General features: G+C 70.9%; 46 protein-coding genes. 25 read left to right on the top strand and 21 right to left on the bottom strand.

What is annotated here, in order from left to right; translation table 11 throughout:
• Positions 1–501: 501 nt before the first annotated feature.
• From ccmA to ccmE, 5 genes are read left to right on the top strand one after another with little or no spacing between them, the layout of a single operon-like run.
• On the top strand, positions 502–1,146 hold the full coding sequence (ccmA, locus tag VMR06_RS12615) for a cytochrome c biogenesis heme-transporting ATPase CcmA (RefSeq protein WP_414648128.1): 645 nt from the start codon (positions 502–504) through the stop codon (positions 1,144–1,146).
• Entirely contained in the window at positions 1,143–1,826 is a 684-nt protein-coding gene (gene ccmB / locus VMR06_RS12610) for a heme exporter protein CcmB (protein ID WP_325376824.1), read from the top strand. Before ccmA ends, ccmB begins: the two co-directional genes overlap by 4 nt.
• Positions 1,827–1,850: 24 nt before the next feature.
• On the top strand, positions 1,851–2,615 hold the full coding sequence (locus VMR06_RS12605; protein ID WP_325376823.1) for a heme ABC transporter permease: 765 nt from the start codon (positions 1,851–1,853) through the stop codon (positions 2,613–2,615).
• Positions 2,608–2,787, top strand: coding sequence for a heme exporter protein CcmD (gene ccmD / locus VMR06_RS12600; protein ID WP_325376822.1), 180 nt, complete (start codon positions 2,608–2,610; stop codon positions 2,785–2,787). Before VMR06_RS12605 ends, ccmD begins: the two co-directional genes overlap by 8 nt.
• A complete protein-coding gene (ccmE, locus tag VMR06_RS12595) occupies positions 2,784–3,239 on the top strand; it encodes a cytochrome c maturation protein CcmE (RefSeq protein WP_325376821.1) in 456 nt (151 codons plus the stop codon). Before ccmD ends, ccmE begins: the two co-directional genes overlap by 4 nt.
• 19 nt (positions 3,240–3,258) lie before the next feature.
• Here ccmE and VMR06_RS12590 read toward each other — a convergent pair whose 3' ends face one another.
• Positions 3,259–3,717 (bottom strand): DoxX family protein, encoded by a 459-nt coding sequence (locus VMR06_RS12590; protein WP_325376820.1) that lies wholly within the window; start codon positions 3,715–3,717, stop codon positions 3,259–3,261.
• Between the two features lie 278 nt (positions 3,718–3,995).
• Here VMR06_RS12590 and VMR06_RS12585 point away from each other — a divergent pair, with 278 nt between their 5' ends.
• The 8 genes from VMR06_RS12585 to VMR06_RS12550 all read left to right on the top strand — a co-directional run bounded on the left by VMR06_RS12585 (position 3,996) and on the right by VMR06_RS12550 (position 11,414).
• Positions 3,996–4,259: a hypothetical protein gene (locus VMR06_RS12585; RefSeq protein ID WP_325376819.1), complete on the top strand. Its 264-nt coding sequence runs from the start codon at positions 3,996–3,998 to the stop codon at positions 4,257–4,259.
• A 46-nt stretch (positions 4,260–4,305) separates the two neighbouring features.
• Positions 4,306–5,160: a DUF692 domain-containing protein gene (locus tag VMR06_RS12580; protein WP_325376818.1), complete on the top strand. Its 855-nt coding sequence runs from the start codon at positions 4,306–4,308 to the stop codon at positions 5,158–5,160.
• Complete coding sequence (locus VMR06_RS12575) at positions 5,157–5,936, top strand: DNA-binding domain-containing protein (protein ID WP_325376817.1); 780 nt, start codon at positions 5,157–5,159, stop codon at positions 5,934–5,936. The genes VMR06_RS12580 and VMR06_RS12575 overlap by 4 nt, the downstream gene beginning before the upstream one ends.
• Before the next feature lie 85 nt (positions 5,937–6,021).
• Positions 6,022–6,915, top strand: a complete 894-nt coding sequence (locus VMR06_RS12570; protein WP_325376816.1) for an AraC family transcriptional regulator — start codon at positions 6,022–6,024, stop codon at positions 6,913–6,915.
• Between the two features lie 299 nt (positions 6,916–7,214).
• On the top strand, positions 7,215–9,182 hold the full coding sequence (locus VMR06_RS12565; RefSeq protein ID WP_325376815.1) for a heme lyase CcmF/NrfE family subunit: 1,968 nt from the start codon (positions 7,215–7,217) through the stop codon (positions 9,180–9,182).
• 2 nt (positions 9,183–9,184) lie between these two features.
• Positions 9,185–9,724, top strand: coding sequence for a DsbE family thiol:disulfide interchange protein (locus VMR06_RS12560; protein ID WP_325376827.1), 540 nt, complete (start codon positions 9,185–9,187; stop codon positions 9,722–9,724).
• Positions 9,721–10,164, top strand: a complete 444-nt coding sequence (locus VMR06_RS12555) for a cytochrome c-type biogenesis protein (RefSeq protein WP_325376814.1) — start codon at positions 9,721–9,723, stop codon at positions 10,162–10,164. The genes VMR06_RS12560 and VMR06_RS12555 overlap by 4 nt, the downstream gene beginning before the upstream one ends.
• The gene (locus VMR06_RS12550; protein ID WP_325376813.1) at positions 10,161–11,414 is read left to right on the top strand and encodes a tetratricopeptide repeat protein; all 1,254 of its coding nucleotides are present in this window, start codon (positions 10,161–10,163) and stop codon (positions 11,412–11,414) included. The genes VMR06_RS12555 and VMR06_RS12550 overlap by 4 nt, the downstream gene beginning before the upstream one ends.
• Before the next feature lie 42 nt (positions 11,415–11,456).
• On the opposite strand, the gene VMR06_RS12545 is transcribed toward VMR06_RS12550, so the two are convergent.
• From VMR06_RS12545 to VMR06_RS12535, 3 genes are read right to left on the bottom strand one after another with little or no spacing between them, the layout of a single operon-like run.
• A complete protein-coding gene (locus VMR06_RS12545; protein WP_325376812.1) occupies positions 11,457–12,785 on the bottom strand; it encodes a hypothetical protein in 1,329 nt (442 codons plus the stop codon).
• 57 nt (positions 12,786–12,842) lie between these two features.
• Positions 12,843–13,451: a hypothetical protein gene (locus VMR06_RS12540; RefSeq protein WP_325376811.1), complete on the bottom strand. Its 609-nt coding sequence runs from the start codon at positions 13,449–13,451 to the stop codon at positions 12,843–12,845.
• Between the two features lie 58 nt (positions 13,452–13,509).
• Positions 13,510–14,385 (bottom strand): LysR family transcriptional regulator, encoded by an 876-nt coding sequence (locus VMR06_RS12535; RefSeq protein WP_325376810.1) that lies wholly within the window; start codon positions 14,383–14,385, stop codon positions 13,510–13,512.
• Positions 14,386–14,483: 98 nt separating this feature from the next.
• On the opposite strand from VMR06_RS12535, the gene bla reads away from it, so the two are divergent.
• The 3 genes from bla (at position 14,484) to VMR06_RS12520 (ending at position 18,473) form a co-directional block, all read left to right on the top strand.
• Positions 14,484–15,365 (top strand): class A beta-lactamase, encoded by an 882-nt coding sequence (gene bla, locus VMR06_RS12530; RefSeq protein WP_325376809.1) that lies wholly within the window; start codon positions 14,484–14,486, stop codon positions 15,363–15,365.
• Positions 15,366–15,539: 174 nt separating this feature from the next.
• Positions 15,540–17,342, top strand: coding sequence for a DUF4153 domain-containing protein (locus VMR06_RS12525; protein WP_325376808.1), 1,803 nt, complete (start codon positions 15,540–15,542; stop codon positions 17,340–17,342).
• Between the two features lie 120 nt (positions 17,343–17,462).
• Entirely contained in the window at positions 17,463–18,473 is a 1,011-nt protein-coding gene (locus tag VMR06_RS12520) for a hypothetical protein (RefSeq protein WP_325376807.1), read from the top strand.
• Positions 18,474–18,674: 201 nt separating this feature from the next.
• On the opposite strand, the gene VMR06_RS12515 is transcribed toward VMR06_RS12520, so the two are convergent.
• The 5 genes from VMR06_RS12515 to VMR06_RS12495 form a co-directional block, all read right to left on the bottom strand.
• Entirely contained in the window at positions 18,675–19,133 is a 459-nt protein-coding gene (locus tag VMR06_RS12515) for a hypothetical protein (protein WP_325376806.1), read from the bottom strand.
• Between the two features lie 441 nt (positions 19,134–19,574).
• Complete coding sequence (locus tag VMR06_RS12510; RefSeq protein ID WP_325376805.1) at positions 19,575–19,910, bottom strand: hypothetical protein; 336 nt, start codon at positions 19,908–19,910, stop codon at positions 19,575–19,577.
• A gap of 64 nt (positions 19,911–19,974) precedes the next feature.
• On the bottom strand, positions 19,975–20,346 hold the full coding sequence (locus VMR06_RS12505; RefSeq protein ID WP_325376804.1) for a VOC family protein: 372 nt from the start codon (positions 20,344–20,346) through the stop codon (positions 19,975–19,977).
• Positions 20,347–20,485: 139 nt separating this feature from the next.
• The gene (locus VMR06_RS12500; protein ID WP_325376803.1) at positions 20,486–20,746 is read right to left on the bottom strand and encodes a hypothetical protein; all 261 of its coding nucleotides are present in this window, start codon (positions 20,744–20,746) and stop codon (positions 20,486–20,488) included.
• Between the two features lie 94 nt (positions 20,747–20,840).
• Positions 20,841–21,938, bottom strand: coding sequence for a phospholipase A (locus tag VMR06_RS12495; protein ID WP_325376802.1), 1,098 nt, complete (start codon positions 21,936–21,938; stop codon positions 20,841–20,843).
• Positions 21,939–22,168: 230 nt separating this feature from the next.
• Between VMR06_RS12495 and VMR06_RS12490 the strand changes: the two genes are divergently transcribed.
• On the top strand, positions 22,169–24,484 hold the full coding sequence (locus VMR06_RS12490; RefSeq protein ID WP_325376801.1) for a DUF1566 domain-containing protein: 2,316 nt from the start codon (positions 22,169–22,171) through the stop codon (positions 24,482–24,484).
• 78 nt (positions 24,485–24,562) lie between these two features.
• Here VMR06_RS12490 and VMR06_RS12485 read toward each other — a convergent pair whose 3' ends face one another.
• From VMR06_RS12485 to VMR06_RS12475, 3 genes are all read right to left on the bottom strand, one after another.
• Positions 24,563–25,174: a GNAT family N-acetyltransferase gene (locus tag VMR06_RS12485; RefSeq protein ID WP_325376800.1), complete on the bottom strand. Its 612-nt coding sequence runs from the start codon at positions 25,172–25,174 to the stop codon at positions 24,563–24,565.
• 129 nt (positions 25,175–25,303) lie between these two features.
• Entirely contained in the window at positions 25,304–28,474 is a 3,171-nt protein-coding gene (locus tag VMR06_RS12480) for a S8 family serine peptidase (RefSeq protein WP_325376799.1), read from the bottom strand.
• A 119-nt stretch (positions 28,475–28,593) separates the two neighbouring features.
• Positions 28,594–31,569 (bottom strand): hypothetical protein, encoded by a 2,976-nt coding sequence (locus VMR06_RS12475; RefSeq protein WP_325376798.1) that lies wholly within the window; start codon positions 31,567–31,569, stop codon positions 28,594–28,596.
• A 268-nt stretch (positions 31,570–31,837) separates the two neighbouring features.
• Here VMR06_RS12475 and VMR06_RS12470 point away from each other — a divergent pair, with 268 nt between their 5' ends.
• Entirely contained in the window at positions 31,838–32,773 is a 936-nt protein-coding gene (locus VMR06_RS12470) for a LysR substrate-binding domain-containing protein (RefSeq protein WP_325376797.1), read from the top strand.
• Between the two features lie 139 nt (positions 32,774–32,912).
• On the opposite strand, the gene VMR06_RS12465 is transcribed toward VMR06_RS12470, so the two are convergent.
• The 5 genes from VMR06_RS12465 to bioF form a co-directional block, all read right to left on the bottom strand.
• Positions 32,913–33,863, bottom strand: a complete 951-nt coding sequence (locus tag VMR06_RS12465) for a multidrug resistance efflux transporter family protein (protein ID WP_325376796.1) — start codon at positions 33,861–33,863, stop codon at positions 32,913–32,915.
• Entirely contained in the window at positions 33,860–34,759 is a 900-nt protein-coding gene (bioC, locus tag VMR06_RS12460; RefSeq protein ID WP_325376795.1) for a malonyl-ACP O-methyltransferase BioC, read from the bottom strand. Before bioC ends, VMR06_RS12465 begins: the two co-directional genes overlap by 4 nt.
• Positions 34,756–35,526: a pimeloyl-ACP methyl ester esterase BioH gene (gene bioH / locus VMR06_RS12455; protein ID WP_325376794.1), complete on the bottom strand. Its 771-nt coding sequence runs from the start codon at positions 35,524–35,526 to the stop codon at positions 34,756–34,758. Before bioH ends, bioC begins: the two co-directional genes overlap by 4 nt.
• Positions 35,527–35,587: 61 nt before the next feature.
• On the bottom strand, positions 35,588–35,956 hold the full coding sequence (locus tag VMR06_RS12450) for a DUF7079 family protein (protein ID WP_325376793.1): 369 nt from the start codon (positions 35,954–35,956) through the stop codon (positions 35,588–35,590).
• A complete protein-coding gene (gene bioF, locus VMR06_RS12445; protein WP_325376792.1) occupies positions 35,953–37,122 on the bottom strand; it encodes an 8-amino-7-oxononanoate synthase in 1,170 nt (389 codons plus the stop codon). Before bioF ends, VMR06_RS12450 begins: the two co-directional genes overlap by 4 nt.
• Before the next feature lie 92 nt (positions 37,123–37,214).
• On the opposite strand from bioF, the gene VMR06_RS12440 reads away from it, so the two are divergent.
• Positions 37,215–38,495, top strand: a complete 1,281-nt coding sequence (locus VMR06_RS12440; RefSeq protein ID WP_325376790.1) for an NAD(P)/FAD-dependent oxidoreductase — start codon at positions 37,215–37,217, stop codon at positions 38,493–38,495.
• 28 nt (positions 38,496–38,523) lie between these two features.
• On the opposite strand, the gene bioB is transcribed toward VMR06_RS12440, so the two are convergent.
• Complete coding sequence (gene bioB / locus VMR06_RS12435) at positions 38,524–39,555, bottom strand: biotin synthase BioB (protein WP_325376788.1); 1,032 nt, start codon at positions 39,553–39,555, stop codon at positions 38,524–38,526.
• Between the two features lie 74 nt (positions 39,556–39,629).
• On the opposite strand from bioB, the gene VMR06_RS12430 reads away from it, so the two are divergent.
• Positions 39,630–40,334 carry a ComF family protein gene (locus VMR06_RS12430; protein WP_325376786.1) on the top strand — a complete coding sequence of 235 codons (705 nt, stop codon included), beginning with the start codon at positions 39,630–39,632 and terminating at the stop codon, positions 40,332–40,334.
• 92 nt (positions 40,335–40,426) lie between these two features.
• Positions 40,427–41,737, top strand: coding sequence for a serine hydrolase domain-containing protein (locus VMR06_RS12425; RefSeq protein WP_325376784.1), 1,311 nt, complete (start codon positions 40,427–40,429; stop codon positions 41,735–41,737).
• 21 nt (positions 41,738–41,758) lie between these two features.
• Here VMR06_RS12425 and ubiA read toward each other — a convergent pair whose 3' ends face one another.
• Complete coding sequence (gene ubiA, locus VMR06_RS12420; RefSeq protein WP_325376782.1) at positions 41,759–42,655, bottom strand: 4-hydroxybenzoate octaprenyltransferase; 897 nt, start codon at positions 42,653–42,655, stop codon at positions 41,759–41,761.
• Positions 42,656–42,668: 13 nt separating this feature from the next.
• On the opposite strand from ubiA, the gene VMR06_RS12415 reads away from it, so the two are divergent.
• From VMR06_RS12415 to VMR06_RS12400, 4 genes are all read left to right on the top strand, one after another.
• Positions 42,669–43,304, top strand: coding sequence for a hypothetical protein (locus tag VMR06_RS12415; protein ID WP_325376780.1), 636 nt, complete (start codon positions 42,669–42,671; stop codon positions 43,302–43,304).
• 93 nt (positions 43,305–43,397) lie between these two features.
• Positions 43,398–45,038: an FMN-binding glutamate synthase family protein gene (locus tag VMR06_RS12410; RefSeq protein ID WP_414648126.1), complete on the top strand. Its 1,641-nt coding sequence runs from the start codon at positions 43,398–43,400 to the stop codon at positions 45,036–45,038.
• Positions 45,039–45,113: 75 nt separating this feature from the next.
• On the top strand, positions 45,114–45,617 hold the full coding sequence (dut, locus tag VMR06_RS12405) for a dUTP diphosphatase (RefSeq protein WP_325376778.1): 504 nt from the start codon (positions 45,114–45,116) through the stop codon (positions 45,615–45,617).
• Positions 45,618–45,832: 215 nt separating this feature from the next.
• Entirely contained in the window at positions 45,833–48,157 is a 2,325-nt protein-coding gene (locus tag VMR06_RS12400) for a phosphomannomutase/phosphoglucomutase (protein WP_325376776.1), read from the top strand.
• A 280-nt stretch (positions 48,158–48,437) separates the two neighbouring features.
• On the opposite strand, the gene VMR06_RS12395 is transcribed toward VMR06_RS12400, so the two are convergent.
• Together VMR06_RS12395 and pyrE are read right to left on the bottom strand one after the other, a co-directional pair.
• A complete protein-coding gene (locus VMR06_RS12395) occupies positions 48,438–49,097 on the bottom strand; it encodes a DUF4124 domain-containing protein (RefSeq protein ID WP_325376774.1) in 660 nt (219 codons plus the stop codon).
• A gap of 58 nt (positions 49,098–49,155) precedes the next feature.
• A complete protein-coding gene (gene pyrE, locus VMR06_RS12390) occupies positions 49,156–49,797 on the bottom strand; it encodes an orotate phosphoribosyltransferase (RefSeq protein ID WP_325376772.1) in 642 nt (213 codons plus the stop codon).
• Between the last annotated feature and the right edge of the window lie 152 nt (positions 49,798–49,949).

Raw genomic sequence — 49,949 nt, 5'->3', positions numbered from 1 at the left:
GCGCAACGGCTGCTTCCGATCCGACCGCCGATCACAACGACTTACGACGCGCGCCGCTGCGCACGATCCGACACGGACATGCATGACTCCTTTGCAGGCCCCGGCCGAACACCTTCTCAGCGAGAGAAACGAACGCCTTGCGCGTCCGCTCCAGACGTCTTGCGGATCCGATCCGATACCCTGACTTGAGCGTCGGGGCCACCCCCTGTGGGCCTCCCTGCGACGTGAGGCAACCTTAACTCGACCGATCGGTTTTGAAAAGTACGAGGTGGTGACACATCGTCACAGCGGGCGCGCGAGTACGCGGATGGCACGCTCGTTCGCGCGGCGGCCGCTACTCGCGATCAGCAAGCATGCCAGTGAGAAACGACGCAGACGGATGGCCGATGTCATGCGCGACGCCGGAGCAGCCTTCCGAGTACGTTTCGCCAATGGCAGCCCTCCAGCCACCCCACCGCATGGCGCCGCCCGGCGCGGCCGGCTAGCATTGCCGGCTCCATGATCACCGCGCCCGACCACGACCCGATCCCGCTGCTCGAGGCGCGCCGCCTGGCGTTCGCGCGCAACGACGAGCCGATCTTCGGGCCGCTGGACTTTCGCCTGTACGCCGGCGACGTGGTGCTGATCGAGGGCGACAACGGCGCCGGCAAGACCACGCTGCTGCGCGTGCTGTCGGGCCTGCTCGAGGCCGAGGGCGAAATCCTGCTCAACGGCGAGCCGCTGCGGCTGGCCGCGCTGGCGCACCAGGTCGCCCTGCTCGGCCATCAGCCGGGCCTCAAGACCGATCTGACGCCGCTGGAGAACCTGCGCTTCGCGATCGGCGTGGCCGGGCTGCGCGCCGGCGTGTCGCCGCGGCTGGCACTGGCCAGCGTCGGCCTGGAAGGCTACGAGGATGTGCCGGCGCGGCAGCTCTCGGCCGGCCAGAAGAAGCGCGTCGCGCTGGCGCGGCTGCTGCTGGTGCCGGCCGCGCTGTGGCTGCTCGACGAGCCCTACGCGAATCTCGACCGCGGTGGCATCGATCTGGTCAACCGCCTGCTCGACACCCATGCGCGCCGCGGCGGTGCAGCGCTGGTGACCTCGCACGGTGCCTACGCATTCACGTCCGGCACGCCGCGCCGGCTGCCGATCCGGCCGCTCGCCGCATGAAGCCGGGCACGACCGCCGCCGCCTGCGTCGCGCTGTTCCGGCGCGACCTGCTGCTGGCCTGGCGCCGCCGCGGCGATGCGCTCAATCCGGTGCTGTTCGCGCTGATGGTCGTCGCGCTGTTCCCGCTCGCGCTGGGGCCCGAGGCCGAGCGGCTGGCGTCGATCGCCGCCGGCGTGATCCTGGTCGCCGTGCTGCTGGCCGGCCTGATGGCGCTGGACACGCTGTTCCGCGGCGACTACGAGGACGGCTCGCTCGAGCAGCTGGTGCTGTCGCCGCATCCGCTGCCGCTGCTGCTGGCCTGCAAGATCGCCACGCACTGGCTGATCGCGGCGGTGCCGCTGATCGTCGCGGCGCCGCTGCTCGGCGAGTTCCTGCATCTGCCGCGGCCGGTGCTGGGCGTGCTGCTGGCCGCGCTGGCGCTGGCGACGCCGCTGCTGAGCCTGATCGGCGCGGTCTGCGTCGCGCTGACGGTCGGCATGCGGCGCTCTGGTATGCTGCTGGCCCTGCTGGTGCTGCCGCTGTACGTACCGGTGCTGATCTTCGCCGCCGGCGCCTGCAATGCGGCCCAGGCCGGCCTGCCGTTCGCCGCGCCGCTGCTGTGGCTAGGCGCGGCGCTGGCGATGGCCCTGGTGCTGGCGCCGCTGGCCTGCGCGGCGGCCCTGCGCATCTCGTTGAGCTAGGCCGCACGGTCGACCCCGCCCCGAATGAACGCACTGACGCTCTGGTTCCACAAACTCGGATCGCCGCCGATCTTCGACCGCATCGCCGGCCGGATCCAGCCGTGGTGCTTCGCGCTGGCGATCGTGCTCGGCGCGGTCGGCCTGTACGGCGGCCTGGTCATGGCGCCGGCCGACTACCAGCAGGGCGATGCGTTCCGGATCATCTACATCCACGTGCCGAGCGCGTGGATGAGCCTGTTCATCTACTTCGTGATGGGCGTCAACGCGTTCATCGCGCTGGTCTGGCGAATCAAGCTCAGCGAGACGCTGGCGATGGCCTGCGCGCCGGTCGGCGCGGCATTCACGTTCGTGTGCCTGGTCACCGGATCGCTGTGGGGCAAGCCGACCTGGGGCACCTGGTGGGTCTGGGACGCGCGGCTGACCTCCGAGCTGGTGCTGCTGTTCCTGTATCTGGGCGTGATCGGCCTGTACGCGGCGATCGAGGACCGCCGCAAGGCCGCGCGCGCGGCCGGCTTTCTCGCGCTGATCGGCATCGTCAACGTGCCGATCGTGCATTTCTCGGTGACCTGGTGGAACACTCTGCATCAGGGCTCGACGGTGCGCATGTTCGGCAAGTCGACGATCACCGGCGACATGCTCTGGCCGCTGCTGGTGATGGCGCTGGCGACCAAGCTGTGGTTTCTCGGCAGTCTGCTGGCGCGCTCGCGCGTGGCCCTGCTCGAGCTCGAAGGCGGCAAGGACTGGGTCCGCGCCGCCGCATTGAAGGACGAAGGAGGCCGCGATGGCTGATTTGCTCGACATGGGCGGCTACGGCTTCTACGTCTGGCTGTCCTACGCCGTGTTCTTCGCGGTCCTGGCGATCGACTACGTCGCGCCGCGGCTGCGGCGCCGGTCGGTGCTGCGCGAGGTGGCCGCCCAGGCGCGCCGCCAGCAGCGCCGCAGCAGCGGAGCGGCGCCATGACGCCGACCCGCAAGCGCCGCCTGATCGCGGTCAGCCTGCTGCTGCTGGCGGTCGGCGTGGCGACCACGCTGACCGTGTTCGCGCTGCAGTCGAACATGAACTACCTCTACACGCCGGTGCAGGTCTTGAACGGCGAGGCCGCGCGCCACCAGACGTTCCGGCTCGGCGGCATGGTCAAGAAGGGCTCGATCCAGCGCGCGAGCGATTCGCTGCGCGTGGATTTCGTCGTGCTCGACGGCGACGCCGAGCTGCCGGTGGAGTACACCGGCATCCTGCCGGACCTGTTCCGCGAGAACCAGGCCGTGATCGCGACCGGCCAGCTGCGCGAGGGCCGCTTCTACGCGCGCCAGGTGCTGGCCAAGCACGACGAGGGCTACATGCCCAAGGAACTGGCCGAGGCGATGGGCAAGGCCCACGTCAAGCACGACGTGGACACCACCAAGGCGCAGTGACCGGCCGACGCGCCGCCGCTCAGCCGCGGCGCGGCAACCCGAGGCGACCGGCCAGCCCGTGATCGACGCTGGCCTTGCCGGGGCCGGCCAGCAGCAGCCAGACGAAGACCAGCACGTAGAGCACCTCGTCGAGCTCGACGAATTCGTCCAGCGTGCTGACGTCAGCGATCAAGACCAGCGCGATCGCGACGATCATGTTGAAGCCGAGCGCCGCGCTGGCCAGCCGCGTGAACAGGCCGATCATCAGCAGGGCGCCGCCGACCAGCTCGGTGCCGGCCGACAGCGCCGCGCTGAACGGCGCGAACGGAATGCCCCAGTCGACGAAGCGCGCGGTGAACGCATCGAGGTTCATCAGCTTGGCCCAGCCGGTCTCGAGCCAGAAGTAGCCGAAGCCGAGCCGCAGCAGCAGCGGACCGAGCCATTCGATCGAGGCGGCGAAGTTCAGCAGCCGGCGGCACAGCGCGATCACGGATTCCATCGGTATTTCCACGGCAGCGGACGGGACGGCCCAGCCTAGGCAGCACGCCGCGCGCCGGCCATGTCCGCACGTCCGGCGTTTGCGGCCCGGCGTCCATGCCGTCCTGCCCGCGGCTGAATTGCCGGACGCGCGGACATAAGCGCCGGATGCCTGGCCGCAGGCCGGCATCGCGGCGCTGCGGACAATGGCCTTCGTCGTCGCAGTCGCACCCGGCCGCGCGGCATCGGCCGCGCTACGTCGCAGGCCGCTCCCCTTCCGCTGCACACAGGATCCACGCCATGAACAAGCTCACCGGTATCGCCCTGGCCACCGCCGTCGCCGGCCTCTTCGCCGGCACCGTCGCCAGCCCGGCGTTCGCCGCCGAAGGCGCCGACGCCAAGGTCAAATGCGAGAACTCCTCGGCCTGCAAGGGCCACGGCGCCTGCAAGAGCGCCAAGAACGCCTGCAAGGGACAGAACGCCTGCAAGGGCGAGGGCTTCACGATGCAGAAGTCCGCCGATGCCTGCAAAACGGCGCAGGACGCGGCCAAGAAGACGCCCTGAGGACCGGCGCGCGGCGGCGCGAGCGCCGCCGCGCGACCTTCGGCCGATGAACACCCCTACCCGCTGCCATCCGCATCTGGGCCATGGCCTGGGCCTGCGCGTGGACCACTACGAGGCGATCCTCGCCGATCCGGCCGTGCCGATCGACTGGCTCGAGATCGTCACCGAGAACTACCTGGTGCCCGGCGGCCGGCCGCTGGATTATCTGCAGCGCTTCCGCGCGCGCTACCCGCTGGTCATGCACGGCGTCTCGCTGTCGATCGGCGGCACCGATCCGCTCGACCGCCGCTATCTGCGCGATCTGCGCGCGCTCGCCGACCGCATCGAGCCGGCGTGGATCTCCGACCATCTGTGCTGGACATCGGTCGACGGCGTGCAGCTGCACGATCTGCTGCCGCTGCCGTATACCGAGGAAGCCGTCGCCCACGTCGCCGCACGCATCGGCCAGGTGCAGGACGCGATCGGCCGCCGGCTGGTGCTCGAGAACGTCTCCAGCTACGTCGCCTATCACGCCTCGCAGATGCCCGAGTGGACGTTCCTGTCCGCCGTGGCCGAGGCGGCCGACTGCCTGATCCTGCTCGACCTCAACAACGTCCACGTCAGCGCGGCCAATCACGGCTTCGACCCGCTGGACTATCTGGCCGGCCTGCCGGCCGCGCGCATTCAGCAGATTCATCTGGCCGGTCACAGCGCCGGCGGCGCGCTGCTGATCGATACCCACGACGCGGCCGTCGCCGATCCGGTCTGGCGGCTCTACGCCGAGGCGGTGCGGCGCTACGGTGCGGTCACGACGATGATCGAACGCGACGATGCGATACCGCCGCTGGCCGAGCTGCTGGCGGAGCTGTCGATCGCCCGCGGCATCGCCGCCGCGGCCGGGTCCGTGCGGGCTGCGGCATGACGACGCTGCACGCGCTGCAGCGGCAGTTCGCAGCCTGCCTGGTCGACGGCGACACCGCATTGAGCGCTGCGGTGCGCGCGACCCCGGACGCGGATGCGACGCTGCGCCTGGACGTCTACGCGCACGCGTACCGCCAGCGCCTGCACGAGGTGCTCGCCGAGGAGTTCCCGGCGCTCGCCGCGACGGCCGGTGCCGACACGTTCGCCGCATGGACCGCACGCTGCGCGCGCGAGCGGCCGTCGCGCGATCCGAACCTGCGCTGGTACGGCGCGGCGTTCGCGGACTGGCTGCGCGAGGCGGCCGCCGCGCCGCCGGTGGCGGCGGCGCTGGCCGGGTTCGAATGGGCGCTGTCGATCGCGTTCGACGCCAAGGACCTGCCGGCGCTGGAGGCCGAGCGTCTCGCGGCACTGCCGGCCGCGCACTGGCCGGCCCTGCGGCTGTCCCTGCATCCGCAGCTGGTGCTGCTGCCGGCCGCCTGGAATCTCGAGGCGATCCGCCGCGCTGTCGACGCCGGCCAGGAGCCGCCGCCGCCGACCGCGGCGCCGGGCACGCTGGCGATATGGCGGCGGCAGCGGCAGGTGCGCTATCGGCGGCTCGACGCCGAAGAAGCCGCCGCGCTCGACGCGCTGCGCCAGGGCCTGCCGTTCGGCGCGCTGTGCGAGGCGCTGGCCGGACGCTATGGCGCGGCGGCGGCACCGCGGGCCGCGCAGGCCCTGCGCGACTGGATCGAGGCCGGCTGGATCGCCGCTCCGGACGGCGATGCGCTCGGCGGCTGAGGGCGGCCGGCGCCCGCTCGCGCATCCGCCTACACTGCACAGATCGACCGCCCGGCGGCCGCCACCGGCCAGCGTGCTTCAACGGATGCGCCACAGCCCGATCGAACAGGTGCTGGAATCGGCATTGAACGGCGTGCAGCTGCGCGTCGAGATCGTCGAAGACCTGCGCTACTGCGGCGCCTGGCTCGAGCGCGAGCCGGCGACGCGTCACGGCGCGTTCCATCTGATCGGCGAAGGCCGCTGCGTGATCGAGGCGCCGGCGCTGGGCGGCCCGCTCGTGCTCGAGGCCGGCGACCTGGTGATGTTTCCGCACGGCAGCGGTCATCTGCTGCGCGCCGACGATGCCTGCGCGCCGGTCGCCGACGCCGATCCGGGCTATACGAGCATGCTGTGCGGCGAGTTCACGTTCCTGATCGGCACGCACAATCCGGTGCTGCGCGCGCTGCCCGATTGCGTGATCGTCCGCGCGCGCGACGGCGGCGAGGCGTTCGCGCACCTGGCCGCCGTGCTGATCGACACCTCGCGGCGCGGCGGCCTGGGCCGGCAGGTCGTGCTCAATACGCTGGCCGCAAGCCTGTTCATCCTCGCGGTCTGCGAGTACGCGACGCAGAGCGCGCATCCGCGCGGCCTGTTCGCGGGGCTGGCCGATCCGCGCATCGCGCGCGTGCTGCAGGCGATCCACACGCGCCCCGACGAGGACTGGTCGATGGCGCGTCTGGCCGATCTGGCCGGCATGTCGCGCAGCGCCTTCGCCGAGCGCTTCACGACCCTGCTCGAGACGCCGCCGATGCAGTACCTCGCCCACTGGCGCGTCAGCCAGGCCTGGCAGCTGCTGAAGAATCCGCGCCTGTCGGTGGCCGCGATCGCCGAGCAGCTCGGCTACAAGAGCGAGCCGGCGTTCCGCAAGCTGTTCAAGCGCCTGACCGGCATCGGCCCCGGCAAGGTGCGCGCCGGCGGCGAGGACATCGGCGCGCCGTAGCGGATCCGCCGGCACCGCCGTCGATGGCGGTCGCCGATCGCGACGCGAATCGGGCAGCCGGCCGCCGTCTTCGCCGCCGTCACGGCGCGCTCGGTCGGCGCACGCGTCATCGGGACCGATCGCGCCGGCCCGGGCGCGAACCGCTCGGCGGCAAATCGCCGCACGCATCGACGTGCGCGGCTCCGGAAAGCGCGCCGCGACGCGTCGCAGCAGGGCCGGTCCGTCTTTTTTGGTAGTCTCGACGGCTGCGCCCCGTTCCGTTCCGGGATCGGCGCCTCCCGCCGTCGCCGCGTGCCGCCATGCTTCCCGAACTCGGACAATTCGCCCTGATCCTCGCGCTGCTGCTGGCGCTGCTGCAATGCGTGCTGCCGTTGGTCGGCGCGCAGCTCGGCAACCGCGCGCTGATCGCGACCGGGCGGCCGATCGCCGCCGGCCAGCTGGTGTTCGTCGCGATCGCCTACGCGATCCTGACCTACGCCTTCCTCGCCCAGGACTTCTCGGTCGCCTACGTCGCGCAGAACTCCAACCTGCTGCTGCCGTGGTACTACCGGTTCTCGGCGGTATGGGGCGCGCACGAGGGCTCGCTGCTGCTGTGGGTGCTGATCCTGAATCTGTGGATCGTCGCGGTGGCGGCGTTCTCGCGCCATCTGCCGGAGGACTTCATCGCGCGCGTGCTCGGCGTGCTCGGCTTCGTCAGCGTCGGCTTCCTCGCGTTCACGGTGCTGACCTCCAATCCGTTCGCGCGCGAGCTGCCGGTACCGCCTGACGGCATGGATCTCAATCCGGTGCTGCAGGACCCGGGCCTGATCATCCATCCGCCGATGCTCTACATGGGCTACGTCGGCTTTTCGATCGCGTTCGCGTTCGCGCTGGCGGCCCTGCTCGGCGGCAAGCTCGACCGCGAGTGGGTGCGCTGGTCGCGGCCGTGGACCAATGTCGCCTGGGGCTTTCTGACGCTCGGCATCGCGCTCGGCTCGTGGTGGGCGTATTCGGTGCTCGGCTGGGGCGGCTGGTGGTTCTGGGATCCGGTCGAGAACGCCTCGTTCATGCCGTGGCTGGTCGGCACCGCGCTGATCCATTCGCAGGCGGTCACCGAGAAGCGCGGCTCGTTCCGCGCCTGGACGCTGCTGCTGGCGATCTTCGCGTTCTCGCTGTCGCTGCTCGGCACGTTCCTGGTGCGCTCGGGCGTGATCACTTCGGTGCATTCGTTCGCCAGCGATCCGGGCCGCGGCACGTTCATCCTGGCGTTCCTCGCGGTCACGGTCGGCGGCTCGCTGCTGATCTACGCCTTGCGCGCGCCGAAGATCGCCGGCGGCGAGCCGTTCGCGGCGGTCTCGCGCGAGACCACGCTGCTGGTCAACAACCTGATGTTCGCCTGCGCCGCGGCGATGGTGCTGCTCGGCACGCTGTATCCGCTGATCGGCGAGGCGCTCGGCCTCGGCCGGGTCTCGGTCGGGCCGCCGTATTTCGGGCTGATGTTCGTGCTGCTGATGCTGCCGGTCGTGCTGCTGGTGCCGTTCGGGCCGTTCCTCAACTGGCGCCAGGGCGACATCGGCGCCGCGCTGCGTTCGCTGCGCCCGGCGCTGATCCTGGCCGTGCTGGCGATGCCGGCAGCGTGGCTGCTCGGCGACGGGCTGCCGGCCAAGGCGATCGCCGGCCTCGCGCTGGCGATCTGGGTCGGCGCCGGCATCGTGCTGTTCGCGATCGCGCGCTGGCGGCGGCTGCCGGCCGGGCGCCGCTACACGCCGGAGATGTTCGGCATGATCCTGGCGCACTTGGGCATCGCCGTCTTCGTCGCCGGCGTCCTGGTGACCGAGGCGACCAGCATCGAGAAGGATCTGCGCATGGCGCCGGGCGAGTCGGTGACGATCCGCGAGGCGACGTTCCGCTTCGACGGCGTCGGCCACCAGGAAGGCCCGAACTTCAGCGCCGATCAGGGCACGGTCACCGTGACCGCCGGCGACCGCACGATCGCGGTACTGCATCCGCAGAAGCGCCAGTACTCGCAGGGCACCCAGGTGCAGACCGAGGCGGCCATACAGGCCGGCGTGTTCCGCGATCTCTACGTCGCGCTCGGCGAGCCGCTGGGCACCGACGGCGCCTGGGCCGTGCGCGTCTACCACAAGCCGTTCATCCGCTGGATCTGGGTCGGCGCGCTGCTGATGATGCTCGGCGGATTCGTCGCCGCCGGCGACCGCCGCTTCCGTGCGGTCCGCGCCGCCAGGCCCGCAGCGCCCGGCGCCGCCGTCACGGAGGCGCAGGCATGAGGCTGTCGCGGGTGCTGCCGCTGATCGCGTTCGCGCTGCTGGTCGTGCTGTTCGCGTTCGGCATCTACTGGAGCGCCCACCACGACACGCGCGAGGTGCGCTCGCCGCTGGTCGGCAAGCCCGCACCGGTGTACGCGCTGCCGCTGCTCGGCGATCCGGAGCGCCGCGTCGGCAGCGCCGAGCTTGCCGGCAAGCCGTATCTGCTCAACGTATTCGCGAGCTGGTGCCAGGCCTGCCGCGTCGAGCATCCGCTGTTCATGGGCGAAATCCGCCGGCTCGGCGTGCCGCTGATCGGCTTCAACTACAAGGACGAGACCGCCGATGCCGAGCGCTGGCTCGCGCAGTTCGGCGATCCGTACGACCAGATCCTGGTCGACTACGACGGCCGCGTCGCGATCGACTTCGGCGTCTACGGTGCGCCGGAGACGTTCCTGATCGACGCCAACGGCGTCATCCGCTACAAGCGCATCGGCCCGTTCACGCCCGAATCGGTCCAGAGCGAGCTCAAGCCGGCGATCGACGCGCTCGGAGCCGCGCCATGACGACGCGTCTTCGCTCGATCGTACTGGCCGTGCTGCTGACGCTGGCTCCGATCGCGCACGCGATCGATCCGCTGCCGTTCGCCGACGTGGCGCAGGAACAGCGCTTCCAGCAGCTCACGCGCCAGCTGCGCTGCCTGGTCTGCCAGAACGAGAACCTCGCCGACTCCAACGCGCCGCTCGCCCAGGATCTGCGCCAGCAGGTGTTCGAGCAGATGCAGGCCGGCAAGAGCGACGAGGAGATCAAGCGCTGGCTGACCGACCGCTACAGCGATTTCGTGCTGTACGACCCGCCGCTGCGCGGCGGCACCCTCGTGCTCTGGTTCGGTCCGGCCGTGGTGCTGGCGATCGGACTTTTCGCGGTGATCACGATCGTGCGCCGGCGCAGCCGCGCGCTCGGCGCCTCGACATCGACACGCCCATCCGACGGGGACGACTGGTGACACTACGCTTCTTCCTGCTGGCCGCGCTGATGACCGTGGCCGCCCTGGCGCTCGTCGTGGTGCCGCTGCTGCGGCGGCGCGGCGCGATGTCCGGCCCCGACGCACGCGCATTGCGCGCGCTCGACCAGGCGCATGCCGCCGGCGTGATCAGCGCCGAGGAATACGCCGCCAAGCGCGCCGCCCTGCCCGAGGTCGCGACCGCGGCCGGCGCGCCGAACCGGCCGGCCTCGGTGACGGTGCTGCTGGTCGCGCTGCTGCTGCCGCTGAGCGCGATCGTGCTGTACCGGACGATCGGCACGCCCGAGGCGCTCGATCCGGCCGCGCTGACCGCCGCCGCACCGGGCGGCGAACACGGCATGAGCATGGATCAGGCCGTCGCCGGCCTGGTCGCCAAGCTCGAACAGAACCCCGACGACGCGACCGGCTGGGCGCTGCTCGGCCGCGCCTATCAGGCGATGCAGCGCTTCGCCGAATCGCGCGATGCGCTGGAGCGGGCGCGCCGGCTGCAGCCCGACGACCGGGACCTGCAGGTCGAATACGCGCAGGCGCTCGCGCTGGCGAGCCCCGCGCAGCGGATCGAAGGCGAGTCGCGCCGCCTGCTCGACGAGGTGGTCGCGGCCGACCCCGGCCATCAGCGCGCACTGTGGCTGATCGGCATCAGCGAGTACCAGGCGCAGCACTATGCCGAGGCGATCGCGATCTGGGAACGCGTGCTGCCGCAGCTGCCGGCCGGGTCCAACGTCGCGCGCAGCATCCAGGACCGCATCGCCGAGGCGCGCCGCCTCGGCAACCTGCCGGCGCCGCCGGGCGGCGAACCGGCCGCTGGTGCGAATGCCGGCAGCACCGCGACAGCGGAAGTCGCGCCGCCATCGGGCGCGACGGCAGCGCAGACCGCCGCCGCGGGCCCGCGCCTGACCGTCGAGGTCTCGCTCGATCCCGCGCTGGCCGACCGACTCGCGCCGGACGCGACGCTGTTCGTGTTCGCGCGCGCCGCCGAAGGCCCGCCGATGCCGCTGGCGATCCAGCGCCTGTCGGCCGGCCAGCTGCCGCTGACCGTCACGCTCGACGAGTCCAACGGCATGCTGCCGAACATGAAGCTGTCGATGTTCCCGAGCATCGTCGTCGGCGCGCGCGTGTCGCGCTCGGGCCAGGCGATCGCGCAGAGCGGCGATCTGCAGACGCTGTCGGCGCCGGTCGAGGTCACGCGGACCGCGCCGATCGTGCTGAAGATCGATCAGGTGGTGCCGTAGCGGGTCGCCGCGTACCCGCTTGCCCGGCCTCGCCCTGCCGGATCAAGGCACGCAGGCCGCCTCGTCCGGCTCGAAGCCGGAGCGGTGCAGATTGACCGGGCGCGTGTAGGCCTGCGCGAAGATGCCGTAGTCCACGCCCTGGCCGGCACCGGTCCAGACGACGACGATCTCGCCGCCGCGCGCGACCGCGACCGATGGCTGCGCCTGCGCGCCGGCCGTCGTCGCGTTGACGCGCAGCTCCGGTCCGTGCGGCGTGCCGTAGGCGTCGAAGCGGCGCACGAACACGCCGGCATCGTCGCCGTCTCCGGCACCGTTCCAGGCGACGGCGAAACCGCCGTCGGGCATCGTCGCGACGCTCGGATTGACCTGGTTGCCGGCAGTCGTCGTGTTGACGGCGATCTCGCCGCCGAGCGGCGCGCCGCCAGCTGCGTAGCGCCGCGCGAACACGCCCCAGTCGTCGCCGGGGCCGTTGCCCTGCCAGACGACGACGCTGCGCCCGTCCGGCCGCATCGCGACGTCCGGCTGCAGCTGCATGCCGGCCGTGGTCTCGTTGACGCGCGCCTCGGTGCCGAACGGGATGCCGGCCGCGTCGAAGCCGCGCACGAACACGCCCTGATCGTCACCCGGGCCGTTGCCGCGCCAGACCACGGCATAGCGGAACGCGCTGCCGGCGACGCGCGGCTGGAACTGGCCGTTGACGGTGACGGTATTGACCGGCGAGACCACCTCCGACGGCACGCCGTCGGCGCGGAACAGGCGCTGGAAGCTGCCGTTGGTATCGCCCTGGCCGGCGCCGGACCAGACGATCACGGTGTTGTCGCTGGCGGTCGTCGCCAGTGCCGGATAGGCCTGTTCGCCGTCGTGCTGGGCCGGTACCGGCACGTAGTCGGTCAACGGATTGCCGTCGCGGTCGTAGCGGCGCGTCATGATCGTGTCGCGCCAGGTCCACTGACTGGCGCCGGTCTGCTCCCAGAAGTTGCCGGACCAGGCGATCTGCACGGCGTCGCCGGCGAGCACGCGCAGTTCGGGCCGGGCCCGGTTGAGCATGACGCGCCCTTCGATCGGCGCCAGCAGCTCGCGCTCGCCGGCGATCGGCGAGCCGTCGGCGGCCAGACGGCGCATGACGATCTGGCCGTTGCCGTCATTGGCGCGCCACCAGGCCGCGACGACACCGCCGCTCGATGTCGCCGCCACGCTCGGCGGACCGTTCTGCGCATCGGTCGGCTCGCTGATCAGCCGTTCGCCGCCGTTCGGTAGCGGCGTGCCGGGCTGGCACGGATCGAAGCTGCCGGCCGCGGCGGCAGCCAGCGGCACGAACAACACGATCAGCACGCCTGTGGACGACACGCTGCGGCAAGGCGGAACGAACATCGGACGGCTCCGGACCAGGGGAACCTCCGTATCTGCGCAGAACGCCGCGCAACCGGCTCAGCCGGCGTCGTTCGGCTGCTCCAGGATGTCCTCGTAGGCGCCGACCAGACCGTCGGCCAGCTGCGAGAGCGCACGCATCCGTGAGATCAGCCGACGGGCGACGTCCTGCCCGTTCGCGAGCTCGTCGCGGAAAGGCAGTGCCGCTATCGCATCGACGGCGGCGTTCTGCGCATGCATGTAGCTGGACTGCAGCTCGTAGACCTGGGCGACGCGCGTCATCCAGTCGAAGTCCAATCCCTGCGCAGCCTGCGTCGTCAGCGCAGCCTGCCAGGCCGCCTGCGAGAGCAGCGACAGACCGAGGTTCACCTTGACTTCGCGGTCGGCGTCCGGCGGCCGCTCGAGCACGCCGGTCAGATCGGCCACGATCTGATGCAGGCGTGGCTGCGCGGTCAGCAGCTCGCGATGGTTCTGCGCGAGTTCGGCCATGATCGCCGCACGCGCTTTGACCGTGCGTTCGGCTTCCTGGCGATGGTCGTACCAGTCGTTGGCGGCCAGGGCGAGCAGCAGCGCGAGCACGACCGACGCTGCCTCGATCAGGATTTCCGGCAGCTTCTCGCGCAGACGGATCCGCAAGCCGGACGGTGCGACAGTGGATGGTTCACTCATGCTGCAATGCTCGCTCGAGGAGGCTGCCGCCGAATGACGTCAGCCGACGGCGCGCATGTTACGGCGCGATCGCAGCTGTCGCCGCCAGCCAGTCTCCGAACACGCGCAGCGCCGGTGTCACCGGCCGCGAGCGCAGATGCGTCAGCCAGTAGCGACCGGCGTCGACGCAGGCCGCGAACGGCTGCACCAGGCGGCCGCGCGCCAGGTCCTGCGCGAACATCCGCACCGGCAGCAGACCGACGCCGGCGCCGTCGGCCGCGGCGTTGGCGATCGCCAGCGAGGAGTCGAACACCGGGCCGCGCGCCGGCACGGGCGCTGCGCCGGCCGCGGCGAACCAGCGCGCCCATTCGTCGCGGCGGTACGAGCGCAGCAGCGTCGCGGCGGCCAGATCGCGCGGATGGGCCAGCCGCTGCGCGAGCGACGCCGCGCACAGCGGCGTCAGGCCGGCCTCGGCGATCGCGGTGGCCTCGACGCCGGGCCAGTCGCCGTCGCCGAAGCGGATCGCGCAGTCCAGGCCCTCGGCCGCGAGGTCCACGCGGTTGTTGTGCGTCAGCACGCGCAGATCCACCTGCGGATGTGCCGACTGGAACTGCGCCAGCCGCGGCAGCAGCCAGCCGTTGGCGAAGGTGCCGACGACGCCGACGCTGAGCACCTCGCGCACGTGGCCGCCGCCGACGCGGTCGAGCACCGCGGCGATGCGGTCGAAGGCCTCGTTGAGCACCGGATACAACGCGGCGCCCTCGTCGGTCAGCGCCACGCCGCGCGGCAGGCGGCGGAACAGCGCGACGCCCAGCCGCGCCTCCAGCGCCTTGATCTGGTGGCTGAGCGCGGCCTGGCTGACGCACAGCTCGACCGCCGCGCGCGTGAAGTTGAGATGGCGGGCGGAGGCCTCGAACGCGCGCAGGGCGTTCAACGGCAGCTGCGGTCGGATCATGCGCCGACATTAGCTGCGTGCATGACTGCGATCAAATCTTCGCGCTGGTGAGCGCTGCCGGCGCGCGAAATACTCGCCGCACGCCACGAGGATCCGCGATGACCGATCGACGCCAGTTTCTGCATCTCCTGGGCGGCAGCCTGCTGCTCGCCGTTGCCGCGCCGGGCCGCGCCGCGCCTGCCGTTGCGCCGCTCGCACTGCCGCGCGAGCGCCTGGCCGAGCTGGAGCGCGCCGACGGCGGCCGGCTCGGCGTGGCCGTGCTCGACACGGCGGACGGCCGGTTCGCCGGCTGGCGCGAGGACGAGCGCTTTGCGATGTGCAGCACGTTCAAATTTCTATTGGCGGGTGCGGTGCTCGCACGCGTCGACCGCGGCGAATTCGGCCTGGATCGGCGCGTGCCGATCCGCCGCGACGACCTGATCGCGCATTCGCCGGTCACCGAGCGCCACGTCGGCGCCGCCGGCCTCACCGTTGCGCAGCTGTGCGAGGCGACGATGACGCAGAGCGACAATGCCGCGGCCAACCTGCTGCTGCCGCTGGTCGGCGGACCGCCCGGCTTGACCGCGACCCTGCGTACCTGGGGCGACGCGACGACGCGCCTGGACCGGCCCGAGCCGCATATGAACGACGTGCCGCCCGGCGACGAGCGCGACACGACGACGCCGCGCGCGATGACCAGCCACCTGCGCCATCTGGTGCTCGGCGCTACGCTGACGGCCGCGTCGCGCAGGCAGCTGACGGACTGGCTGATCGCCAACCGCACCGGCGACCGCCGCCTGCGCGCCGGCCTGCCGAAGGACTGGCGCGTCGGCGACAAGACCGGCTCGGGTCCCGGCACGACCAACGACGTCGCCGTGCTGTGGCCGCCTGGCCGCGCGCCGCTGCTGGTCGCGACCTATCTGACCGGCTCGCCGCAGGCCGACGAGCGCCGCAGCGCGACGCTGGCGGCGGTGGCGCGGGCAATCGCGGCGGCGATCTGAGGCGGCATCGGCCCCGCGTCGTCTGCCTTCGAAAAGCCCTGCTTCGGCAAGGCCACGGCCCGCCTCTCGCCGCTTCGGACGCACAGGATCACCAGCGCGGATGCCGATACGGCATCCTTGCCGGTCGCGGCCATCGTGTGGCCGCCTTGTCGAATAGGGATGGGGAGGCGCGTCATGTCCACGGACACCGTGCTCGGTCGCGCCGAGCGCCAGTTCATCGTGCTGGTCTCGCTGCTGCAGGGTTTCGCGTTGTATCTGGTGCAGATCGGCGAGGAGCACGGCTGGTGGCCGTTCTCGCTGCTCGGCGGACGGGTGTGCTGGTACACGCTGGTGCTGGCGGTGCCGGGCGCGATGACGCTGTCGGTGCTGCATCTGCGCGATCGGCGCTTCTGGCAGCACGCGCTCGGCCTGATGGCGCTGCTCGCGCTGCCGGCCAGCTGGGCCGCCTGGAGCGCGACCGGCGCGCCGGGTCTGGATGCGAGCGAGGTGCTCGGCCCCTATGGCGTCTCGACCGCGCTCGCGGTCTTCCTCGCGCTGCCTTACCTGCAATGCCGCCTGACCCACGGTCGCTGGTGCGCACCGTACCCCGAGCTGTTCGGGCACGTCTGGCAGAACGGTCTGACGCTGGCCGTGGCCGGCCTGTTCACCGGCATCGGCTGGCTGGTGCTGCATCTGTGGGCATCGCTGTTCGCGCTGATCGACATCACCTTCTTTCGCGAGCTGTTCCGCAGCGATCCGTTCGAGTACCTCGCCACCGGCGCGCTGGCGGGCCTGGGCATCCTGATCGGCCGCACCCAGCACCGAGCGATCCGCACGGCGCGCCAGGTCGTGGTGGCGATCGCGATCGGCCTGCTGCCGCTGATCGCCTGCGTCGCCGTGCTGTTCGTGGCCAGCCTGCCGTTCACCGGCCTCGATGCGCTATGGAACACGCGCTCGGCCACCTTCATCCTGATGAGCGTGATCGCGGCGAGCGTGCTCGGACTCAATGCGGTCTGGCAGGACGGTACGCAGCCGTCGCCGTATCCGGCCTGGCTGCGTCGCGTGATCGAAGCCGGTGTGCTGACGCTGCCGGTGTATGGCGCGATCGGTCTCTACGCGCTCGGTCTGCGCATCGGCCAGTACGGCTGGACCAGCGAACGCGTGTTCGCGGTGACGATCTGCTCGATGCTGACGATCGCGGCGTTCGCGTACGCGATCGGCGTGCTGCGGCCGCGCGCGCAGTGGTTCGCGGCATTGCCACGCATCAACATTGCGCTGTCGCTGCTGACGATCGCGGTGATCGGCGCACTCAACTCGCCACTGCTCGATCCGCATCGCATCGGCGTCAACGATCAGCTGCGCCGCTGGCAGGATGGGCGGACCGATGCCGAGCATCTGGGCGTGCGCTATCTGCGCTTCGACAGCGGCCGTTACGGCTACCGGGCCCTGCAGACGCTGCGATCCGATCCGCGCATCGTCGCCGATGCGGCGTTGGCCGAATCGGTGCAGCGCATGCTCGAGCGTAAGGCGATGCCGGACGATCCGCAGCGTCCGCGCAGCCGTGCTTCGAGTGCCGACCAACTCGCGGCGCGAATCCGCCCGGCGCGCGGCTCCGCTTCACCCGATCCGGCGATGCTGCAGGCGCTTCTCGCGGAGCCGTTCGCAGCCGGCAATTGCGTGATGACCGATTCGGACTGCGTCACGATCGACCGCGATTTCGACGGTGACGGCCGAAGCGACGTGCTGCTGTGCGATCTGGGCATGCACGTCATGACCGCGTGCGCACTGTGGACGCGTTCCGACGAGGGCCGGTGGGAGCGCGCGGCGAATTTGACCTGGTACGTCGGCGACGACGTGCAGCGCGTCGCGCTGGCGCTGCGCAACGGCGAGGTCGAGATCAAGCCGCGGCGCTGGCCGGACCTGATCGTCGACGATCGTGTCGCTACGCCGAGTGTGGTGCCTGAACTGCCGAGCGACGCGTCCGCGCGCGAGAACTAGCGCGATCACCGCGAACGATTGCCGGACCGCGATCGCGATGCGTCGATGGTGATCGGCGCACGCCGAACGCTCGCGTATCCGTGCGAGGATGGCGGTCCTTCCCGCACCGGAGTCCGCCGCATGCCCGAGTCTTCGCTCGTCCGTCGCCGTTCGCATCCTCGCCGCGCCCGCTGGATCGCCGTGCTCGCCGGCCTGCTGCCGCTGACCGGCGCGATCGCCAAGGACACGCGCAGCACGATCGACCTGCCCGGCGATCTCGCGTTTCCCGAGGCGATCACCTCGACCGCCGACGGCACGCTCTACGTCAGCAGCCTCGGCAACGGCGGCATCTTTCGCGTGCGGCCCGGCGAGACCAAGGCGACCGAGTGGATCGCCCCGGGCAGCTACGGCACACGCTCGACGTTCGGCGTGCTGGCCGACGAGAAGGCCGGCCTGCTCTGGGTCTGCTCGAACGACATCGGCGCGGTGATCGGTCCGCATGTTGCCGGCCGCGAGACCGGCAGCTGGCTGAAGGGCTTCGACCTCAAGACCGGCACAGGCAAGGTCAGCGCGAAGTTTCCCGGCGAGCGCACGCTGTGCAACGACATCGCGATCGGCCCCGACGGCGGCATCTATGCGACCAATACGATGGCGCCCGAGATCCTCAAGCTGTCGGCCGACCGCAAGACGCTGGCGGTCTGGGCGACCGATCCGCGCTTCGGGCCGAGCGGCCAGGACGCAGGCCTGGACGGCATCGTCTTCGGCGGCGACGGCCACGTCTACGTCAATACCTACAGCAAGGGCGAGCTGTTCCGTGTCGAGGCCAAGGACGGCAAGGCCGGCACGGTCACGCCGATCACGCCGTCACGGCCGCTGGCGCTGCCGGATACCTTGCGCCTGATCGACGGTACTACGTTCTGGTTGATCGAGGGCGGCGGCCGGCTCGACCGCATGACGATCGAGGGCGACAGCGCGAAGATCGAGACGATCAAGGACGGCCTCGCGCTGCCGACCGGCGTCACCCAGGTCGGCCGGACGCAGTTGTGGATCTCCGAAGGCCAGCTCGACCTGATCCTCGATCCGGCCAAGCGCGCGAGCACGAAGCCGGCGCTGCCGTTCAAGCTGCATGCGGTGCCGCTCGAGAAGAGATGAGCTCATCGCCTTGATGTAACGAGCGAATCTTCGCCGGTACCGTGGCTGGGATCGCCTGCTCGATGGGCGATCCTCGGCCGACCGCATCGTTACGCGGTCCGCCTGCCAAGCCCAGCAACGCTCATCGTCCAAGGAAAGTCGCATCGCTGAAATCACGTTCCGGAACTGCAGGCGCTCGATCACGCCGGATTCTGCTGTAGATCAATGCCTCGGCGGGCACAACACGGAGGTCGTGGTTCGATATACCTGGCGGGCTGCATAGCTGGCGAGTATCGAGGACAGGAGGGCCGCGAGCAGGCAGGTCTGTAGCGCGATTAGCGCCTTGTACCTCGTGTCGTCGAACGAGTAGCGTGCGATCCAGTCGGCATAGCAATCGTAGTACTCCCCACGCCATGCGACGATGGCATAGCTATCGTCCGGCACGACTCCGAACGGACATTCGTCTGGATCGAGCACACCACCGGTGTATAGAAACAAGGCTTGGTTCTCGCGCCCGCCAGTGGCTTTCCAAGTGTCGAACTCCACATCGCTCGGCAGCCTGTGGAACCGGTCATGGACATCTTCGACGTAGGCGATAACCGGACCGAACGCGTCTTGCCTCAGTCGTGACTGCGACTCGAGCATACCGGGCGTCATGAGAATGATCGAAACGGATGCCATGAAACAAAGCATGCCCAGGAAATCGGACAGACGCGAGAGAATTGCCCAGCCGTGTCCAGATCGCATCGTATTGTGAGATCGCTTGAAGAACGACCGCCCGCGACGCGATCGGAAGTCAGCGCCGCCGGAGGATCAGGGGCCGAACCATCGCGATTGCCGATGTCCCATCCGGATCTCGTCGTCCGTTTCGCACCTGGAATGGCCTGAAGAATCCACCGAAGATGGACGTCAGTCGACGCCATCGGATCCCAGAAAGAGACAGTCTCTCCGCCGGCCCGGTCATCGGGCGGGCGCAATCGGTCATTCCAGAAGCATCGGATGCCTTCGTTCGGCTGACGCGCGCCGATCGAAGTCCTCGTCAAATGGCTGACCTGATCCGGGGGTGATGCGCTCCCCGGATCAGACTCCGACGCTGCTGCGCGACGAGCGGCGACCTTCGCATCACGTCAGAAGCCAGATCATCACACCGATCACCACGAGCGCAGCGACGACCGGCCAAGGCAACACGACTGAAACACGACCCGATGCGGGCAGCACCCCTCTTTCCATGTCCGTGATGATGGTGTCCAGGCGAGCCTCTTGCGCGACGCAGTAGGCACGATCACGTAGACGAATATCGGCGTCGTGCAGGTAGTGCCAGATTTCGGGCACGATCGGCATGTGGGGGAGATCACGGCCCCAGCGCTCGACGACAGCTTGAATCTCGCGATGCCAGCCATCCAGATCGGACGCTTCGCGCAACGGCCACTGCCGTAACGCTCGCAGATCGGAAGCCATGCTGAGCAGATGCTCGGCGCTATAGACAACTGCCGGCTCGGTATTCCGTCCAGCCATCGATCGCTTACCGATGCTGATCGACCAGCACCGGATTGCCGTCGGGGTCGATCGCGATGAAGCTGGCCGGGCCGGTCGTGGTCTCATCGGCTTCCTGCTGCAGGACGATGCCCTGGGCCTTCAGACGGCGCTGCAGTTCGCGCACGTCGGTGAAGCTCGGCAGCGGCTGCGCGTCGGCGTCCCAGCCGGGATTGAAGGTCAGGATGTTCTTGTCGAACATGCCCTGGAACAGCCCGATGATGTGATCGCCGTTCTTGAGGATCAGCCAGTTCTGCTCGGCATTGCCGCCGAACACGCGGAAGCCGAAGGCTTCGTAGAAGCGCCGCGAGGCGTCCAGATCCTTCACCGCCAGACTGATCGAGAATGCGCCGAGATCCATGGATGGCTCCTGCGTAGGGGGTCGGCCGACCGCGACGGCGATCGTACCGCTTCGCCGGCCTTCCGGAACGGCACCGCCGGCCAATGTCTGACCGCCGCCCAATCCGATGCCGAACGTTGCGGCCGCTGCGAACGGGCGCTCAGGAACGCCCGCGCGCGCCCGCCGCGCGATAGCGTCGTTCCCACCACCACCAGCTCAGCAGGCCGAAGACGACACCGCCGGCCGTCCAGAGCACGGCCGAGATCGCGACGAACGCGGTCGCCAGCTTGTCGCGATGCACGAAGAACGTCATCACGACGAACAGCGGCAGGCCGTACATCAGCACGCCGTGGACCAGCACGTAGCGCGGCAGGCCCTTCTGCCGCACCGACTTCCAGTGTTCGAGGTTCTTCGGGTGCATGGCGGCGTATCGGCAGGAGGGGGTGCGATCGGTCGGGTCGGGCCGTGCGGATCGCGTCGGGCGCGCCGATCGGCTCAGTTTCGCGCGGCCGCCGTCAGTACCACTCCAGCAGCGACAGGCCCACGCCGAAGTACCAGGCGCGGTGGTTGTAGTCGATCAGGCTCTCGCCGTAACCGTGGAACAGCTGCACGTGGCCGCGCAGCTCGTCCTTGATCGGGAACGCCCAGTCGAGCTGGGCCGCGCCGTGCCAGTCGCCACGGAACGAGTTGCGCACCAGCAGCGAGATCTGATGGCGGTTGGTCACGCGGATCAGCTGGACCTCTCCGCGGCCGATGTAGTCGCTGATGTCGGGATTGTCGTCGTCGCGGCGGCTTTCCGGAATGCGATACCAGGGGCGCAGGTTGAGGGTCCAGCCGTCGCGTTCGAGGCCGACGTTGCCGACGACGCGGTTCCAGCTGCGCGAGTACGGATCGCCGCGGCCGTTGGACTGGTGCACCACGCCGATGCCGAGCAGGCGGCCCTTCCAGCCGAATACGTCGTAGTCGGTGCGGAAGATCAGATTGAGGTCGGGCTCGTAGTTGGTCTCGCGGAACGGCCGCGAGGTAGCGCTGTTGAACACCTGCCAGTGCGAGACCTGCGTGTAGCCGGTCCACAGGTCGCCGTTGTCGCCGAAGATGTTCTCCCAGAGCTTGGCCTTGAAGCTGAGCTGGAACTTGAGCTCGGAACGATCGATGTCGATCGCGTCGGCGACCTGGTTGTCCGGCGAGGGCGAGCTCGGCTTGCGGTTGAGGCTGGTCGCGTAGAACGCCGGCAGGACGTAGACCGGCCGGTACGCGCGCAGGTGGAACGTGCCGAGCTTGGAGTCCGAATCGAGCTCCCAGCGCGAGTCGAGCAGCGAGACCTTCGGCTTGGGCTGATGGCCGCTGTCGTGCCGGAACACCGGATCGTTCGGCGCTTTCGCCGAGGCCGACGGCGCGGTGTCCAGCGTTTCCGGCGGTGCGTCGGCGATCACGCCGGGCGGCAGTTCCTTGCGGCCGGCGGCGACGTCATAGCAGGCCAGGCGCGTGCTGGCATCGGCGATGCCGACGCACTGCGCGAGATCGACCTCGGCGGCGGACGCGGGCAGCGCGACGTACGCGATCGCGCCGAACGCGACGGAAGGGACGCGGCGAAACGCGGCTGTGGACGGCATCGACGAGCTCCGATTGCGCTTGCAGACCGAAACGTGGGCTGCATAATGCGACGCTATCGACTTCCCCCCGGCAGGGCAAGGGCGCCGGCGCAGGCCATGGCCAAGCGCGCGCCGCAACCGGGTGAGTCCCCCTGAAGGCGACGACTCGAGGCACGCGGCCGCCGCGTGCCGTTCCCAGGAACCGGTCTGCGCTCGCGCGGTCCCGAACCCCACTGCGGAGGACACCCGCCATGGCCCTTGCCATTTCCTTTCGTTTTGCCTGGCCGCTGCTCGGCCTGCTCGGTATCGGCGTCGAGGCGGCGGCCGACCTGCCGCAGCGGATCAACGATACCGGCCTGGACAGCTGCTACACGGCCGGCGACCTGATCACGCAGATCGCGTGCGACGATCCGGCCTGGCCCGGACAGGACGCGACCGACGGCCGCGACAACGCGGCGCTGACCGGCAACCTGCCGAAGATCGGTGCGGGGCGGCTGGGGTTCGATTTCAGCAAGCTGTCCACGCGCGGCGCGGCGCTGCCGCTGGATGCGCTGCCGGGCAGCGGACCCGACGACTGGGCCTGCACGCGCGACAACGTGACCGGTCTGATCTGGGCGATCCACAGCGATGCGGTCGACTGGCTGCAGGCGCGCCGCGCCGCCGGCGCCGCCAACGCCGACGGCGGTCTGTGCGGCCACTACGGCTGGCGGCTGCCGAGCGTCAAGGAGCTGCAGCAACTGGTCGATTACGGCAGCGCCGCGCCGTCGATCGATCCGGACTTCCTGCCGGGCACGGCGGTGGCGTTCCATTGGACCGCCGAGCGCGCGCCGCGCGAGCGCAGCTGGGTCGTCAATTTCCACGGCGGCCAGGTCAATCCGCTGGCGCGCGGCAAGACCGCGATGGTGCGCCTGGTGACCGGCGGCGATCGGTTCGGCGCGCCGATCGACAACGGCGACGGTACCGTGACCGATCCGCGCAGCGGCCTGATGTGGGATCGCTGCTCGGTCGGCCAGTTCGGCGGCGCGCAATGCCAGGGCGTGCCTCAGGAGATGACCTGGCAGCAGGCGCTGCTGCGCGTGCAGACGCTCAACCAGCAGAACTGGCGCGGCCATGCCGACTGGCGCCTGCCCAACGTCAAGGAGCTGGCCAGCCTGGTCCGACGCGATGGCACGCGGCCGGCGATCGATGCGGTCAGATTCCCGAACACCGCCGGCACGGCCTACTGGACCTCGACCTCGAACCGGCACGTGGTGCGCATGGCCTGGGCGGTCTTCTTCGGCGACGGCAACCTCTTCGCGATGGACAAGACCGCGCTGGCGCGCATGCGGCCGGTGCGCACCGCGAGCGCGGCCGCCGCAGGGCAGCTTCGCGACGGCGTGTTCGCCGACGACCTGGAGGCGCCGCCGCCGCTGCCGGCGCAGCAGACCCTGCCGGTGCTCTCGATCGCGACCGCCGGAGCCGCGCCGATCGGCCGGGAGGATTACGTCGATGCGCAGATGACGCTCGAGGGCGGCGGCTTCAGCCATGCCGGCGCGCTGCAGATCCGCGGCCGCGGCAACACGACCTGGCTGATGGACAAGAAGCCCTATCGGCTCAAGCTGGCGCAGAAGACACCGCTGCTCGGCATGCCCGACAGCAAGCACTGGGTGCTGCTGGCCAATCATGCCGATAAGACGATGCTGCGCAACGAACTGGCCTTCGAGACCGGGCGACGTCTCGGCATGGCCTGGACGCCGCGCTCGCGTTTCGTAGACGTGCATCTCAACGGCCGCTACGTCGGCGTCTATCAGCTGACCGAGCAGATCCGCATCGACCGCGATCGCGTGAACATTCCGGAGCTGGGCCCCGGCGACATCGCCGAGCCGGCGATCTCCGGCGGCTATCTGCTGGAGATCGACGGCCGGCGCGACTGCGCACCGTGGGTGCAGTTCGATACCGGCCGCGTGCCGTTCTGCATCGACAATCCCGACGACGAGACCCTGGTGCCGGAGCAGTACAACTACATCGTCCACTACGTGCGCAGCACCGAGGCGGCGCTCTACGGTGCCCACTTCACCGATCCGACCGTCGGCTACCCGGCCTGGCTCGATACCGCCAGCTTCATCGACTGGTATCTGGTCAACGAACTCATGAAGAACCAGGACGCGCGCGACGGCAGCAGCATCTGGAACTTCAAGGATCGCGGCGGCAGGTTCTCGCGCGGTCCGCTGTGGGACTTCGACATCGCTGCCGGCAACCTCTTCCACGGCGTCAAGAACGATCCTTACGGCTGGTGGATCCGCGGCGGTCCCTGGTACGAGCGGCTGTTCCAGGATCCGGCCTTCCACGCGGCGGTCCGCGCGCGCTGGGACGCGCTCAAGACCAGCCAGATCGACACGCTGCTCGACGCGATCGAGACGCACCTGGACACCTACGGCACCGCGTTCGGCACGAACTTCGAGCCGTGGCCGGTGCTGACCGAGATCCACTGGCCCAACGCCGTGGTCGCCGGCTCGTACGAGGGCGAGATCGCCTACCTCAGGGACTGGCTGACGCAGCGTATCGCCTGGATCGACGCTCATCTGTGAGCGCGCAGGCCGCGGCACCGCGTGCTGCGCGAGCCGCCGATCTCAGGTCGAGACCGCAGCGGACGTGACGCCGCCGCCTCAGCCCGACACCGGCCGCTCGGCCGTCTGCCGGTCGAGCGGCCGCACCAGCACGCGGTCGGTCTGGCGATCGCCGCCGACGAAGTAGTCGGCGATGCCGACGTCGGCGAAGCCGCATTTGGCGTAGAACGCGATCGCGCGCGCGTTGCGCTCCCAGACCTTCAGCCACAGCGTGGCGCCGCCGAAGCGGCTGCTGGCGATCGCGAAGACCTCGGCGATCAGCTGCTGGCCGATGCCCGAGCCGTGCCATCGACGGTCGACGTAGAGCCGGTGCAGCTCGACCGGCGCTCGCCCGCCGACGCACGGCGGCACGACCGCACGCCGCACCTGCGCATAGGCGGCCAGGCGGCCATCGCAATCGGCGAGCACGGTGACGACACCGGGATCGGCGAGCTCGGCGGCCTGCTGCTGCGGTCCGAACGCGGTCGCCAGATGCAGGGCAATGTGTTCGGGCGCGATCCGGCCGGGCATGTCGTGGCCGTAGGTGTCCTCGAACGTGCGCGCCGCGAACGCGGCGAGCTCGGCCGCGTCCTCGTGCCGGGCGTGGCGCAGGCGGCACACCGGCCGGGCGGCCGGTTCGGGCGCGGCGATCGTGTCGGTGATGCTGTTCATGCAGAAGCGCAGGTTCCTCGGCACGCGGCGCAAGCACGGCCTGCCGCGGAGCCGGTCACGAAAAAGGCGGGCGGGCACGCCGGCCGGCCCGCCGCACGGGCGGGCCGGGGCGATCGCAGATCGGTCATTTCAGGGATCGACCGTCAGCGTCACCGGCACGATCAGCGTCGGCTGGTACGGATCGTTGCTGTCGATACAGAGGCTGGCCGTATGCGTCCCGGGCGCGAGCTGGCGCGGATCGATGCGCAGCGCGACCTGCCGCGCGCTGCTGCCGGGCACCTCGCCGGACGATGGCGCCAGTTGCAGCCACGGTGCCGCGCAATCGATGCCGCTGCCGCCGATGCGGCCCTCGATCGAGAACGCGGTGTCGTCGAACGACACGCCGATCACGCTGATCGGCGACCAGGCCGAAACGCCGTAGATCACCGGCGAGATCAGCTGGGCGCCGAGGTCGGCGCGCGTGGCCTGCAGCCAGCGCCAGTGCGCGGCGGTGCCGGTCACCGCGTTGGCATAGGTCGGGAACACGCTGAGCCAGTAGACGCCGGCCGGCAGATCCACGTCCTGGCCGGCGGCGGCCAGATCGAGCGTGATGGTGCCGTCCTCGATCGTCACGCCGGGACCGTCGGCCGGCGTCGTATAGGTCCAGATCGCGTTGCCGGGGCGCAGCTCCGGATCGCCGGCCGGCGCGCCGGCGTCGTCCGGATAGATCGCCCAGGTGACCGGCTGGCTGGTCAGCGCCGCGGCCATCGCCAGGCCCGGCGTGCGGATCGTGGTCAGGGTGGTGCGCGCGCGCAGGCGGAAGTCGTTGGCCGTGTAGACGCCGCCGTTCTGGGTCGTCGAACGGCTCGAACGTACGCCGGTGCTGCCGCTCGGCGCCTGGTCCCAGAGCAGGTCGGCGTGATGCTCGAGCGTCTGCGCCCAGGTCAGATCGCCGCTGTCGTGGTTGGCGATGGTCAGCGTCTGGCTGACGAGGCCGCCGGCCGCCGACGCGCGCGCGGTGACCGCCGCCGGCAGCGTCGCGATCTGCGGACGGCCGCTGCCGGCCTGGCGCCCGGCCGCGACGACGGTCAGATGCTGCGGCGGCGCGCGCCCGCCGGTCTCGGTCAGGATCACGCGGCCGAACGCGAGCGCGCCGTCGGGCGGCGGCGTCGCGGTGATCGCGAGAATCTGGTCGCGGCCGGGACTGGCCGGATCGAAGCCGTCGGCGAACAGACGATCGGCAACGCCTGCGCCGGCCGCCTCGGCGGCCAGTGCAAACGTCATCGGCGACACCTGGATCTGCAGACCGGGCGTCGCCGCCTCGACGCTGACGGTCCATTCGCCGGCCGCGTCGAGCGCGCTGCGCAGGCCGCGCACCCAGGTGCAGCTCGGCGCACAGTCGGTGTCGCGCAGCGACGGCAGGTTCAGATCGCGCAGGTCGAGGCCGGGGTCGGCCGGGTCGGCGGCCAGGAAATGGTCGACGCTCTCGTCGAGCAGCAGTCCGGCGCCGACCGCGGCGGCCACGTCGATGCGGCCGCTGCCGACCTGGTCCCAGGTCCAGCCGTGCGCCCAGGTGTCGTCGACGCCGGCGGCCTTGGCCGTCGTCATCAGCGCCGATGCGATCTCGGGCACGGTCCAGTCCGGGCGGACGCTGCGCACCAGCGCGGCGGCGCCGGCGACGTGCGGCGAGGCCATCGAGGTGCCGTCGTAGGTCGCATAGCCGGGCGGCTGGCTCGAAGCGGCGAAGATGCGCACGCCCGGCGCGGCGAGATTGGGCTTGGTCAGATCGCGGTAGACGCCCGGCGTCGGGCCGCGCAGCGAGAACACGCCGAGCGCGTCGCCCTGCACCGGGACGACATCGATGCGCACGTCGGCCTGTGCGGCGACATGCGCCGCGAGCGCCTCGCCGGCATCGAGCGTGATGCCGTAGGCCGGCACCGGCGGCTGGCCCTGCGTCTGCAGCTCGACCGCGCCGAGCGAGGGCGTCGCGCGGATCAGCACGAGCTCGGCGCCGGCCGCGACCGCATTGGCGATCTGCGTGGCCGGCGCGCAGCCGGCGTTGCGCAGCAGCGCAGCGGCGCCGGCGAAGTAGCCGGGCGGAAACGCCGGCAGATCGGCGGGCGCGCCCTCGAGCCCGGCGCTGCAGCCTTCGAACATCGCCGGCTGCGCGTCGTAGTGGCGGATCGGCAGACCGGTGCGCGCCGTCAGGTTCGGCGCGTCGCTGGTCTTGTAGAGCTGGATATCGGTCAGGTCGGGCGGCGCGGCGGCATCGGCGACGTCGAGCAGGCCGTCGGCCCAGACGTCGTGCGTGGTCGCGGCCACCGTCGTGACCCAGGGGCCGAGATGATTGACGCGGCCGACCGGATACGGCTGCGACGGCGTCGTGTTGCCGGCCGAGGCCGCGACGAAGATGCCGTTGGCGACCAGGTCGAGCTTGACGCGGTCCGGATCGTTCCACGGATCGCTGCCGCCGGCGATCGAGAAATTGAGCGCGTCGACGTCGCCGTCGAGCAGGATGTTGTCGAGACTGGCATAGATGCCCGAGAACGTGCAGCTGAGTCCCGGACAGGCCTTGTAGGCGCGGATGTGCGCGCACGGCGCGACGCCGGAGACGGCGGGCCGGTCGCCGTCGGCCGGCACGAAGCTGCCGGCCGCGGTGGCCGCGGTATGGGTGCCGTGCCCGACGCCGTCGAGCGGCTCGGTACCGTTGCAGCGTCCGTTCTCGTCGGTCGTGCTGCAATCGACGTAGCTCAGCAGCTTGGCGCCGATTCCGTCGGCCGGACAGCTCGGGTCGTCGGCGAAGGACGGATGGCCCGGCGTGATGCCGGTGTCGATCACCGCGACGACGGTGCCCTCGCCGCGGCTGCCCGGCAGACCCGGCACGGCGACGCCGTTCCAGACCGCGTCGGCGCGGATGAAGGCCGGCGTGCGGAACGTGTCCAGATACTCCACGCCGTCCGGCCGCACCTCGGCGACGCCGGCCAGGCTGCGCACGCGTTCGGCTTCGGCGGGCGTCAGCTGGGCGGCGATGCCGCTGTGGCTGGCCAGATAGTGATGCGTGACGACCGGCGTGCGGCCCAGCGCGGCGCGCATCGTCTGCGCATGGGCATGCTGCGCGCTCACCAGTTCGGCGCGCGCCTGCCCGATCGCGGCTTCCGTGCGCGGTGCGGCGGCGCCGGATCGCGCTGCGAACAGGCCGGGCTCGGCGTAGCGGATCAGATAGCTGCGCAGCGCATCGGCGTCGGCCGCGCGCGCGGGCGCCGTGCCGATCGCGGACAGCACCGCGGCGAAGAGCAGCGTCGTTCGAAAGGTGTCACGCACGTGTGCAATTCCCGATCGTGTGTAGGTGAGGCCGCGGCGCACAGGGACGCCACGACCGGAACGGCGCATCGGCCGGCGCCGGCGGAAAAGGGGCGTGACGCCCCTTTTCCGGCGATGCCTCAGTCGCGCGGTCCTGCGCGGCAGGCACCGGCCGTGGTCTCGAAGCCGTCGGCGAACAGCGTGTCCTCGCAGACGTCGAACACGCGGCCGTAGACCGAGAAGCCGAAGTCGCGCGCGCTGGCGTCGAACTGGTCCGGACATTGCGCGAACGTCGACCAGGCCGTGCATGCGGCGCTCAGCTGACCGCCCGGATTGCGCCAGACCGCCGGCTGGTTCTGCTGCAGCGTGGTCTGGCCCCACAGGCCGATCACCGGCGAGGAGACGTCGACGTCGGCGAACGACCACACCACCCAGTAGGTGCCGGCATCGAGCACGCACGGCGCATCGAGCCAGACGCCGATCTGGTTGGCCGGCTGGTCGAGCACGAAAGCCGGCACGCGCGGCGCCAGGCAGACGATCTCCTCGCCGGGATGGCCGCTGCCGTCGTCGGCGTGGACACGCAGGTTCACGTGCGAGGGGAACGTGCCGCTGGTGCTGTAGGCGGTGAAGTTGAAGCCGGAGACGCGCCAGCCGTCGCTGGCGGTCACGACGAAGTCGTCGGCGCCCTCGGACGACATGCCGGTCACCACGGTCGGCGCGACGACGGTGTTGTTGAACGCGCGCAGCGGCGTGTCGGTGACGCTCTGGTCGTAGAGCACCGCGTCGGAGACGATGAAGCTGACCGGCACCGCGACGTCGGGCTTGCGCGGGTCGGTACTGTGCACGCAGATCGATGCCTGGTAGCGGCCCGGCGCCAGGCCGGTGCCGTCGAACGTCACCGTGACCGACTGACCGGGCGCGCCGGCCGCGATCGAACCGGAGGTCGGCGTCGCCGTCAGCCATGGCACGTCGCCGGGGGCGGCGCAGCCGACGGCCGGCTTGGCCAGCGCGATCGTGCCGACCTGCGTGCCCGGGAAGCCGCCGGTCGGCGGGTAGCTGCCGATCGGCGTCGACAGGCCGCTCAGCGGATCCATGCGGCGCAGTTCGCCGACCGTCACGCCGCTGGAATTGACGTAGGCGGCCGAGTAGTAGAGGACGCCGGTCTGCTGGTCGAACTCCAGATCCTGGAAGCCGGCCAGCTGCAGGCCGAGCGTCTCGATCGGCCGCGCCTGGCCGGTCTTCTTGTCGATCGCGACGAACATCTGGCCGTACAGATCGATGCCGTACATCAGGCCGCCCGGCGAGATCGCCAGCGTGTGGATCGAGTACGGCGGATTGAGACCGGGACCGGTGATGTCGCCGACCTTGGTCGCGCGGCCGCTGGCGAGGTCGATCGTGTAGAGCTTGGCGAACAGGCCGTCGTTGCTGTTGATCGCGTAGACCGTGCCGGTCAGCGGATCCTGGGTCAGGCCGCTCCAGGTCCAGCTGTCGCCGCCGGTGATGCGGCCGAGCTGCGTGAACGCGCCGGTGGCGACGTCGATCGTGCCGTAGGTGCCCGGCGGGTAGGTCCAGCTGTCGTAGACGATCACGTAGAGCTTGGTGAAGTCGTTGCCGATGAACTCGGTGCCGAAGTACCAGGTGTCGACGTCGGCATTGATGATGCTGAAGGTGCCGGTCGGATCGGCGCCGTCGAAGCCGAGGAAGCCGGCGATCGGGCTGGTGCCGTAGAACGGCAGGCTGCCGTTCGGCGCGAGCGGCCGCTGGCCCGGCAGCCACGGCAGTCGCACAGTGCCGGCGTACGTCGAGGCCAGCGAGCCCGGCAGCGCCTCGTTGGCGCCGCCGATCGGCGGCGCGACGTAGCGCGGCGTGCGCGGGAAATGCGCAGTGGTGCCGCCGGGCGCCTCGCCGAGGTTCCAGGCCAGATCGCGCGCACCGACGTTGTCGATCGTCAGCGTCCGCGTCACGCTCGCGCCGGGACCGGCCACGGCCGACAGCGCCGCCGGCGCCACCGCGATCTCGGGAATGCCCGCATCGACGCGCACCGTGTTGCCGGCGGCGGTGCCGCCGATTTCCGGCACGTAGCTCCAGACGATCGACCGGCCCGGCGCCAGCGACGGCTCGCGGAACGAATACTGCGTGTACAGACCAGCCGGATCGCCCTGCAGGCCGACGGTCGCGAACGCGCCGTGGTCGGCTTCGTTGCCGAACGCGGTGTCGGCGTACTCGAAGCGGATCGTGTCGCTGCTTTCCTCGAAGATGACCTGGAAGCGCGCCGTGGTCGTGCTGGCGATGCTGGTGCCCAGATCGTTCCACTGCACGATCAGGCGACGGTTCGGGGCGCTGCCGAGCGTCTGCGCGTAGACGCCGCCGGGTTCACGATCGAGGTCCGACCACATCGGCGCGATCACGGTCGGCACCAGGATGCGGCCGAAGCCGACGTCGACCGGCAGCGGCTCGTTGTAGGCATAGCCATAGTCCGGCGTGGAGCCGGCCTGCGGCGACAGGCAGTCCGGATCGTCGAACAGCATGACGCCGTCGTTGCTGACGCACAGCGCCGAGGAGGTGCGCCCGTAGAAGCGCAGCGGGAACTCGCTGGCGTAGGCGGCCAGATCCGGTGCGGCGTCGAAGCCGATCCGCGTGCCGGTGGCGGCGATGTCGACGAAGCCGGACGCGCCGGTGTCGGCATAGCTGTAGCGCGGCAGCGAGGCGTAGCCGCGCCATGTGGCCGTGCGCTGGGTGTCGCCGCTGGCGACGATCGTGCGCACGCGGCGGTGGGTCTGGCCCGGCGCCAGCGTGATCGGCTCGTACGCCAGGATCGTGCCGTCGAGGCTGTCCTCGAGCGACTGATGCGTCAGCGTCGTCGTGCCGTTGTTGGTCAGCGAGTAGCACAGCAGCACCTGCTCGCCGGTGGTCGCCTCGATCTCGGTGGCCGTGCCGCAGACATCGGGGTCGCCCTGGTACGGCGCGAGCGTCAGGGTCAGCGTGAGATCGGCACCGGCGGGCGCGGCGGACGTGGACACGGTGGCATGGCTCGCCGGCGGTGCAGCCGCCAGCGCCAGCAGCAGCACCGGCGCGGCGGCCAATGCGGCGAAGCGGACAAACGAGAAACGGTTCATGACAACGGTTCTCCCGGGGAGTCGGTAAGCGGAGTCGGCCGGGCGCTCCCGGCAGCCGGAGGGCCCAGCGGCGGCTGATCCGGCCGCCGTCACGTGTGCCGGGCGGTGATCCCGGCCGGATGCGAGATCCGCGGGTGCACCCCGACTTTCGTATATGGGCAGATAGACGTTTAGCCGGCTATCCGATGTAGTCCTCGTTGCTGCACAATGTCGGCATGATGACGGGATGTAAAATATTTAAATCCTGCCTGCGCCATCAGGAAATCCGATGAGCCTGACGCTGCGACAATTGCGCTATGCACAGGCGGCCGCACGCTACGGCAACGTCACGACGGCGGCCAAGGTGCTACACGTGTCGCAGCCGTCGATCTCGATGGCGATCACGCAGATCGAGGAACACTTCGGCAAGCCGGTGTTCGTGCGCCAGCGCGGATCGGGCGTGTCGCTGACCGCGTTCGGCCACGTCGTCATGGCCAAGGCACGCCAGCTGCTGGCCGATGCGGAAACGCTCGAGACCCTCGCCGATGCCGACAGCGGCCTGCGCGGCGAACTGGTGCTGGGCTGCTTCGAGGATCTGGCGCCGTACTGCGTGCCGTCGATCCTGGCGCGGCTGCGCCGCCGCTGTCCGGCGATCGACGTGGTCGTGCGCGAGGAAGGCTTCGACACGATCGGCCGCCATCTCGACGACGGTGCGATCGACCTGGCGATCAGCTACGACCTCGGCCTGCCGGCGAGCTCGACCGCGACGATCCTCTGCGAGCTCGCGCCGCAGGCGCTGCTGCCGGCCGGTCATGCGCTGGCGGAGCGGGCCAGCGTGACGATGGCCGAACTGGCCGGCGAACCGCTGATCCTGACCGACCAGGCGCAGAGCTGGCAGCACGTGCTGGAGCTGTTCCATCTGTGCAACCTGCGCCCGGCGCAGGCGATCCGCACCGGATCGTTCGAGCTGCAGCGCGCGATGGTCGCCAACGGGCTCGGCGTCGCGCTGGCGTACTCGCGCCCGTACGGCGACTTCAGCTACGACGGCCGGCCGCTGCTGCGCCGGCCGATCGCCGATCCGCTGCCGCTGCAGCGGATCGTGATCGCGCAGAAGGCGCGCAATGCGCTGGCGGCGATCCAGATGGTCTTCGTCGAGGAGACCAGGCGCTGGTTCGACGAGGTCTGGCCGACGATCCACGCCGGCGCCGCGCACGTCGCGGCCTGAAGTCCCGGCCGGCCGGAGCGCTGCGCGGACGCGCATCGCGCTGGACGCCGACGCGACATGATCGGCCGCGCGGGACCGGCCGCTGCGGCTCGCGGCGCGTGCCGTGCCGGTCGCGGTCGTCCGCGCAGCGTTGCGGTCGCTAAGGCGCCGCCGGGCGCCGGCCGCTGATCAGGCAGAACGCGACGATGCCGGCGACGATCAGGCAGGCGCCGCCGAGCGCGCGGCCGAGCGGCCAGGCCTCGCCGAGCAGCAGCACGCCGAGCACGGTCGCGAACAGCAGCTCGGCGGCCTGCATCGCCTCGACCGCGGCCAGCGCGGTCGGATCCGCGCGCACCCATTCGGTCGCCGCGAAGAACAGCAGCGTGGCGACCACGCCGGACGCGAGCGCGACACCGGCCGCCGACAGCGTCTGCACCGCCGACGGCGGCCCGGCCTGCAGCCAGCCCCAGCCGGACAGCACGAGCCAGGCCGGCTGGCTCATCAGCGTCATGCCGAACACGCGCTGCAGCGTGGTCAGATGCTGGCCGGTGCGCTCCAGATGAAGCATCAGCATGCGGTTGCCGAGCGGATAGGCGAATGCGGCGACGACGACGCAGCCCAGCGCGATCCACGCGGCGCGGTCGAGCCGGCCGTCGGCATGGTCGATCTGCATCAGCAGCACGCCGGCGACGACGACCAGGCCGGCCGCCAGCGCCGGCAGCGGAATGCGCCGGCGCGCGTCCTCGTAGATCAGCGGCGACATCAGCAGGCCGGCGATCACGGTGATCTGGAAGCTGCCGGCGACCAGCCACGACGGACCGCTGGCCGCGGCATAGGTCAGGCAGGCGCAGAACAGGCCGAAGCCGACCAGGCTCCACAGCAGCCAGATGCCGGGATGGCGGACGATCGCCGCGCGCAGGCCGCCGAGGCCGCCGGCGAACGGCAGCACGGCCGCGAGCAGCGGCAGCGTGATCAGATAGCGCAGCGCCGCCGTCCACGCCCAGTGGCCGCCGCTGGTCGCGGCGAGCCGGTTCAGCACGTAGGTCACCGTGAAGAACAGCGCCGACACCAGCGCGACGCCGATCGCGGCCAGGGCGCGGGCGCGCGTCACGGCGTGCGCGTCCGGCGGCTGCCGCGCAGGCGCTCGATCGGGAAGCTGGCCAGGTCGCCGCCGCGTGTGCGGCGCGGCTGCCCGGCATCGGGTGCGAACGCCTGCGCGTAGATCACCTCGTAGGTCGCCGGCAGGCGGCCGTCGCGGCGGAACGTCTCGTAGGCGGCGATCGCGGCCTGCAGCCGCGCCTTGCCGGTCAGCGCGCGGCTGCGCCCGATGTCGGCATTGGTCGCGCCGATCGCGCGCAGCTCGCGCATCAGCGTCAGCGCGTCGGCATAGGTCAGCGTGAACAGATCGCGCTCGAGCACCGGGTCGCGGAATCCGGCCGCGAGCAGGCCGTCGCCGATCGTCTGCAGATCGAGGAAGCGGCTGACGTGCGGATGATCGTCGACGCGCGAGAACGCCTCGCGCAGTTCGAACAGCGTCTCCGGCCCGAACGTGCTGAACAGCAGCAGGCCGCCGGGCCTGAGCACGCGCCGGAACTCGTCGTAGACGGCGGCCAGATCGCCGCTCCACTGCAGACACAGGCTGGAGTGGATCAGGTCGACGCTGGCATCGGCCAGCGGCAGCGCCTGCGCGTCGCCGGCCACGCGCGCGAACGGCCGCAGCCAGCCGGCATGGCGGCGCGCGGCCTTGAGCATCGGCAGCGCGAGATCGAGCGCGATCACCTGCGCCTTGCTGTAGCGGCGGCGCAGCTGCGCGGTGCCGCGGCCGGTGCCGCTGCCGACGTCGAGCACGACGGCCGGCTGCAGCGGCTGGCCGTCGAGGCGTTCCTGCAGTCGCGACTCGACCTCGGCCTGCAGCACGGCATGCGCCTCGTAGGTGGCCGCGGCGCGGCCGAACGCGCGGCGCACGTGCGCGCGATCGAACGGTCCGCCGTCGTCCGGCCCGCTCATGCGCGCACCTGTGCGTCGACGAAGTCGGCGACGGCATCGGCGACGGCTTGCGGATCGCTCAGGAACGGCGCGTGCCCGGCCGGCAGCTCGAGATAGCGCCCGGCCGGCGCCTGCCCGGCCGACCAGCGCATCGCCGCGGCCGGGATCAGCCGGTCGCGGCGGCCGGCGATCCACAGGCTCGGCACGGCGAGCGCCGGCAACGCCGCGCGCAGGTCGGTGCGGCCGAGGATGTCCAGCCCGTCGCAGAGCACGGCGGCGTCCGGCTCGCCGCGCGCGAATACCTGCTGGCGCAATGCGCGCAGCTCTTGCTGCGCATCGGGCGAACCGAGCGTCTCCAGCGCGAGGAAGCGCTCGATCGTCGCGTGGTAGTCGCGGCCGAGGCCGTCGGCGAACGCACGCAGTACGTCCGGCTCGACGCCGTGCGGCCATTCGGGGCCGACGACGAAGCGCGGACTGGCCGCGATCGCGACCAGGCCGCGCACCGCATCGGGCCGGTCGAGCGCGCCGCGCAGCGCGACCAGGCCGCCGAGCGACCAGCCCAGCCAGACCGCCGGCGGTGTCGCCGCGGCGATCGCCTGCGCGCAGGCGGCCGGCTCGAGTGCGCCGGCGGCGTAGTCGCGGCTCGCGCCGTGACCGGGCAGATCGACCCGGTGCAAGCGGCAGCGCTGCGCGAGCCGCTCGGTCAGCGGCGCGAAGATGCCGCCGTGCATGGCCCAGCCGTGGATCAGGACGAGGTCGGGGCCGTGGCCGATGGTGTCGATATGCATGAGGGATCGTAGGAAAGGAATCGGGAAGTCGCGGTTGCTCGGGCGGGCGCGGTCGTTCGCATCAGCCTGCCGCTGCCCGCAGGCGGCGGATGCGCGGCGCGAGCAGCCGCCACAGATGCTCGGCCTGCCTGCGCAGGCAGCCGTCCAAGCGCAGCCAGCGCGGCCGCCGCGAGCGGCGCAGGATCGCCGCGCGAAGCCAGGCCGGATCGAAGCCGTCCCAGACGCCGGCGGTCGCAACCAAGTTGCTGCGCAGGATCGGATGCACCTCGTGCAGCAGGATCGCGCGCAGCTCGGCCTCCGTATAGGCGGAGGCAGCGGCGTCGCGTGCGGCTGCGTGCACCTCGCGGCGGTAGTCGGTGTCCAGATACAGCCGCGAGTACGCCAGCCAGACCGCCGCGCGCGCCTCGACGTCGCCGGCCGCCGGCTTCATCGCAGCACCGCCTGCAGCGCATCGAGCAGGCGCTCGACCTCGTCGGCCGCGTGCGCGGCGGTCAGCGTGACGCGCAGCCGCGCGCTACCGGCCGGCACCGTCGGCGGGCGGATCGCCGGTACGAAGAAGCCGGCCGTCTCCAGCGCCCGGGCGGCGGTCAGCGCCGCGTCGCTGGCGCCGACCAGGACCGGCTGGATCGGCGTGCGCGAATCGGCCAGCGTCAGTCCGCGATTCGCGGCGCCTTCGCGGAAATGCGCGACATGCGCACTAAGGCGTTCGCGGCGCCAGCCTTCCTCGCGCGCCAGGCGCACCGCGACCCGGGTCGCCGCTGCGAGCGCCGGCGGCGGCGCGGTCGTGTAGACGTGCGGCCGCGCGAACTGCACGAGGCCGTCGATCAGCGCGGCGGATCCCGCGACGAAGGCACCGCCGACGCCGAGCGCCTTGCCGAGCGTGGCCATCAGCACCGGCGCGCGGTCCTGGCCGATGCCGGCCTCGGCCAGACTGCCGGCGCCATCCGGGCCGAGCACGCCGATGCCGTGCGCATCGTCGACCATCAGCACGGCGCCGTGCGCATCGCATGCGGCCGCCAGCGCCGGCAGCGGCGCGACGTCGCCGTCCATGCTGAAGACGCCGTCGGTCGCGAGCAGCGCCGCGGCGGCCGGATCGGAACCGAGCTGGCGCTCGGCCACGGCGACGTCGCCGTGGCGGTAGCGCCGCAGCGTCGCGCCGGACAGCCGCGCGCCGTCGAGCAGGCAGGCATGGTTGAGCTTGTCCTGCACGCACAGATCGCCCGGCTGCAGCAGCGCCTGCAGCGTGCCGAGATTGGCGAGATAGCCGGTCGAGAACAGCAGCGCCCGCTCGCGGCCGGTCCACTGCGCCAGATCGGATTCGAGCGCGGCATGGACCTCGCGATGTCCGCCGAGCAGATGCGCCGCGCCGGCGCCGACACCCCACTGCCGCGCGGCGCCGGCGAGCGCCTCGATCAGTTCCGGGTGCGCGGCCAGGCCGAGATAGTCGTTGCTCGCGAAGCCGGTCAGGCGGCGGCCGTCGATCACCAGGGCGGTGCCGTCGATCGCCTCGACGCTGCGCAGCCGCCGCAGCAGGGCGGCCTGCGCGCGTTCGGCCTGGGCCGCGGCCAGGCGTGCGATCGGATCGGTCCGTCTCATCGCGGCATCTCGCTACGGGAATCCGGCGACGGCCTGGGCGCGCCGCGCAAAGCCAGTAGACTGGCCGCTGCATCCCTCCCGGAGCGGCGTCCATGCATTACGACATCGTCGTGGTCGGCGGCGGCGCCGGCGGCCTCGAACTGGCGGCCCGGCTCGGCCGCGCGCTCGGCCGCCGCGACGGGCCGGCCAGCGTGCTGCTGATCGACCGCTCGGTCTTCCACATCTGGAAGCCGACCCTGCACGAAGTAGCCGCCGGCACGCTCGACGCGCACCAGGAGGGCCTGTCGTACATGATCCTGGCGCGGCGCAACCACTTCAGCTATTCGCCGGGCGAACTGACCGGGCTCGACCCGCGCGCCAAGCGCCTGACGCTCGGCCAGATGCGCGACGAGGACGGCCGCGAGGTGGTGCCCGAGCGCACGATCAGCTACACGCATGCGGTGCTCGCGCTCGGCAGCGGGTCCAACTTCTTCGGTACGCCGGGCGCGGCCGAACACGCCTACGTGCTCGAACGCGCCCGCGACGCGGAGCGCTTCCAGCGCCACCTGCTGGCCGCGTTCACGCGCGCGGCGTTCGCCGATCACCGCAGCCTCGGCGTGGCGATCGTCGGCGCCGGCGCGACCGGCGTGGAGCTGTCGGCCGAGCTGCTCGAAGCGCATAGCCTGCTGCAGGAGGGCTTTCGCGCCGAGCAGCGGTTCCGGCTCGACATCACCCTGGTCGAGGCCGCGCCGCGGATCCTGGCCGGCCTGCCCGAGAAGATCTCGGCGCAGGCGCAGCTGGCGCTGGAACGCAAACAGGTGCGCGTGCTGACCGCGACGCCGGTGACCGAGGTCAAGGCCGATCGGCTGGTCACCGCCGGCGGCGAGATTCCGGCCGACCTGATCGTCTGGGCGGCCGGCATCAAGGCCGCCGATGCGAACGCGCATTTCGGCCTGCCGGTCAACCGCGCCAACCAGTTCGTCGTCGACGACCATCTGCGCACCGGCGCGCCGGATCTGTACGCGCTCGGCGACTGCGCGGCCTGTCCGTGGGGCGAGAAATGGGTGCCGGCGCGCGCGCAGGCCGCGCATCAGCAGGCGGACTATCTGGCCAAGCTGCTGCTGGCGCGGCGGCGCGAGCGCGACCACGACGCGCCGTTCGTCTATCGCGACTTCGGCTCGCTGGTCTCGCTCGGCGAGAACCGCGGCGTCGGCTCGCTGATGGGCGGCCTGGGCGGCCCGAACTTCTTCGTCGAGGGTCTGATCGCCAAGTGGATGTACATATCGCTGCATCTGAATCACCACCGCGCGATCCTCGGCACCGGCAATACGGTCGTGCTGGCGCTGGCGCGGCTGCTGCAACGGCGCGTATCGGGCCGCCTCAAGCTGCACTGACGCCGCGCCGGCGGCGCCGGCCGGAACCTCAGGCCGCCGCGTCCACGCCGCAAGGCTCGACGAGGTCGGCGTGCACGGTGCTGCCGCCGTGGTGGCCGTCGGCGAGCTCGACCTCGAGCAGATGGATGCCGAGCCGTGCGAACAGCGCGCGATCGGCCTCGACGTCCGGATTGCCGGTGGTCAGCAGCTTCTCGCCGTAGAAGATCGAGTTGGCGCCGGCGAAGAAGCACAGCGCCTGCAGCTCGTCGTTCATCTCGGAGCGGCCGGCCGACAGCCGCACCATCGAGGCCGGCATCAGGATCCGCGCGACCGCGATCGTGCGCACGAATTCGAACGGATCGAGCAGCGCGGTGCCGGCCAGCGGCGTGCCCTCGACCTGGACCAGGCGGTTGATCGGCACCGACTGCGGATGCTCGGGCAGCGTCGCCAGCGTGCGCAGCAGGCCGGCGCGCTGCGCGCGCGATTCGCCCATGCCGACGATGCCGCCGCAGCAGGTCTTGAGGCCGGCGTCGCGGACGTGCGACAGCGTGTCGAGGCGGTCCTGGTACGCGCGCGTGGAGATCACGTCGCCGTAGAAGTCCGGCGCGGTATCGAGATTGTGGTTGTAGTAGTCCAGGCCTGCGGCCTTGAGCTGGCGCGCCTGATCGCCGGTCAGCATGCCGAGCGTCGCGCAGGTCTCCATGCCGAGCGATTTGACCGCACCGACGATCGCGGCGACCTTCTCGACGTCGCGATCCTTCAGCGAGCGCCAGGCCGCGCCCATGCAGAAGCGCGTCGCGCCGGCCTCGCGCGCCTGCTGCGCCTTGGCGACCACGGCCGGCAGCGCCATCAGCTTCTCGGCCTGCACGCCGGTCGCGTAGCGCGCGCTCTGCGGGCAGTACGCGCAGTCCTCCGGACAGCCGCCGGTCTTGATCGACAGCAGCGTCGAGACCTGCACCGCATTGGCGTCGTGATGCGCGCGATGGACCTGATGGGCCTGATCGAGCAGGTCGGCGAACGGCCGCTCGAACAACGCGATCGTTTCCTCGAGGGTCCAGTCGTGGCGCAGGGTGGCGGACATGCGGCTTCCGGCTCCGGTACAGTGGGCCGCGAGTCTGGAGGCCGGCACGGAGCGCTGTCAACTTGAGACCGACGATGAAAGTTGACGGCCTGTGGGGCCGCCTGCTGCGGCTCGCGCTGCCGCCGCGCTGCCTGCTCTGCGCGGATGCCGGCGCCGACGGCCGCGACCTGTGCGCCGGCTGCCGCGACGACATGCCGGCCAATACCGCCTGCTGCGCACGCTGCGCGCTGCCGCTGCCGGCCGCGGCCACGCATTGCGGCGCCTGCGTGCGCCGGCCGCCGCCGTTCGATGCGGCCTGGGCCGCGTTCCGTTATGCGCATCCGCTCGACCTGCTCGAGACGCGCTTCAAGTTCGGCGGCGATCTGGCCGCTGGCCGCGTGCTGGCCGAGCTGATGATCGCGCGCTTCGAACGCGACCCGCCCGCGCGACCGCAGGCACTGCTGTGCGTGCCGCTGCATGCCGGCCGGCTGCGCCGGCGCGGCTACAACCAGGCGCTGGAGCTGGCGCGGCCGCTGGCGCGCGCGCTCGGCCTGCCGTTCGCGCCCGACGCGCTCGCGCGCCGGCGCGCGACGAGCGCGCAGACCGGCCTGGACGGCGCGGCGCGGCGGCGCAATCTGCGCGGCGCGCTCGCGCTGCGGCCGGGTCACACGCTGCCGGCCCACGTGGCGGTGCTCGACGACGTCATGACCACCGGCGCCACGCTCGGCGAATGCGCGCGCGTCTTGCGCGCGGCCGGCGTCGAGCGCGTCGACGTCTGGGCACTGGCGCGCGCACCGTGAGGCACGCTGCCCTCGCTCTCGCGGCGCCTGGTGAGCCTATTCGGCATCGTTTCACGCCTTTCACCGACACGACTCGTCGAAGGAGCTGCTCCATGTCGTCCATCCGTCAATCCCTGTTGCACGGCATCTGGTGCGTCGCGCTGACCGCATTCATGACCGCCGCACCGGCTCAGGTTCATGCGCAATGGACCGTCACCGGCGTCGAGGTGCCGTCGCTGGCCGCATTCGACCAGCAGATGCAGCAGCTGATGACCGCGCGCAACGTGCCGTCCGGCGCGTTGGCGGTTGCCTGGCAGGGCCGGCTCGTGTTCGCGCGCGGCTATTCGCTGAATCCGGGGCCTGCGGACATCGTCACCCAGCCCGATTCGCTGTTCCGCATCGCCAGCTGCAGCAAGCCGATCACCTCGACCCTGGTCAATCGCCTGATCCAGGACGGCGCGCTCGCGCTCGACGACACGATCGGCCAGTACGTGGACCTGACGCCGCGGCCCGGCACGAGCGCCGACCCGCGCCTGGCGACGGTGACCGTGCGCAACCTGCTCGAGATGCTCGGCGGCTTCGGCGATCCGGCCACGCTCGGCTACGACCCGGTGTTCCGCGATCGCATCGTCGCGCAGGGTCTGGGCATCGCGCTGCCGGTCTCGCACGCCGACGTGATCCGCTACCAGAGCGGCGTGGCGCTGGCCTCGACGCCCGGAACCACGTACCAGTACAGCAACTACGGCTACAAGCTGCTCGGCCGCGTCATCGAAGCCGCCAGCGGCATGCCGTACGAGCGCTACGCACGACGCGTGCTGAACCCGATCGGCCTGTGGAACCTGCGTCTGGCGCGCGCGCGCCAGGACGAGCGCGCACCCGGCGAGGTCGCCTACTACTCCGGCGGACAGGCCACGAGCGTGATCGACGACAGCGGCACGCTGCGGCCATGGGAGTACGGCGGCTCGATCAACCAGGACACGATGGACGCCTATGGCGGCTGGGTCGCCTCGGCGCCGGAGCTGCTGCGCTGGATGACCAATCTGGACGCGCCGAACGCGCCGGACGCGATCCTCGATCAGACCTCGCTCGACCGCATGTTCGCGCTGCCGCAGAATTTTCCGCTGCCCTATACGCCCGGCAGCTACTACTACGCCAGCGGCTGGTCGGTGCGCGATTACGGCGCGCAAGGCCGCACGACGTTCCATGCCGGCAGCCTGCCGTCGACAGCCAGCTACATCGTGCGCTACCGCAACGGCTTCTCGATCGTGATCCTGCTGAACCGCCGCAACGAGAACAATCCGGACGACACGACCAATGCGATGGACACCGCGATCTGGGCCGCCTACGGCCAGGTCTCGAGCTGGCCGGCGCACGACCTGTTCCCGCAGGTACTGCCGACGCTGATGCGCGACGGCTTCGATTGACCGATGCGGCGCGCCGCTTGGTCAGCCGATCGCCAGGGCCAGCAGCAGGCCGGCCCAAAGCACGAAGCCGACCCAGTTGTTGTTTCGGAAAGCGGCCAGGCAGCGCTCGCGCGCACGCTCGCGCATCGTCCACTGCTGCCACGCGAACAGGCACGAGGCCGCGGCCAGGCCGGCGAAGTACGGCCACGCCAGCGCCGCGCGCGTGCCGGCCAGCAGCATCGCGAACACGAACGTCACCATCAGTACGCCGAGGATCGGCAGGTCCGCATCGCCGAACAGGATCGCGGTCGAGCGCGCACCGACGCGGATGTCCTCGTCGCGGTCGACCATCGCGTACTCGGTGTCGTAGATGACCGAGAACAGCACGTTGGCGAGGAACAGCAGCCAGCACAGCGGCGGCAGCGTGCCGGTCACGGCCGCGAACGCCATCGGGATCGACCAGCCGAACGCCGCGCCGAGCACGACCTGGGCCAGGTGGGTGACGCGCTTGGTGAACGGATAGATCGCCGCCAGCGCCGCACCGACGAACGACAGCAGGATCGTGAGCCGGTTCGTGAACAGCACTAGGGCGAACGCGAGCACGAGCAAACCGCCGAACAGCAGCAGGGCTTCCTTGCGCGAGACCCGACCGGCCGCCATCGGCCGGCCGCGGGTGCGCTCGACGCGCGCGTCGAGCCAGTCGTGATCGGCATAGTCGTTGATGACGCAGCCGGCCGCGCGCATCACGAACACGCCGAGCGTGAAGATCACCAGCAGGCCGACCGGCGGGAAGTCGCCGGCGGCGAACCATAGCGCCCACCAGGTCGGCCACAGCAGCAGCAGCGCGCCGATCGGCCGATCCATCCGCATCAGGACCAGGTACTCGCGGATGCGCGCACGATGGCGCTCGGGCAGGTACCCGATCAGGACATCGATCACGCGCTGCGAGCGCGTGGACGTATCGGCCGGCTGCCGGTCGGCCGAAGACGGCGGCGCAGCCGGCGCCGCTTGCGCGCGTACCCAAGGCGGCTCGATCTCGCGGGCCGGTCGCGTCGGCCCGGGTGCGGGCGCGCGCGGCGCGGCGATCGTCGCGCCACGCGCCGGTTGCGCCGGTTGCGCCGGCTGCGTCGGCTGCGTCGGCTGCGTCGGCTGCGTCGGCTGCGCGATGCGCGCCGACGCAGCCGGCGGACGGCGCACGGCAGGGCGCGGCGGGTCCGGTGTCGCCGTGGCGGGCCGTGTTGCGGACGGTTCGGATCGATCGGTCGATGCCGGCTCGCCGCGGCGGTTGCGTGGCGCAGCGACGCGGCGCGCGGGCGCCCCATCGGCCGCTGCCTCGCCGCTGCCGCGCGCGCGCGGCGCAGCGCGGCGGCGCGGCGCGTCCGCGACTTCGCCCGCTGCCGCAATCGGCGCCGGCGTGGCCGCATCGGCAGCCGGCGCGACACGTGTACGCGGTTTGCGCGGAGCCGGCGCCTCGGTCGGCGCCGCGTCGGTCGCGGCCGGCGTCACGACCGGCGAGGACGTCGCGCGGCGCGGCGCGCGCGGCCGCTTCGGTGGTGGTGGCGGGGTGTCTTCCATGCGGCAAGTGTAGGGCTTCGCTCCGGATCCGACACGCGCCAGCACACGGGCCGCAGCGGCGTTTGGGCTATCCTCCGCGGCTGCCAGAACCGATCGGATTCCAGCCGTGACACGCCTCCTTCCCTTGCGTTACCTGTGCTTCGCGCTGGCGATCGCCGCGCTGATCGCCGGACTCGCCGGCTGGACGCACGGCATCGGCTGGCGCGTGCTGGCCGCGGTCGGTGCGCTGCTGACGGCACTGGGCGTCTACGACCTGATCCAGGTGCGGCACACGCTGCGTCGCAACTATCCGATCATCGGCCGGCTGCGCTATCTGTTCGAGGCGGTGCGGCCGATGATGCGCCAGTACGTCGTCGAATCGGACGAGGACGAGGTACCGTTCTCGCGCGATCAGCGCGCGATCGTCTACCAGCGCGCCAAGCGCGAGCTGGAGACGCGCGCGTTCGGCACCGAGCGCGGCGTCTATCGCGGCGACTACGAGTGGATCAACCATTCGATGGCGCCGGCCCTGATCGATGGGCACGACTTCCGCGTACCGGTCGGCGGCACCGACTGCACGCAGCCGTATTCGGCCAGCGTATTCAATATTTCGGCGATGAGCTTCGGCTCGCTGTCGCCGAACGCGATCCGCGCGCTCAACGAGGGCGCGCGCCGCGGTGGCTTCTATCACGACACCGGCGAAGGCTCGCTGTCCTCGTATCACCGCGAGAACGGCGGCGACATCGTCTGGGAGCTCGGCTCGGGGTACTTCGGCGCCTGCGAGCGCGCCGGCGTGTTCAGTGCCGAGCGCTTCGTCGAGCGCGCGCAGCTGGCGCAGGTCAAGATGATCGAGATCAAGCTCTCGCAGGGCGCCAAGCCGGGCCACGGCGGCGTGCTGCCGGCGGCCAAGGTCACGCGCGAGATCGCGCTGACGCGCGGCGTGCCGGAGGGCGAGGACTGCGTCTCGCCGGCGCGCCATTCGGCGTTCGACACGCCGGAGGGCCTGCTGCGCTTCGTCGCGCAGCTGCGCACGCTGTCGGGCGGCAAGCCGACCGGCTTCAAGCTCGCGATCGGCCATCCCTGGGAGTGGTTCGGCATCGCCAAGGCCATGGTCAGCACCGGCATCCGGCCGGACTTCATCGTCGTCGACGGCGGCGAAGGCGGCACCGGCGCGGCGCCGATGGAGTTTGCCGATCACGTCGGCGCGCCGCTGCGCGAGGCGCTGCTGCTGGTGCACAACACGCTGGTCGGCCTCGGCCTGCGCGACCGGATCCGCATCGGCGCGGCCGGCAAGATCATCACGGCGTTCGACATCGCGCGCACGCTCGCGCTCGGCGCGGACTGGTGCAATGCCGCGCGCGGCTTCATGTTCGCGCTGGGCTGCCTGCAGTCGCAGGCCTGCCATACCGATCACTGCCCGACCGGCGTCGCCACGCAGGATCCGCGGCGCTGGAAATCGCTGGCGGTGTCCGACAAGGCCGAGCGCGTCAGGAATTTCCATCAGGGCACGCTGCACGCGCTCAAGGAACTGGTCGCCGCGGCCGGGCTGCATCATCCGGGCGAGCTCGGTCCCGAGCACATCATCCGTCGCGTGTCCGGCAACGAAGTCCGCTCGCTGGCGACGCTCTACCCGTTCGTCCGGCCCGGCGAGCTGCTCGAGCAGGTGCCCGGGCACGCCGTGTTCCAGCGCTTCTGGGAAGAGGCGCGTCCCGACAGCTTCAGCCCGCCGCCGGGCATATCGGAGCTGCGCTGGAGCAAGCTGCGCTGATGCGCCGAGCGGCGATGCCGGGGGCGGCGGTCGTGGTCTAATCCGGGGCTCGCCCTTCTGTCAGGACTGCCTCCCGTGACGCCCGAATCGGCCCAACCGACGATCGAAATCCGCGTTCTCGACGAACGCCTGCATCAGTGGGGTCTGCCGCGCTACCAGAGCGCGCAGGCAGCCGCGATCGACCTGATCGCCTGCGTCGAGGCGCCGCTGCGGATCGAGCCGCAGGCGCCGGCCGTATTGATCCCGACCGGCATCGCGATGCACATGAATTCGGACCACCTGTGCGCGATGATCGTCGCGCGCTCGGGCCTGGGTCACAAGAAGGGGCTGGTGCTCGGCAACGGCACCGGCATCGTCGACGCCGACTACATGGCCGAGTGCTTCGTCAGCGTCTGGAATCGCAATCCGGCGGGCCTGGCCGATGCCGCGATCACGATCGAGCCGGGCGATCGCATCGCGCAGATGCTGTTCGTCCCGGTGCTGCGTCCGCGGTTCACGCTGGTGTCGACATTCTCCGACAGCAGCGAACGCGGCCTCGGCGGCTTCGGCTCGACCGGCGTCGGCAGCGCGCCGGCCTGATCGCGCGTTCGACCGGCACGGCCGGAGCAGTAGAATGGCCGGCGATGGATGCCGGGCCGGTCTCGGAACCGGCCAGGTCAGCGGGGCACACTGAGGCGATACCGGAGCGGCCGGCAGCGCCGGCTCCGGAGTCCGGGGAGGGGAGCATGGGCAGCGAAGAACCAGCTAAGGCCAGGCGGCGACTGCCGCGTCTGCGGTACCGTCCGGATCCCCGCGTGCTGCTCGGCGTGGCGGCCGCGACCGCATTGTTCGTCCTGGCCGGATTCCTGGCCTGGCAGACCTGGCTGATCATGCGCGAACGCAGTGGATCGGAGGCCGCAGATCGCCTGCGCAGCGAACTGGTCGCCGAGTTCGGCAAGCAGATCGCCGAGCGGCGGCGCGACATCGAGTCGGCGCTGGCCAGCCCGCCGCTCGCGCGCCTGTTCGAATCGCCGGTGCCGGACCTGAACATGGCAACGGGCCTGCTGAAGGCCTCGGTGTCGGACGTCGGTACGGTGCGCTTCTACGACGCCGCGCTGGGCTCGGTGCTGGTCGACGACCTCGCCGCCGTCGGCTACGCGCGGGCGGCCCTGCTGATGCGCGCACAGTCCGATGCCGCCCCGACCGTCGCGGCGCTGCGCCAGGAGAAAGGCAAACCGCCGGTGCTGCTGCAGGTCTGGCCGGTCGGCGGCCAGTCCGGCGAACCGACCCGGGCCTATCTGCTGGCCGAGTGGCCCGCGCAGGAGCTGCTCGACCGCTTCTCGGCCGCGCCGCTGGTCGGCGCGCGCCTGGAGCTGCGCCAGGGCGACGGCCGCAGCGACCAGCTTCTGCGCGCGATCGGCGAAGGCGAGGCCAGCGGGCTGGCCGATGCCGGCCAGCCGATCGCCGGCTCGGACCTGCGCATCGGCAAGGCGCCGCCGAACTATTTCATAACGGTGCCTCGGTCACCCTTGCTGGTTTCGGCGCTGACGCTGCTGTGCCTGCTCGGCGGACTGGCCGCGCTGTGGCTGCGCAAGGCCGGTATCGAGCGAGCGATGGGCCTGCTGCGCCGCCAACCCCATTCTGAGGAGAGTACGCTTTTGTCCGACGTCATCAAGCAGCAGCCCAAGCCGGAGCTCCCGGCATCGGTCCCGGCGGCTCCCGCCACGGCGGCAGCCGCGCCGAATCCGGCAGCCGAGGACAGCTGGGCCGATCCGAGCATTTTCCGGACCTACGACATCCGCGGCGTGGTCGGCCAGACGCTGACGCGCAGCGTGGCGCGCGCGATCGGCCGCGCGATCGGCAGCGAGGCGCGCGCGCGCGGCCTGAGCGAGATCGTCGTCGGCCGCGACGGCCGGCTGTCGGGCCCTGAACTTTCCGCCGCGCTGATCGAGGGCCTGCGCGCGAGCGGTCTGGACGTCATCGACATCGGCCTGGCGCCGACGCCGGTGGTCTATTTCGCGTGCTACCACCTCAATACCGGATCCGGCGTCGCCGTGACCGGCAGCCACAACCCGCCCGACTACAACGGCTTCAAGATCGTGCTCGGCGGCGAGACGCTGGCCGAGGCGGCGATCCAGAAGCTGTACGAGCGCATCCGCGACGAGGACTACGTCGACGGCAGCGGCGGCCTGCAAAGCCTGGACGTCACCCGCGAGTACATCGACCGGATCGCCGACGACATCCAGGTGCAGCGCCGGCTCAAGGTCGTCGTCGACTGCGGCAACGGCGTGCCCGGCGCGATCGCCCCGCCAGTGCTCGAGGCGATCGGCTGCGAGGTCATGCCGCTGTATTGCGACGTCGACGGCACGTTCCCGAACCATCATCCGGACCCGTCGGAACTGCACAACCTGCAGGATCTGATCCTGACCGTGAAGAACACCAATGCCGACGTCGGCCTCGCGTTCGACGGCGACGGCGACCGGCTCGGCGTCGTGACCAAGACCGGCGAGGTGATCTTCCCCGACCGCCTGCTGATGCTGTTCGCGGCCGACGTGCTGACGCGCGTACCGGGCGCGACGATCATTTACGACGTCAAGTGCACCGGCAAGCTGCAGCAGAACGTGCTGCAGAACGGCGGCGTGCCGCTGATGTGGAAGACCGGCCACTCGCTGATCAAGTCGAAGATGCGCGACACCGGCGCCGAGCTCGCCGGCGAGATGAGCGGCCATTTCTTCTTCAAGGAACGCTGGTACGGCTTCGACGACGGCATCTACGCCGCGGCGCGGCTGATGGAGATCCTCGCCGGCGACCTCGAGGAGCGCACGCCGAAGGAGATCTTCGATGCGCTGCCGAACAGCGTCTCGACGCCCGAGCTCAAGATTCCGATGCAGGAGGGCCAGACGCACCGGTTCATCGCCACGTTCCAGAGCAAGGCCGTCTTCGACGGCGCGCGCCTGACGACGATCGACGGCGTGCGCGCCGACTGGCCGGACGGCTGGGGCCTGGTGCGGGCGTCGAACACCACGCCGGTGCTGGTACTGCGTTTCGATGCCGACAGCGCCGATGCGCTGCGGCGCATCCAGGATGCGTTCCGCACGCAGCTGCTGGCGATCGAGCCGGAGCTCAAGCTGCCGTTCTGAGCGGGGTGCCGGGCGGTCCGACGCTCAGGCGGCTCAGGCGGCTCAGGCGGCTCAGGCGGCTCAGGCGATGACGAGGATTTCATTCATCGCCGCCTGAGCGCTCGTCGCCGGGGGTCATGGCGTCGGCGAGAGCCGATCGGCGATTCGAACGCGACGTCGCGGCGCATACGCCAGGGTCGACCCGCTGCGTATGCGGCGAAACCTCGGGATTCGGTCGATGGCGGCATTCGGCATCGATGCCGCGCTCAGGAGAACGGTCGGCCCAATGCGCCAAGCGGCCTCAGCGCTGCTGTTCTTCCTGCGCGAGCTTGAGCTTGCGGTAGTGCGCAGCGTCGGCCTCGAAGCGCTCGGCGGTCTCGACGCGTTCCTGCTCCTTGCGTGCGATCAGCTTGCGATGCGTGTCGATCTGTTCGCGCAGATCCAGGATCCGGTTGGTCAGGTTGATCGGCACCGGCTTGCCGGCCTGCTCGAGTTCGTCGGCATGCGCCAGCTGGTCGGCCAAGGTGCCTTCCTGACTGCGCAGACTGATGCGCGCGGCCTTGATCGTCTGGTCGAGCAGGTCGAGCTGCTGCTGCTGGGTCCGCTGCAGGTCCGCTTCGGTCGGGAACGCGATCAGCATCTGCGAGTCGGAGCGGCTGCGCAGCGCGGCCTCCTGCAGGTCGGCCTGGGCCTTGGCCTGGGCGGCACGCGCGGCGGCCAGCTCCTCGGCGGTCTTGGCGCGCTCGACGCGACGGATCACGATGCCCTGCGGGCTGATCACCTCGTAGCCCAGGCGAATTGCCTCGGAGGTCGGCACGTCGGCGTAGTGCAGCTTGCCCTCACCATCACGCCACTTGTAGCGGTTGTGATCGGGCACCGACGAGCGCTGCGCCGCCGCCGACTGGACGACCGCCAGCAATACCCACAGCAATGTCGACGCGATTCCCCTGTACGACACCATGTCCACCTCCAGACCCGCCGAGTATAGGCGACGGCGCCGAGCCGGCGCGGAACCCTCGTCACACCCCGTATCGCGCACGATAGGCGGCCAGCTCGGACCGATGGGCGGCGAGGTCGGCGCGTTCGTCGGCGAACGCGAGCAGATCGCCGAGCGTCGCGATCGCGATGACCGCAATGCCGTAGGCCTCGGCGACCTCCTGGGCCGCCGAGCGCTCGCCCTGGCCCTTCTCCTGACGATCGAGTGCGATCAGCACGCCGGCCGGCGTCGCGCCGGCGGCTGCGATCATCGCCAGCGACTCGCGAATCGCGGTGCCCGCGGTGATCACGTCGTCGACGATCAGCACGCGGCCAGTCAGCGGCGCGCCGACCAGCAGGCCGCCCTCGCCATGGTCCTTGGCTTCCTTGCGATTGTAGGTATACGGCACGTCGCGGCCGTGATGATCGGCCAGCGCCGCGGCCGTGACCGCGGCCAGCGCGATGCCCTTGTAGGCCGGTCCGAACAGTCCGTCGAACGCCAGGCCCGAATCGACGGCCGCCTGCGCATAGGATCGTCCGAGCGTGGCCAGCGCCGATCCGGAATCGAACAGGCCGGCATTGAAGAAGTACGGACTGATGCGCCCGGACTTGAGCGTGAACTGGCCGAAGCGCAGCGCATGGCGCTCCAGCGCGAGCTCGAGGAACCGACGTTGATGAGGGAGCACGGGACGATCTGTGGCAGCGGGGAAGCAGAAAGATAGCAGTTCGCGCCGGTCCGAGGGCTTGGGGAGGAGTGGAGCGGCAGGCCGGGTTGGGGGCGGCAGGGGTGGTGGCTGCGGCAGGCCGGGCGGCGAGGCAACAAAAAACCCCCGCCTTT

This window comes from Dokdonella sp. (assembly GCF_035511235.1).
Classification (GTDB): Bacteria; Pseudomonadota; Gammaproteobacteria; order Xanthomonadales; family Rhodanobacteraceae; genus Dokdonella.
Note: the sequence above shows the minus strand (reverse complement) of the source record. Positions and strands in the feature narration are given on the sequence as shown.

Excerpts from the sequence above, each read along its gene's own strand:
- ccmB (WP_325376824.1), top strand. The coding sequence starts at position 1,143 with ATGAAGCCGGGCACGACCGCCGCCGCCTGCGTCGCGCTGTTCCGGCGC.
- VMR06_RS12605 (WP_325376823.1), top strand. The coding sequence starts at position 1,851 with ATGAACGCACTGACGCTCTGGTTCCACAAACTCGGATCGCCGCCGATC.
- ccmD (WP_325376822.1), top strand. The coding sequence starts at position 2,608 with ATGGCTGATTTGCTCGACATGGGCGGCTACGGCTTCTACGTCTGGCTG.
- ccmE (WP_325376821.1), top strand. The coding sequence starts at position 2,784 with ATGACGCCGACCCGCAAGCGCCGCCTGATCGCGGTCAGCCTGCTGCTG.
- VMR06_RS12590 (WP_325376820.1), bottom strand. The coding sequence starts at position 3,717 with ATGGAATCCGTGATCGCGCTGTGCCGCCGGCTGCTGAACTTCGCCGCC.
- VMR06_RS12585 (WP_325376819.1), top strand. The coding sequence starts at position 3,996 with ATGAACAAGCTCACCGGTATCGCCCTGGCCACCGCCGTCGCCGGCCTC.
- VMR06_RS12580 (WP_325376818.1), top strand. The coding sequence starts at position 4,306 with ATGAACACCCCTACCCGCTGCCATCCGCATCTGGGCCATGGCCTGGGC.
- VMR06_RS12575 (WP_325376817.1), top strand. The coding sequence starts at position 5,157 with ATGACGACGCTGCACGCGCTGCAGCGGCAGTTCGCAGCCTGCCTGGTC.
- VMR06_RS12570 (WP_325376816.1), top strand. The coding sequence starts at position 6,022 with ATGCGCCACAGCCCGATCGAACAGGTGCTGGAATCGGCATTGAACGGC.
- VMR06_RS12565 (WP_325376815.1), top strand. The coding sequence starts at position 7,215 with ATGCTTCCCGAACTCGGACAATTCGCCCTGATCCTCGCGCTGCTGCTG.
- VMR06_RS12555 (WP_325376814.1), top strand. The coding sequence starts at position 9,721 with ATGACGACGCGTCTTCGCTCGATCGTACTGGCCGTGCTGCTGACGCTG.
- VMR06_RS12545 (WP_325376812.1), bottom strand. The coding sequence starts at position 12,785 with ATGTTCGTTCCGCCTTGCCGCAGCGTGTCGTCCACAGGCGTGCTGATC.
- VMR06_RS12540 (WP_325376811.1), bottom strand. The coding sequence starts at position 13,451 with ATGAGTGAACCATCCACTGTCGCACCGTCCGGCTTGCGGATCCGTCTG.
- VMR06_RS12535 (WP_325376810.1), bottom strand. The coding sequence starts at position 14,385 with ATGATCCGACCGCAGCTGCCGTTGAACGCCCTGCGCGCGTTCGAGGCC.
- bla (WP_325376809.1), top strand. The coding sequence starts at position 14,484 with ATGACCGATCGACGCCAGTTTCTGCATCTCCTGGGCGGCAGCCTGCTG.
- VMR06_RS12525 (WP_325376808.1), top strand. The coding sequence starts at position 15,540 with ATGTCCACGGACACCGTGCTCGGTCGCGCCGAGCGCCAGTTCATCGTG.
- VMR06_RS12520 (WP_325376807.1), top strand. The coding sequence starts at position 17,463 with ATGCCCGAGTCTTCGCTCGTCCGTCGCCGTTCGCATCCTCGCCGCGCC.
- VMR06_RS12515 (WP_325376806.1), bottom strand. The coding sequence starts at position 19,133 with ATGGCATCCGTTTCGATCATTCTCATGACGCCCGGTATGCTCGAGTCG.
- VMR06_RS12510 (WP_325376805.1), bottom strand. The coding sequence starts at position 19,910 with ATGGCTTCCGATCTGCGAGCGTTACGGCAGTGGCCGTTGCGCGAAGCG.
- VMR06_RS12505 (WP_325376804.1), bottom strand. The coding sequence starts at position 20,346 with ATGGATCTCGGCGCATTCTCGATCAGTCTGGCGGTGAAGGATCTGGAC.
- VMR06_RS12500 (WP_325376803.1), bottom strand. The coding sequence starts at position 20,746 with ATGCACCCGAAGAACCTCGAACACTGGAAGTCGGTGCGGCAGAAGGGC.
- VMR06_RS12495 (WP_325376802.1), bottom strand. The coding sequence starts at position 21,938 with ATGCCGTCCACAGCCGCGTTTCGCCGCGTCCCTTCCGTCGCGTTCGGC.
- VMR06_RS12490 (WP_325376801.1), top strand. The coding sequence starts at position 22,169 with ATGGCCCTTGCCATTTCCTTTCGTTTTGCCTGGCCGCTGCTCGGCCTG.
- VMR06_RS12485 (WP_325376800.1), bottom strand. The coding sequence starts at position 25,174 with ATGAACAGCATCACCGACACGATCGCCGCGCCCGAACCGGCCGCCCGG.
- VMR06_RS12475 (WP_325376798.1), bottom strand. The coding sequence starts at position 31,569 with ATGAACCGTTTCTCGTTTGTCCGCTTCGCCGCATTGGCCGCCGCGCCG.
- VMR06_RS12470 (WP_325376797.1), top strand. The coding sequence starts at position 31,838 with ATGAGCCTGACGCTGCGACAATTGCGCTATGCACAGGCGGCCGCACGC.
- bioC (WP_325376795.1), bottom strand. The coding sequence starts at position 34,759 with ATGAGCGGGCCGGACGACGGCGGACCGTTCGATCGCGCGCACGTGCGC.
- bioH (WP_325376794.1), bottom strand. The coding sequence starts at position 35,526 with ATGCATATCGACACCATCGGCCACGGCCCCGACCTCGTCCTGATCCAC.
- VMR06_RS12450 (WP_325376793.1), bottom strand. The coding sequence starts at position 35,956 with ATGAAGCCGGCGGCCGGCGACGTCGAGGCGCGCGCGGCGGTCTGGCTG.
- bioF (WP_325376792.1), bottom strand. The coding sequence starts at position 37,122 with ATGAGACGGACCGATCCGATCGCACGCCTGGCCGCGGCCCAGGCCGAA.
- VMR06_RS12440 (WP_325376790.1), top strand. The coding sequence starts at position 37,215 with ATGCATTACGACATCGTCGTGGTCGGCGGCGGCGCCGGCGGCCTCGAA.
- bioB (WP_325376788.1), bottom strand. The coding sequence starts at position 39,555 with ATGTCCGCCACCCTGCGCCACGACTGGACCCTCGAGGAAACGATCGCG.
- VMR06_RS12430 (WP_325376786.1), top strand. The coding sequence starts at position 39,630 with ATGAAAGTTGACGGCCTGTGGGGCCGCCTGCTGCGGCTCGCGCTGCCG.
- VMR06_RS12425 (WP_325376784.1), top strand. The coding sequence starts at position 40,427 with ATGTCGTCCATCCGTCAATCCCTGTTGCACGGCATCTGGTGCGTCGCG.
- VMR06_RS12395 (WP_325376774.1), bottom strand. The coding sequence starts at position 49,097 with ATGGTGTCGTACAGGGGAATCGCGTCGACATTGCTGTGGGTATTGCTG.